Origin of the sequence: Candidatus Nitrotoga sp. M5 (assembly GCF_927904885.1) — a bacterium.
GTDB lineage: Bacteria > Pseudomonadota > Gammaproteobacteria > Burkholderiales > Gallionellaceae > Nitrotoga.
Genome location: NZ_CAKMNW010000067.1, coordinates 57672 through 115342, shown reverse-complemented (window position 1 = coordinate 115342; position 57671 = coordinate 57672). Strand labels below are relative to the sequence as shown.

Annotated in this window: 49 protein-coding genes (2 of these 49 cut by a window edge); 21 read left to right on the top strand and 28 right to left on the bottom strand. The window is 46.0% G+C overall.

The genetic code is table 11. From position 1 onward, the window contains the following. The 21 genes from dnaB to MJ770_RS12695 form a co-directional block, all read right to left on the bottom strand. A protein-coding gene (gene dnaB / locus MJ770_RS12795) for a replicative DNA helicase (RefSeq protein WP_239255036.1) crosses the window boundary here: on the bottom strand, positions 1–1006 show its 5' portion. Its footprint begins 383 nt before the window's first position; only the first 1006 of its 1389 coding nucleotides appear in the window; it begins with the start codon at positions 1004–1006; its stop codon lies off the left edge, out of view. 119 nt (positions 1007–1125) lie between these two features. Continuing rightward, the gene (rplI, locus tag MJ770_RS12790; protein WP_239255035.1) at positions 1126–1581 is read right to left on the bottom strand and encodes a 50S ribosomal protein L9; all 456 of its coding nucleotides are present in this window, start codon (positions 1579–1581) and stop codon (positions 1126–1128) included. A 10-nt stretch (positions 1582–1591) separates the two neighbouring features. After that, the gene (rpsR, locus tag MJ770_RS12785; RefSeq protein WP_239235505.1) at positions 1592–1861 is read right to left on the bottom strand and encodes a 30S ribosomal protein S18; all 270 of its coding nucleotides are present in this window, start codon (positions 1859–1861) and stop codon (positions 1592–1594) included. A 10-nt stretch (positions 1862–1871) separates the two neighbouring features. After that, positions 1872–2168, bottom strand: a complete 297-nt coding sequence (gene priB, locus MJ770_RS12780; protein WP_239255097.1) for a primosomal replication protein N — start codon at positions 2166–2168, stop codon at positions 1872–1874. Positions 2169–2174: 6 nt separating this feature from the next. Beyond that, positions 2175–2588 (bottom strand): 30S ribosomal protein S6, encoded by a 414-nt coding sequence (gene rpsF, locus MJ770_RS12775; RefSeq protein ID WP_239255034.1) that lies wholly within the window; start codon positions 2586–2588, stop codon positions 2175–2177. 277 nt (positions 2589–2865) lie between these two features. Beyond that, entirely contained in the window at positions 2866–3687 is an 822-nt protein-coding gene (locus tag MJ770_RS12770; RefSeq protein WP_239255032.1) for a class I SAM-dependent methyltransferase, read from the bottom strand. 249 nt (positions 3688–3936) lie between these two features. After that, on the bottom strand, positions 3937–5745 hold the full coding sequence (locus MJ770_RS12765; protein ID WP_239255030.1) for a putative bifunctional diguanylate cyclase/phosphodiesterase: 1809 nt from the start codon (positions 5743–5745) through the stop codon (positions 3937–3939). Between the two features lie 249 nt (positions 5746–5994). After that, the gene (locus MJ770_RS12760; protein ID WP_239255028.1) at positions 5995–6444 is read right to left on the bottom strand and encodes a hypothetical protein; all 450 of its coding nucleotides are present in this window, start codon (positions 6442–6444) and stop codon (positions 5995–5997) included. Then, positions 6441–7055 (bottom strand): acyl-homoserine-lactone synthase, encoded by a 615-nt coding sequence (locus MJ770_RS12755; protein WP_239255026.1) that lies wholly within the window; start codon positions 7053–7055, stop codon positions 6441–6443. The genes MJ770_RS12760 and MJ770_RS12755 overlap by 4 nt, the downstream gene beginning before the upstream one ends. A 294-nt stretch (positions 7056–7349) precedes the next feature. Next, positions 7350–8078: a helix-turn-helix transcriptional regulator gene (locus tag MJ770_RS12750; RefSeq protein WP_239255024.1), complete on the bottom strand. Its 729-nt coding sequence runs from the start codon at positions 8076–8078 to the stop codon at positions 7350–7352. Between the two features lie 110 nt (positions 8079–8188). After that, positions 8189–9238 (bottom strand): beta-N-acetylhexosaminidase, encoded by a 1050-nt coding sequence (nagZ, locus tag MJ770_RS12745; protein WP_239255022.1) that lies wholly within the window; start codon positions 9236–9238, stop codon positions 8189–8191. Between the two features lie 175 nt (positions 9239–9413). Continuing rightward, positions 9414–9797 (bottom strand): holo-ACP synthase, encoded by a 384-nt coding sequence (acpS, locus tag MJ770_RS12740; RefSeq protein ID WP_239255020.1) that lies wholly within the window; start codon positions 9795–9797, stop codon positions 9414–9416. Between the two features lie 20 nt (positions 9798–9817). After that, positions 9818–10543, bottom strand: coding sequence for a pyridoxine 5'-phosphate synthase (pdxJ, locus tag MJ770_RS12735; protein WP_239255018.1), 726 nt, complete (start codon positions 10541–10543; stop codon positions 9818–9820). After that, positions 10540–11283 carry a DNA repair protein RecO gene (recO, locus tag MJ770_RS12730; RefSeq protein WP_239255016.1) on the bottom strand — a complete coding sequence of 248 codons (744 nt, stop codon included), beginning with the start codon at positions 11281–11283 and terminating at the stop codon, positions 10540–10542. The genes pdxJ and recO overlap by 4 nt, the downstream gene beginning before the upstream one ends. 162 nt (positions 11284–11445) lie before the next feature. Beyond that, complete coding sequence (gene era / locus MJ770_RS12725) at positions 11446–12336, bottom strand: GTPase Era (protein ID WP_239255014.1); 891 nt, start codon at positions 12334–12336, stop codon at positions 11446–11448. A 2-nt stretch (positions 12337–12338) separates the two neighbouring features. Continuing rightward, positions 12339–13007 carry a ribonuclease III gene (gene rnc, locus MJ770_RS12720; RefSeq protein WP_239255012.1) on the bottom strand — a complete coding sequence of 223 codons (669 nt, stop codon included), beginning with the start codon at positions 13005–13007 and terminating at the stop codon, positions 12339–12341. Continuing rightward, the gene (locus MJ770_RS12715) at positions 13004–13384 is read right to left on the bottom strand and encodes a DUF4845 domain-containing protein (protein WP_239255003.1); all 381 of its coding nucleotides are present in this window, start codon (positions 13382–13384) and stop codon (positions 13004–13006) included. Before MJ770_RS12715 ends, rnc begins: the two co-directional genes overlap by 4 nt. Positions 13385–13405: 21 nt before the next feature. Next, complete coding sequence (gene lepB / locus MJ770_RS12710) at positions 13406–14209, bottom strand: signal peptidase I (protein ID WP_239255002.1); 804 nt, start codon at positions 14207–14209, stop codon at positions 13406–13408. A gap of 19 nt (positions 14210–14228) precedes the next feature. Next, positions 14229–16022: a translation elongation factor 4 gene (gene lepA / locus MJ770_RS12705; RefSeq protein WP_239255001.1), complete on the bottom strand. Its 1794-nt coding sequence runs from the start codon at positions 16020–16022 to the stop codon at positions 14229–14231. 490 nt (positions 16023–16512) lie between these two features. Next, positions 16513–16806 carry an HU family DNA-binding protein gene (locus tag MJ770_RS12700; protein WP_239254996.1) on the bottom strand — a complete coding sequence of 98 codons (294 nt, stop codon included), beginning with the start codon at positions 16804–16806 and terminating at the stop codon, positions 16513–16515. 2057 nt (positions 16807–18863) lie between these two features. Next, a complete protein-coding gene (locus MJ770_RS12695; protein WP_239254994.1) occupies positions 18864–19361 on the bottom strand; it encodes a hypothetical protein in 498 nt (165 codons plus the stop codon). A 349-nt stretch (positions 19362–19710) separates the two neighbouring features. On the opposite strand from MJ770_RS12695, the gene ilvD reads away from it, so the two are divergent. Next, complete coding sequence (gene ilvD / locus MJ770_RS12690; protein WP_239254991.1) at positions 19711–21390, top strand: dihydroxy-acid dehydratase; 1680 nt, start codon at positions 19711–19713, stop codon at positions 21388–21390. Between the two features lie 144 nt (positions 21391–21534). On the opposite strand, the gene tldD is transcribed toward ilvD, so the two are convergent. The 3 genes from tldD to MJ770_RS12675 all read right to left on the bottom strand — a co-directional run bounded on the left by tldD (position 21535) and on the right by MJ770_RS12675 (position 27949). After that, a complete protein-coding gene (tldD, locus tag MJ770_RS12685; RefSeq protein ID WP_239254989.1) occupies positions 21535–22980 on the bottom strand; it encodes a metalloprotease TldD in 1446 nt (481 codons plus the stop codon). Positions 22981–23202: 222 nt separating this feature from the next. Further along, positions 23203–24069, bottom strand: a complete 867-nt coding sequence (locus MJ770_RS12680; RefSeq protein ID WP_239255092.1) for a carbon-nitrogen hydrolase family protein — start codon at positions 24067–24069, stop codon at positions 23203–23205. 25 nt (positions 24070–24094) lie between these two features. Then, a complete protein-coding gene (locus tag MJ770_RS12675; RefSeq protein WP_256448832.1) occupies positions 24095–27949 on the bottom strand; it encodes a YhdP family protein in 3855 nt (1284 codons plus the stop codon). Positions 27950–28053: 104 nt separating this feature from the next. Between MJ770_RS12675 and glnE the strand changes: the two genes are divergently transcribed. The 4 genes from glnE to MJ770_RS12655 all read left to right on the top strand — a co-directional run bounded on the left by glnE (position 28054) and on the right by MJ770_RS12655 (position 34850). After that, complete coding sequence (gene glnE, locus MJ770_RS12670; RefSeq protein ID WP_239254975.1) at positions 28054–30774, top strand: bifunctional [glutamate--ammonia ligase]-adenylyl-L-tyrosine phosphorylase/[glutamate--ammonia-ligase] adenylyltransferase; 2721 nt, start codon at positions 28054–28056, stop codon at positions 30772–30774. A 273-nt stretch (positions 30775–31047) separates the two neighbouring features. Then, the gene (locus MJ770_RS12665; protein ID WP_239254973.1) at positions 31048–31728 is read left to right on the top strand and encodes a hypothetical protein; all 681 of its coding nucleotides are present in this window, start codon (positions 31048–31050) and stop codon (positions 31726–31728) included. Between the two features lie 677 nt (positions 31729–32405). Beyond that, positions 32406–34016 (top strand): eCIS core domain-containing protein, encoded by a 1611-nt coding sequence (locus MJ770_RS12660; protein WP_239254971.1) that lies wholly within the window; start codon positions 32406–32408, stop codon positions 34014–34016. Between the two features lie 507 nt (positions 34017–34523). Then, complete coding sequence (locus MJ770_RS12655) at positions 34524–34850, top strand: hypothetical protein (RefSeq protein ID WP_239254969.1); 327 nt, start codon at positions 34524–34526, stop codon at positions 34848–34850. Positions 34851–35059: 209 nt separating this feature from the next. Here the strand turns inward: MJ770_RS12655 and tilS are convergent, their stop codons facing one another. The 3 genes from tilS to MJ770_RS12640 all read right to left on the bottom strand — a co-directional run bounded on the left by tilS (position 35060) and on the right by MJ770_RS12640 (position 38510). Then, positions 35060–36424 (bottom strand): tRNA lysidine(34) synthetase TilS, encoded by a 1365-nt coding sequence (gene tilS, locus MJ770_RS12650; RefSeq protein WP_239254968.1) that lies wholly within the window; start codon positions 36422–36424, stop codon positions 35060–35062. After that, complete coding sequence (locus MJ770_RS12645; RefSeq protein ID WP_239254965.1) at positions 36396–37361, bottom strand: acetyl-CoA carboxylase carboxyltransferase subunit alpha; 966 nt, start codon at positions 37359–37361, stop codon at positions 36396–36398. The genes tilS and MJ770_RS12645 overlap by 29 nt, the downstream gene beginning before the upstream one ends. Positions 37362–37472: 111 nt before the next feature. After that, positions 37473–38510, bottom strand: a complete 1038-nt coding sequence (locus MJ770_RS12640; RefSeq protein WP_239254963.1) for a hypothetical protein — start codon at positions 38508–38510, stop codon at positions 37473–37475. A 320-nt stretch (positions 38511–38830) separates the two neighbouring features. Here MJ770_RS12640 and MJ770_RS12635 point away from each other — a divergent pair, with 320 nt between their 5' ends. The 12 genes from MJ770_RS12635 to MJ770_RS12575 all read left to right on the top strand — a co-directional run bounded on the left by MJ770_RS12635 (position 38831) and on the right by MJ770_RS12575 (position 52513). Beyond that, complete coding sequence (locus MJ770_RS12635) at positions 38831–39109, top strand: accessory factor UbiK family protein (RefSeq protein WP_239254961.1); 279 nt, start codon at positions 38831–38833, stop codon at positions 39107–39109. Then, on the top strand, positions 39110–40606 hold the full coding sequence (locus MJ770_RS12630) for a YifB family Mg chelatase-like AAA ATPase (protein WP_239254959.1): 1497 nt from the start codon (positions 39110–39112) through the stop codon (positions 40604–40606). A gap of 224 nt (positions 40607–40830) precedes the next feature. Next, positions 40831–41799 (top strand): octaprenyl diphosphate synthase, encoded by a 969-nt coding sequence (ispB, locus tag MJ770_RS12625; protein WP_239254957.1) that lies wholly within the window; start codon positions 40831–40833, stop codon positions 41797–41799. A gap of 785 nt (positions 41800–42584) precedes the next feature. Continuing rightward, complete coding sequence (locus MJ770_RS12620) at positions 42585–44267, top strand: GGDEF domain-containing protein (RefSeq protein ID WP_239254955.1); 1683 nt, start codon at positions 42585–42587, stop codon at positions 44265–44267. A gap of 242 nt (positions 44268–44509) precedes the next feature. Beyond that, complete coding sequence (locus tag MJ770_RS15435) at positions 44510–46663, top strand: flagellin N-terminal helical domain-containing protein (RefSeq protein WP_305855817.1); 2154 nt, start codon at positions 44510–44512, stop codon at positions 46661–46663. A gap of 64 nt (positions 46664–46727) precedes the next feature. Beyond that, positions 46728–47141, top strand: coding sequence for a flagellar protein FlaG (locus tag MJ770_RS12605; RefSeq protein WP_239254953.1), 414 nt, complete (start codon positions 46728–46730; stop codon positions 47139–47141). A gap of 11 nt (positions 47142–47152) precedes the next feature. Then, positions 47153–49132: a flagellar filament capping protein FliD gene (gene fliD / locus MJ770_RS12600; protein WP_239254951.1), complete on the top strand. Its 1980-nt coding sequence runs from the start codon at positions 47153–47155 to the stop codon at positions 49130–49132. A gap of 15 nt (positions 49133–49147) precedes the next feature. Then, positions 49148–49681 (top strand): flagellar export chaperone FliS, encoded by a 534-nt coding sequence (fliS, locus tag MJ770_RS12595; protein WP_320412235.1) that lies wholly within the window; start codon positions 49148–49150, stop codon positions 49679–49681. A 169-nt stretch (positions 49682–49850) separates the two neighbouring features. Further along, on the top strand, positions 49851–50174 hold the full coding sequence (locus MJ770_RS12590) for a flagellar protein FliT (protein ID WP_239254941.1): 324 nt from the start codon (positions 49851–49853) through the stop codon (positions 50172–50174). Between the two features lie 106 nt (positions 50175–50280). Further along, on the top strand, positions 50281–51291 hold the full coding sequence (fliK, locus tag MJ770_RS12585) for a flagellar hook-length control protein FliK (protein WP_239254939.1): 1011 nt from the start codon (positions 50281–50283) through the stop codon (positions 51289–51291). Beyond that, positions 51272–51565, top strand: coding sequence for an EscU/YscU/HrcU family type III secretion system export apparatus switch protein (locus tag MJ770_RS12580; protein WP_239254937.1), 294 nt, complete (start codon positions 51272–51274; stop codon positions 51563–51565). Before fliK ends, MJ770_RS12580 begins: the two co-directional genes overlap by 20 nt. 186 nt (positions 51566–51751) lie before the next feature. Continuing rightward, positions 51752–52513 carry a flagellar brake protein gene (locus tag MJ770_RS12575; RefSeq protein WP_239254934.1) on the top strand — a complete coding sequence of 254 codons (762 nt, stop codon included), beginning with the start codon at positions 51752–51754 and terminating at the stop codon, positions 52511–52513. 379 nt (positions 52514–52892) lie between these two features. Here MJ770_RS12575 and fliE read toward each other — a convergent pair whose 3' ends face one another. After that, the gene (gene fliE / locus MJ770_RS12570; protein ID WP_239254933.1) at positions 52893–53213 is read right to left on the bottom strand and encodes a flagellar hook-basal body complex protein FliE; all 321 of its coding nucleotides are present in this window, start codon (positions 53211–53213) and stop codon (positions 52893–52895) included. A gap of 417 nt (positions 53214–53630) precedes the next feature. Here fliE and fliF point away from each other — a divergent pair, with 417 nt between their 5' ends. The 4 genes in view from fliF to fliI are tightly spaced (each overlapping or abutting the next) and all read left to right on the top strand, a layout consistent with a single transcriptional unit that may run on beyond the window. Next, the gene (fliF, locus tag MJ770_RS12565) at positions 53631–55286 is read left to right on the top strand and encodes a flagellar basal-body MS-ring/collar protein FliF (protein ID WP_239254921.1); all 1656 of its coding nucleotides are present in this window, start codon (positions 53631–53633) and stop codon (positions 55284–55286) included. Then, positions 55279–56277 carry a flagellar motor switch protein FliG gene (gene fliG, locus MJ770_RS12560; RefSeq protein WP_239254919.1) on the top strand — a complete coding sequence of 333 codons (999 nt, stop codon included), beginning with the start codon at positions 55279–55281 and terminating at the stop codon, positions 56275–56277. Before fliF ends, fliG begins: the two co-directional genes overlap by 8 nt. Further along, positions 56270–56908 (top strand): flagellar assembly protein FliH, encoded by a 639-nt coding sequence (locus MJ770_RS12555; RefSeq protein WP_239254917.1) that lies wholly within the window; start codon positions 56270–56272, stop codon positions 56906–56908. The genes fliG and MJ770_RS12555 overlap by 8 nt, the downstream gene beginning before the upstream one ends. Next, a protein-coding gene (gene fliI, locus MJ770_RS12550) for a flagellar protein export ATPase FliI (protein WP_445083161.1) crosses the window boundary here: on the top strand, positions 56905–57671 show its 5' portion. 679 nt of this gene lie beyond the right edge of the window; 767 of the gene's 1446 nt are visible here — the first part of the coding sequence; its start codon is at positions 56905–56907; its stop codon lies off the right edge, out of view. The genes MJ770_RS12555 and fliI overlap by 4 nt, the downstream gene beginning before the upstream one ends.

Below are 57671 nucleotides of genomic sequence, written 5' to 3'. Positions count from 1 at the left end.
AATCGATGATAATCAAGCCTAGGCCATTATTTTGGCGATGCAATCTACGTGCGCGTGAACGTAATTCAAGGGAATTTAGTGCTGCGGTTTCATCGATATAAATAGCCGCATCATTCAACCGTCCCAGCGCATGGGTAAGCCGTGGCCAGTCATCTTCCTGTAAACGCCCCGTGCGTAAATCATGCTGATTGAGCTTACCTACCGAACCTATCATACGCATAGCCAATTGAATGCCACCCATTTCCATACTGAAAATTGCCACTGGTTTACAACTTTCCAGTGCTACATTCTCAGCAATATTTATGGCAAATGCAGTTTTACCCATGCTAGGGCGTCCGGCAACAATGATTAACTCACCTGGCTGAAGGCCAGAAGTCATACTATCCAAATCAGTAAATCCGCTAGCAATGCCGGTCACATCACTGGAGTTATCACGCCCGTAAAGTGTTTCAATACGCTCCACCACCTTTGTAAGTAGTGGTGGAAGAGGGCTAAAACCCTGACGGCCGCGTTCACCAGCCTCAGCAATTTCAAACACACGGCTTTCCGCTTCATCCAACAACTGATTTGCATCGCGGCCCGCCGGGCTATAAGCGCTAGTAGCAATGTCACTGCCAACTTCAGCCAGTTTCCGCATGACAGCACGTTCACGCACAATTTCAGCATAGCGTCGGATATTAGCTGCGGACGGCACATTTTGTGCTAAAGAACCGAGATAAGCCAGACCACCAGCTTTGTCGAGCTCAGAATTGCTTTCCAGCGATTCTGCAACGGTGATAACATCCACCGGTTTGGCATGCTCAATCAAGCGCGCTACATGCCGGTAAATTAGACGGTGCTCAAAACGATAAAAATCATGTTCGCTAATTAAGTCGGCAATTTTGTCCCACGCGGTGGAGTCCAAAAATATGCCGCCCAATACAGACTGCTCGGCTTCTACCGAATGAGGCGGGAGCTTTAATGCCTCAAGCTGAGGATCCAGGGGAGTAATGTTGGAGTTTTGCATGGTGCCGAGTGATTAGTCAAAAACTAGCAGTGACATTTTATCCTGAGAAAATTGCTGCCACAAAAAAATAAAACAGAGCTGTTGCCAGCTCTGTTTTATTTTCAACAATGGGATAAGGACTAAACCTTATGCTCGCCCAATACCGAGACTGTAATATTGGATATCACATCAGAGTGTAACGCAATACTGACTGGATAATCACCAACCAGCTTTATATGACCGGCCGGCATGCGCACTTGAGTTTTTTCCACAGTAAAACCTTGCAGTGCCAGCGCCGCTACGATGTCGGCATTGGTCACGGAACCGAACAGTTTACCGTCAACTCCAGCTTTTTGTACGATTTGTACAGTCAGTCCGTTGTATTTCTCAGCGAGTGCCTGAGCTGCTTCTACCTTGGCTTGCTCTGCGGCTTCCAATTCAAGACGACGAACTGCAAAGTCAGCCTTATTACTTTCAGTCGCACGCTTAGCCTTGCCTTGCGGAATTAGAAAGTTACGTGCATAGCCATTTTTAACATTGACTACGTCTCCCAATTGACCAAGGTTTACCAATTTTTCCATAAGTATCACTTGCATGTTTTGCTCCTTAATGCAAATCTGTGTAAGGCAGCAACGCCAAGAATCTTGCTCGCTTGATTGCAACGCCCAATTGGCGCTGGAAGCGCGATTTAGTACCGGTAATACGAGCTGGAATTACCTTGCCGTTTTCGGCAATAAATTCCTTGAGAATATTCAAATCCTTATAATCCACCTCTGCAATCTTGTCTGCGGTAAAACGGCAAAATTTGCGGCGTTTGAACAATTGTCGTGAAGAGTTACTCTTCTTATCATCTTTTTTCTTAAAAACACGAGCCATACTGTGCTCCTTATTCTAGTGTAATGTTATCAATGTGCAGCACAAGTTGTGTGATGCGTAAACTACGCTGAGCTACAAAACCTTCTGCCTTTACCCGCTGCCCAAGTTGTAAACTATTTGCTTGCTGAGCAGCTGCACCAAGAGCCAAAGCTGGGATATCGCACTTTACTTGACGAACTACCCCAGCCTCTAGTTGAGTTGAAGCATGACGAATTTTTAATGCGATTCGCGCTACCCCCGCTGGGGTGTACCGCAAACTATCTAGTTCGACAAGTTCTCCATCGACGGAGAACCGGTTACAAGCCACATTCAATCAAACTGCAGCTGGAATCACTTCAGCTGGCGCGACTGATTCAACTTGGGGAGCCTGTCCTGAGCTTGCAGCAGGGGCGGTTATCGAACGCGATTTCTCATCTCGCATCATCGCCGAAGGAATTGTTACTGCAGATTTGACTTTGATAGTCAAGTGGCGCAACACAGCATCATTAAACTTGAATGCATGTTCCATCTCGTCCAAAACCTCTTGGCTGCACTCAATATTCATCAGAACATAATGCGCTTTGTGAATTTTTTGGATCGGGTAAGCCAACTGACGGCGACCCCAATCTTCCAAGCGATGGATCAAGCCATCCTTGGCTGTCACCAGAGCGCGGTAGCGCTCAATCATAGCGGGCACCTGCTCGCTCTGATCGGGATGAACAATAAATATAATTTCGTAGTGTCGCATCGATTCTCCTTTTGGATATAAAGCCCCCCGTCATGCGTAGCGGTGGAGCAAGGGTTTGAGGGAGCGTGATTATAGCGAAAAAACGAGTCAGGTCAAGTAAAAGCCTTATTTACAATTTTGCTGCACCTGTCAAATTTTTTAAGAAGCACATTATTTTCTCATGTTGAGATGACGGAATAAATCAGTTGAATGCAATCCTATAAAATTTAACTTACTAAACCGAGTTAACCGGCGAACAAAATTAAAGCATTTTAATAATAAATTTTAGCAACGACTGCTACATCCTCGTAAAGAAACGATCATTCATTTCTTCCAACCCCAGAGTTTGAAGCAGTTCCTTCAATCGTTCAGCTGGACGGTTACTTGGTAAGTTTTTAAAGTTCGCGATGATAAGTTCATTTTTCATCGAATGCTCCCAACCCACTAGCTCGGTCACTGTCACTTGATAACCATGAGCTTCCAATTGCAAACAGCGCAATACGTTGGTAATGTGACTGCCAAATTCACGAGTATGGATGGGATGGCGCCACAGTTCTGTCATAACATTTTTCGCCAGATCATTGCCTTTATTTTTTCTTAAAATCGCCGCCACTTCAGCTTGGCAGCATGGCACCAAAACGATAAACTGGGCATTTTTATTTAACGCAAAGCGTATAGCATCGTCAGTAGCTGAATTGCACGCATGGAGCGCTGTAACTACATTTACCTTGGCGGGCAATGCCTCTGACTCGATAGATTGTTCTACCGATAGGTTGAGAAACGTCATACCTGAAAAATTTAGCCGTGTCGCCAATTCTTGAGAGTGCCTGACCAACTCATCACGTGTTTCTATGCCGTAAATACGCGATTCATCATTTAGCGTTTTAAAGAATAAGTCGTAAAGGATAAAGCCCAGATACGACTTGCCTGCCCCATGATCCACCAGTTGAATGCTGTGGTGATCTTGACTGATTTTCTGGAGTAATGGCTCGATGAATTGATAGAGGTGATAAACCTGCTTGAGCTTGCGTCTAGAATCTTGATTCATCTTCCCATCTCGAGTGAGAATATGCAGCTCTTTAAGTAGATCAATTGATTGTCCAGGTCTTATTTCATGCATACTATTCCTCAATAGATTCCCTCAAAATCAAAGTTGAGCGGATGTGCCAAATGGAGTAAAAATACCGAAAGCGATATGTAGCAAGTAGTTTCAAAAGCTGATGGTCAAGCAACTTACAGGGTCTAAGGTTGAGCTCCAAAGAATCAGTACACCCTGATCTATACACCTTTGAGCTAACAGCCTGGGTAAAATTGACGTAGTCAGGTAAGTTGCTCTAAACCGGCAAGCAACAATATTCACACCTTTTCATTATTTCAACTCATATGACCACTGACTATTCGTCTCATGTCCAGATGCTAACAATCTGCTAATTTTTTCGGGAGGCACCGGTTTGCTGAAATAATAACCTTGAATCTCATCACATCCCTGATGTTTAAGGAATGATAACTGTTCTGCAGTTTCCACTCCCTCAGCGATCACTTTCAGCTTAAGGGTACGCGCCATATTAATGATCGTACTGACAATCACAGCATCGTCTGAATCAACATCTATATCATGCACGAATGATTGATCAATCTTGAGCTTATCGATAGGGAATCGCTTGAGATAACTTAAGCTGGAATAGCCCGTGCCAAAATCATCCACTGAAAGTTTCAGTCTCATTGCCTTTAGTTCCAGTAACAGTGCAATCGATACCTCAGCATTGTGCATGACGACACCTTCTGTAATTTCCAGCTCAAGGCCAGACGGATCTAGATCGTATTCACATAAAATTGATTGAATCATTTCACCAAAATTATTTTGGCGAAACTGGACTGCCGATAAATTCACCGCCATGGTAATTTCCGGTAATCCTAACATGCGCCACTCACTGTTCTGTCGGCAAGCCTCGCGCAATACCCATTCGCCTATCGGAATAATCAAACCATTTTCTTCCGCGATGGGAATGAAAAGTCCTGGTGGAATCATTCCAGTCTCAAGATTATTCCATCGCAGTAATGCTTCTACACCAATGATGTGACCACTGCGCAAGTCCACTTGAGGCTGGTAATGTAAACAGAATTCCTGACGTTCTAATGCATGACGCAGTTTCCGCTCGATCGACATACGTTCAAGCGCAAGCTGATTCATTTCATTAGTAAAAAACTGATAATTGTTGCGTCCATTTTTTTTAGCATGATACATTGCAGCATCTGCATACTTAATCAAGCTATTCTCATCGTATCCATCTTCGGGAAATATGCTGATGCCAATGCTAGTAGTTATTTTGATTTCATTGCCATCTATCAAGCACAGATCAGAGATAACATTTATCAGTTTGGCCGCAATCACAGCAGCTGCATCCACAGCTTTTAAATCCGGCAGTATGATAACGAACTCGTCCCCACCCCGCCTACTTACTGTATCGCTAGCACGGAACACACTGCTAATTCGTCGGCTAATCTCCTGCAATAGCTTATCGCCAACAAAGTGGCCGAGCATGTCGTTAACCACTTTAAAATGATCCAGATCAAGACACATGACTGCCACTTTGTGATTTTCGCGGCCAGCCTGATATATAGCCTGAACTAAACGATCTTGTAATAGCAGACCATTGGGCAGATTGGTGAGGGGATCATGCCGCACAACATAAGCAACGCGCTCTTCTGCCGCCTTACGTTCGCTGATATCAGAAAAAACGCCGATATAGTAGCTGGCCTCGCCGAGTTCGTTCTTTATTGTGCTGATACTCAAACATTCGGCATAACTTTCATTGTTTTTTCGTCGGCCGACAACTTCACCCTGCCAACGACCGATTTCATCAATTCTGCGCCATGTGTCATGGCTGAACACGTTGTCAATCCAGCCAAGATTTAAAAGGTTCAGGTTTTTACCTATCAAATCAGTAGCACTGTAACCGGTAATAGTAGAAAAAGCCGAGTTAATAAACAACATGGTTTTATCGGCATCTAAGACGATTATGCCTTCATTAACACTATCGAATATATGTGCGAACAACCTGAGCTGTCTCTCTTTTTTACGCACACCATTGCTCTCTTGTCCCGAAATTGAACGAATTATTTTGTTGTTCTTGGTATATGGATAGTTTTTTTGATCAGAGCTAGGTAAGTCCTGCATTAATATCACTCATATCTTAGTTAATTATCAAGTACCGTTTGCTTTAAACACATTTACAAATTAATCTTGATTTTTATGTACCATTTTGGCAATGACTAGATAGATGCCATGTGACTCAAAGCCCGCTGCAGGTATGGTAGTTATAGATATTTGAATAAAAGAGCCAAAGCTGTCTCCAGCCCTGCTGGTTAAGGCGAAGCAAGTTTGCTTGACCAACCTGCTAATACGCCCAATAAAACTCTCCGCATATCAATTTTGCCCCGAGTATTCAAAAACAAATGGCTCCAGAGGCTGACGCTCGCATGCATCACGCATTAAAGCGGCGGTTTCGCTCAAGGCAAGCTCTTTCAAACGGCAGCGCATGTGCCAGACTCCGTCTCCGGATTCAGAAACGCCGCATGAATGGTTGGCCATACTTATTTCTGCGTTCTTAGCCTTCGTAGGGGTACCAACGTAATTTAATGCCGCTATCGGCAGCTCTGGAAAGAGGCGTCTAGCCTCACGCACCCATTCCAGCAAACGCACTTGCTGCGAGCAATCGCAAACATTACCATCTACCAACACCATGTCGTACTGTTTCAAATCTGGCTCAGGCATATCTTCCCATGCTTGCTGGATTAACCTATGCTTGGAATTTTCGAGCAACTGATTCAAGATGCGGCGGGTGCCTGATACTTCACCGAGTAACAGAATATTCATGCAGCTAACCTATATTTATGCTCAGGCAGCGTACCGAACAATGCAAATTCGGTTATTTCGTCGATTTCTAACGTACAGGCAACGGTTAAAATTCTACCTATTTTTATGGGAGCACCTAATCTAGTCATACTAATTCCCAGCTTGAGAAACATACGCTCTACGGCAACACTAGTAACTGAAACATACCGCTCTATTCCATTTTTTTGGGCGAATCTCACAGCTGCCTGAATCATCTGGATGGGAGTATTACTGAGTCCATAGCCACTTCTATCCAGCTTGCTACTTAACATTGCAAATCGGCTTAATTCCCACACCGCATCTTGTTGAGGTGCCGGCTGTCCATGTAACAACTCAGAAAAGGTATCTCTTAACATATTTGGACCGGTAGTAGGCAGTAGCCGCCAACAACCCTGTACCTCGTTCCCTTCGTTTTTTACTAGCACATAAACAGGATTTGCTTCGTCAAACTCATCGTGCTCCATGCCGTTATCACTGTTAACATCCCATCCCAGTCGGTCATGAAAGACTTCATGCCTAAGGCGGTACATTCCCAGCGCCGTTTGATTATCCAGGGCCCCATCTCCATGTTGCGCAAGCATTATTTGTCTCATTTATCTTTCCCCTGTCGTTAGTGGATGACAGAGTTAATGAGACTACGTATCTCAATGGCTAGCTAGCTGTAAGATATTACAGGGTAAAATCTTGATCAATGACTGCCAACCTCAGCTAGACCAGATTCTAAAGTTAAGCGATGAGTTTTGCTTCGAGGTAGAAAGGGAGAAATTACGCCATATAAGGCATCTCGCAGGGCGAAAAATTTGCAAGACTCATAAAACTGGCAAAATTCTGTTGAGTTTGAATATAGCAGCGATCAAGCACCGCTCGGATTGGCAGTCAACCAAAATTCAGGGAGCTATAAGTCCCATCGAAATAGCACGGGCAATCGCATGTTGACGGTTGGATGCTCCCATTTTGTTGCCTGCATTTTGTAGATGAAAGGTCACGGTACGTTCCGTAACTTTAAGTATGTCAGCTATTTCTCCTCCAGTTTTTCCTTCCGCCGCCCACAGAAGACACTCTTTTTCTCGAAATGTAAGCTCCATTTTTGTCAACAAAAGCGGGGGTTTACTCAGGACAATCCGTTGAGTCGCCTCATGTAAATAACATGCCAATAATTGAGACTTCCCTATGATAGAAACGATCTCCTGTTCAGCTTTACAGGAATCTTGAGAAGTAGCAAGACTCAACATTGCAGCATCACCATGACCACCGTGGACAGGAAAACTTGCGCCACGCTGCAAACCAAACTCTCTTGACTCGTTTCTCATTTTAGTTGCATCGTCGCCCTTAAACACCTGATTGTTCCAAATAACGGGAATAGCCTGTTTCTTAGTTATGCAATGAGCATATGTAGGGTCTATTTTTTGATAATTATGTTCAATGTAGCGAGCGCGCCATTCCTTAGGGTATCCATTTAGAATGAATTGATAAGGCCGAGTAATTGAAGTATTTACCTGCACCCCGTAAATAAAATGGTCAAAACCTAGTTGGCCAGCGATGTTAGTGGTCGTAGTATGCAACGCTTCTACTGTGCCACAACTGAGCAATGGTTCAAATAAATCTAGATCAGACATGGCTTTTCCCCTCATAAAACCACCGGTACAGCACGTTATGCTTTAAAGATTAGTCATTAGTAAACCACACCCTAAAATTACTGCCCCCGTATACTTTGGATAAAGCGCTACTAAGCAAACGGTAACTCTGCGGTGCCTGGGCCAATAGTAGCGATTTCATGCACGGCTCTCATAAATCCTGCTTGCTCCCGCAATTGCACCAACGAATCGGAATGGTAGTGGCCCCGCATATGAACGAGGCGCGCTTTGCTGGTCGCTGGCATGTCCCACTTTAGCTCAGCCAGCAATTCATCTGCCAAGGACGGCTGGTTACATACCAACACCATGTCACAACCGGCCTGCAACGCTGCTTCTGCACGTTGCAGGATACCGCCCGCTACCGTTGCACCTTGCATGCTCAGATCGTCGCTAAATATACATCCGCTGAAACCCAACTCGCCTCGCAGAATATCTTTTAACCATATTTTTGAAAAGCCTGCTGGATATTTGTCTACCTTGGGGTAAATCACGTGCGCGGGCATGACCGCAGTCAGGCCATAATTCACCATTTGACGAAATGGAATCAGATCGCACAACTCGATGTCGGTATAGCTGCGTTCATCTATCGAAATATCCAGGTGTGAATCAGCTTGTACATAGCCGTGCCCAGGAAAATGCTTGCCCACTGTTTGCATGCCACCCTGCCTGAGTCCTAGCAACAGGCTATGTGCCAATTCGGCTATGGCCTGTGGATCAGAATGAAAGGCGCGGTCACCAATCACTTTGCTGATACCAAAATCTATATCTAACACTGGGGTAAAGCTGAAATCCACGCCGCAAGCACGCAATTCTGCTGCCAGAACGTAACCTACCTGCTGCGCCAGATGCTTTGCGCGGCGCGGATGCTCATCCCAAATACTGCCTAGTTCGCGCATCGCAGGGATGCGCGTAAACCCGTCGACAAACCGTTGTACTCGCCCACCTTCTTGATCCACAGCGATCAATAACGGCGGAGTACGTAGGGCATGAATGCTGGCCGTTAGCTCATTAAGCTGGCATAAAGATTTGTAATTACGCGCAAACAGAATTACACCACCTACTTGTGGATGACGTAAACGTGCTTCATCGTCCGCAGTTAGAGTAACACCTGCGATATCCAGCATGCATGGGCCAATTCCCATTCAATTTCTCCCAATAATATTGTAAGTATGAATTTTTTTCGAAAGTGGAGTCCGGTAGGTTTAAGCCAATGCATTTGGAATAGCTTGGCCTTTTCCTTGGTTGAAATATCGAAGCAGAAAAATTCGCTCGTTACTGCGTGCGACTCTCGGCATACTTGCCTTGAGAATTTAATTCTTAATCATTTTTTTCCAAAATCACGAATGCCACTGCAATATCTTGGTCATCACTAATACTTAGATGATGGTGAGTCAAGCCTAGCTGCATTAGGTGCGTAGCCAATTCCGCATCAAATTCAAAAATTGGTTTGCCAAAAGCATCGTGTATCACGCTAATTTTTTGCAAACTCACGGGATATCTCAAGCCACTGCCTGTCGCCTTAGCTAGTGCTTCCTTGGCGGCAAAACGTTTCATTAGCAGACGCACAGGGTGAGCATGAGTACGATACTCCGTTAATTCCTGCTGGCTCAACACACGCTGTGCAAAGCGCTCGCCGAATTTGGCATATACTGCCGCAATACGTGCATAAGCAACTATGTCAGTGCCGATACCTAAAATCACGGTAACTTAGCTTCCATGCTTTATGGATGAGTGCCTATTAGCAGCGCTTTCATTTTTTTCACAGCTTGCTCCAGACCGATGAATAGTGCCTCGGCAATTATGGCATGACCGATATTGAGTTCACAGATATTAGGGATAGCGACGATAGGTTGTACGTTATGATAGTTTAGGCCATGCCCGGCATTAACTTGTAAACCAAGTGCATGAGCATGTATCACTGTGCGCTGAATGCGCGCTAATTCTTGTGTCTGATGCGACACGTTGACAGCATCCGCATACTTTCCCGTGTGAATCTCTACAACCGGAGCACCTGCAGACCGTGCCGCATCCATTTGCTTTTCATCCGCGTCCACAAATAAGGACACACGTATGCCCGCCTCCGCACAAAGCATACAAGCACGCTTTACACTATCAAAATGCCCCACCACATCCAATCCTCCCTCAGTCGTCAATTCTTCGCGCCGTTCCGGCACGAAGCAAACGTCGTGCGGCTTAATACGCAAAGCAATGGCCAACATTTCGTCGGTTATGGCGCTTTCAAGGTTCATACGCGTTTGCAGCATATCGCGCAAAATTTCCACGTCCCGATCTTGGATGTGGCGGCGATCTTCTCGTAAATGCAGTGTAATTACGTCGGCGCCTGCTGCCTCTCCAATTAACGCGGCTTGAATAACATTAGGATAACGCGTGCCCCGAACTTGGCGCAACGTGGCAACGTGGTCGATGTTGAGTCCAAGGTTGATCATATTTTTTGTAAATCTCTTATCAATTCGCGTGTATACAATGTTTTGCCCGCAAGATGATGATTCAATATCATACGCATCAATTGCTTGCTCTGCTGAGCGCTTACTGCATCGCGGTAATCATCTGCGGCCATATCTTGCAAAGTTTTGCCCAACATTAACAAGCCTTCTGATACATCTGATATGTCTGAATCAGTAGACGTAGCACGAACCGCACCACGTTCGAGCACATAACGGTAGGGTGCAAATGAATTTATCGGCTCACCACTGTCCGCTTCTTGTACCAATAACATTGCATAACCCAACTCTTGCAGCAAATGTTTTTCAAAACAACGCAAAATAGCCGCATAGTCCGCTTCATTTGCTAGCCGTTGCAGAGTATGCTGATAATAGTCAAACAATTGCTCATGCGGATCATCACGAACCATCAGGTTGAGCAGCAATTCATTCAAATAGAAACCGCACAGCAAAGCTGTTCCCTGTAATTGCGGCTGTCCACCCTGCCACTCGGCACGGTGCAAAGTACGCAACTCATGCTTTCCGAACCAGCTTAACAATAATGGCTGAAAACCCATCAACAATCCGCGCAACGCCGATCTCGGACGCCGCGCACCGCGCGCCACCAGTGCCACGCGACCATGTTGCCGGCTTAACACTTCCAATATTAGGCTGGTTTCACGATAGGGGTAGCTGTGCAGGACGAAAGCGGGCTCGTCTTCCAATCTTTGTTTGTGCGGCTGCAATTTACTCCTCCCTACCTCTCCTTATCACAGAAGAGAAAAACGCGAAGGCAGTAACCTCGACCACCCAATTACAACTATTGAAGGGTCGCCGCATCGCAGTGAGTTCTTCACTAGCTAACCCTTCGCTCTTGCAGAAAAGACAAAGGGGATTTAAGTTTAAAATTATTCATATCCCAAACTTTTCAACACCTGCGCATTATCTGCCCAACCACTTCGCACTTTAACCCATACTTCGAGATAAACTTTCCCATCAAATAGTGTCTCCATATCTAATCGCGCTTGGGTGGCAATTCCCTTAAGTTTCTCACCATCCTTGCCGATCAGCATCGCCTTATGCGCGTCTTTATCAACGAGAATCGCAGCATGGATACGGCGTAACTTTCCTTCTAGTTTAAACTGTTCAATCACTACACTTACTGAGTATGGTAGTTCCTCACCGGTGAAACGAAAGACTTTTTCACGCACCAATTCGGCAGCAAGAAAACGTTCATTCCGATCAGTGATTTCATCTTCAGGATAAATTTTTTCACCTTCTGGCAAGTAGGATCGAATTGCGTTCAACAAGGTGTCCAGGTGTTTGTTCTGTTTTGCGCTAACTGGCACGATAGCAGTAAATTCACGCTCCTTGGCGATCTCCTGAATAAAGGGCAATAATTCAGATTTGTTCTCCATGTTATCTACTTTATTGATAACAAGTAACACTGGCATATTTTTTGGCAACAAACTCATTACTTGGCGATCTCGCTCATCGAAAATTCGAGCTTCAATCATGAATAGCACCACATTCACGTTGCGTAAACTACTAGTCACCACACGATTCAAACCGCGATTCAGTGTATTAAGATGCTTCATCTGAAATCCTGGGGTATCTACGAATACGAACTGTGCGTGCTCTTCGGTTAATATTCCGGTAATACGATGACGTGTGGTCTGTGCCTTGCGTGAAGTGATGCTTATTTTTTGGCCGACCAGATGATTAAGCAAAGTGGATTTCCCCACGTTCGGGCGTCCGACAATGGCGATAAAGCCGCTGTGGTAATTACTTGCATTCATGACTAGCTCTCGATTTTCCGGTAGGCGGCTTCTGCTGCTACCTGTTCAGCAGTGCGACGGCTGGTGCCTTCACCGCAAGTGATTAATTTCAATTGTTCGATTTGGCATTCAACTTTAAATAGCTGTGCGTGTGCCTCGCCCTGAGTTGCAATCACTGTATATTTAGGCAACGCCAGACGCTTGCCTTGCAAATATTCCTGCAACAATGTTTTGTAATCTTTACCCAACGTCTGCGCGTCTGCTTGCGCGATAAAAGGCACGTACAGCCGGAGCACAACCTGCTCTGCTGCTGCAAAACCACCGTCCAGAAATACTGCGCCGAACAAAGCTTCCATGGTATCGGCAAGGATCGAAGGGCGACGAAAACCAGCGCTTTTGCGCTCTCCATCGCCCAGCAATAACAATTCGCCCAAACGCAATTGCTGAGCTAAGATGACCAAGGTTTGCTGATTGACCAGATTGGAGCGCAAACGCGATAAATCACCTTCCGGTAAACTAGGATTAATGTCATACAGATGTTTGGCTACTACACAATTGAGAATGCTATCACCGAGAAACTCCAAACGCTCATTATGTACCGCACTATAACTGCGATGTGTCAGAGCACGCTGCAATAGTTGCGGTTGCGTGAAGACATAGCCAATTAGATTGCACAGCGTATCACGATTCATCGGCTATTTTTTAAACTACTTGGATTGAATTCAAGTAACAAACTAGCGTTGCCAGCCAGCGGAATTTTAACTTGATAACTAATGCTCAGTGATAGGCCACGTGCATCCTTGACTATTTCAATATCATTCGCTGTGACGACATTAATATTATTCATTACGGCCCGTTTACTGAACGATTCGCGAATATTCTTGGATTGAGCCCCTTGCATTTCCGGATCAGTCACGATGGTGTAAAGAATACTTTTAATTTCGGCATTTTCAATATACGCCGGAATAACTTTCATGCCACCAATCGCCGCGATTATTAATATAATTGACCATATCAAAAGACCAGACAAACTCACGCCACGCTGCCTGTTTGCAATTATTTTGATCATGAGCCACTTTCATTTGCAATGTCAATCAATGGATAAGCCTATACGTTTCAAATCACTAAAATTCATCCAAACCATAAATGCTTTACCGACGATCATGTTATCCGGCACAAAACCCCAGTAACGACTATCTCGACTGTTGTCGCGATTATCACCAAGCATAAAATAATGTCCAGCTGGCACTGTGCAGCGCATCTCCTTTTCGCTGTATGTGCAATTTTCCCGGTGTGGAAATTCCGCTACCGCTCCTATCTGCATGTTGGGCACGTCTGGATTGACTAACATGGCATGGTTATGCCCAGTCAAATTTTCTGTATAACGTTTTGTATGCACAAAGTTCAGACCAGTTTCCACATAATTATAGTCACCCTCAGGCTTCTGCTCTTGCAGTACATTGTTCACAAACACCTGCTTATTGCGATATGCAATGTGGTCGCCAGGCAATCCAACCACCCGCTTAATATAATCTAACGATGGATTTTCCGGATAGTGGAAGACCATCACATCGCCTCGATTGGGGGAATTAATTTCTACTAGCTTCTTGCTAATGATGGGCAAACGAATACCATAAGTAAATTTGTTCACCAAAATAAAGTCACCTACCTGTAAAGTCGGAATCATCGACCCGGACGGTATTTTGAAAGGCTCAACCAGAAATGAGCGCAGCAAGAATACCGCCAAGATAACAGGGAAAAAACTCTTGGAATATTCCACCCACCAAGGCTCCTTGGTAGACTCTGTGCGTTTCGACTGCAGTACCAAGCGATCAAGCAACCACACACTGCCGGTGATCAGCAACAACACAAACATAATTAAAGCAAAATTCATCTCAATTCCCGTCTTAACGTTACTTTTCGCCTACCTGCAGGATTGCCAAAAAAGCCTCCTGTGGAATTTCTACATTACCTACTTGCTTCATACGTTTCTTGCCAGCTTTCTGCTTTTCCAGCAACTTGCGCTTGCGCGAGATGTCACCTCCATAGCATTTGGCTAGTACATTTTTTCGTAACGCCTTAACATTTTCACGCGAGATTATGTTTGCACCAACAGCAGCCTGGATTGCAACATCGAACATCTGGCGCGGAATCAACTCACGCATTTTGGCCACCACTTCACGACCTCGGAACTGGCTATTGCTGCGGTGCAGGATAATTGCCAGCGCATCCACCTTTTCACCATTGATCAGTATATCCACCTTGGTCACATCGGCTGCACGATATTCCTTAAATTCGTAATCCATGGAGGCATATCCGCGCGAATTCGACTTCAACTTGTCAAAGAAATCGAGTACGATTTCTGCCATTGGTATCTCATACACAAGCAATACTTGCTTACCGTGATAACTCATATCGAGCTGTACACCGCGCTTTTGCGTACATAATGTAATCACCGCACCAACGTATTCCTGCGGCACATACAAGTTGACTGTCACAATAGGTTCACGGATTTCCTCGATTTTGGACGGATCCGGCATCTTGGAAGGATTATCCACTATAAGCATTGCCCCATCGCGCTGTAACACCTCATAAATAACGGTAGGTGCAGTGGTAATTAAATCCATGTCGAATTCGCGTTCAAGTCGTTCCTGCACAATTTCCATATGCAGCAACCCCAGAAATCCACAGCGAAAACCGAAACCCAGTGCTTGCGAAACTTCTGGTTCATACTGCAATGAAGCGTCATTTAGCCTGAGCTTTTCCAGCGAATTACGCAGCGATTCATATTGATTTGATTCTACCGGAAACAATCCCGCAAATACTTGTGGTTGCACCTCTTTAAAACCCGGCAAGGCTGTGGTTGTTGGCCTGTTTGCCAGAGTGATGGTGTCACCAATCTTGGCCGCCGTCAGCTCCTTGATACCCGCAATGACAAAACCGACCTGACCAGCAGACAATATTTCACGTCGTTGTGACTTCGGCGTAAATACACCGATGTGCTCAACCAAATGCTGCGCACCGGTAGCCATCAACAGAATCTTATCCTTGGGTTTTAAAGTTCCGTTAAAAACCCGCACCAACATTACTACACCAACATAATTATCGAACCACGCATCTATAATCAGAGCACATAGTGGCTCAGTTGGGTCACCTTTAGGCGCCGGTACTTTTAAGATCAGAGCTTCCAGCACGTCCTGTACGCCCTCACCTGTCTTAGCTGAGCAGCGTGTTGCATCGTGCGCGTCGATACCGATCACTTCCTCTATTTCTTCAATAGCGTTTTCCGGGTTGGCAGACGGCAAGTCTATCTTGTTCAACACCGGCACTACTTCCACTCCAAGGTCGAGAGCGGTGTAGCAGTTTGCTACTGTCTGCGCTTCCACTCCCTGAGATGCATCTACGACTAACAACGCGCCTTCACAGGCAGACAATGAGCGTGATACCTCATAAGAAAAATCTACGTGTCCTGGTGTATCAATCAAATTGAGATTGTATATCTGGCCATCACGAGCCTTATATTCCAGCGCAGCAGTCTGAGCTTTGATGGTAATGCCTCGCTCGCGTTCCAAATCCATGGAGTCGAGCACCTGCGATTCCATTTCACGGTCAGAAAGTCCTCCGCACAACTGAATAATTCGGTCGGCCAAAGTAGATTTGCCGTGGTCAATGTGGGCGATAATGGAAAAATTACGAATATATTGCATTATTTTTTACAGTCTCGAATTATCTAATTTTATGTTCCATATGCCACAACACATATGCGTATTAACATTTTTAACGTATCCGCGTGAATCACTCGCGCCTTGTAACCATTATCCTGGCAGCCTATCTGACATCTATCATTTTCTCATAACTCATTGATTATTATATACAAATTAATTTTCTTAAATAATATAAATATCAATTTAATCAATATGTTACGAGCACAATCTTACATGTGCTCGTAACATATGTATAAAGTGTAATTATACCTTGAAGATACGTCATCCTGCGGAATGCGCTAGCTATTCATGCATTGCTGTAACCATTCAGCGCGACTGAAATTAGTATTAAGCAGGTAACCTAAAATAGTGAAGGTGGGAGCATGAACCTTCAAAATTTAGCGCATAATATTAAAAATGAGGTATGAATATTAATTCAGAAAATATGAAAGGACGTGCCCCGGCTTAGTGGGGACACGCTTAATTGCATTGGTTATTTTTTCTTAGCTTTTGCGCCAGCAACTGCATCTTTCAACTTGCTGCCGACTTTAAATTTCGCAACTTTTTTGGCCGATATTTTCAACTCTTTTCCGGTAGCCGGATTCCGACCTATCCGAGCAGCACGCTGTTCGACAGCAAAGGTGCCAAAGCCAATCAACTGCACGTTATCGCCTTTCACCAATGATGCCTGTACAGCAGCCATCAAAGCATTCAATATTTCCTCAACATTTCCCTTTGAATTCTTTGTGGACTTAGCTACTACATCAATCAACTCTGCTTTATTCATAGTGTGACTCCCTTTAGTTGAAAAACGCCATACTGTATCAAGCCATTGTGTCAATGGCAATCACAGCTTCACAAATTAACTTAAGATACCTTAAAAAAAAATTTACACCCTCATTCTTAGCTCTTGGACAGCATTGGTTATAACAAATGCTTTGTAAAACACGAAGCGAGCATGAGGCATATTTATTACGTTAAATTTTAAAATCAGAATATATATTACGGTTAAATTGCGATTATCATTAGTACAATTACCATTTAATCCATTTCCGTCAGCTTCTCTTCGTTTGCGATGATATTGAATATGATGCTGGCACTCCAGTGACTGAATGAAATTACAATACTACCGTCGGCTTTAAGCATTTTTTCAACCCCACACAAATATTTAAAATACTTATTCAGTATTAATTAAATACTGAATAAATCGTCAAAGAACCAAGGAAGCAACCTCCAGCAAATTTCGCAGCTGCGGGTCTAAATCAGTTATTGATTAATGGATATATTTTTATTGAATCACCCATGACAACTCCTCCTCGAGAATGCCATTTTTAATGGCTTGTGCTCAAATTGAATAGAATTGATCGAATCACTTACTGAACAACCTCTCGTAAATTGTGGCAGTGAAATCAAATATGTTCTTCTACAAACGTCGAAATAAAGTAATACTCATGGTCGTAATCGGCATGCCTGCGTAGTTCCAATCACTGCTGCGCTTTTTTTACAGCCCACTTAAAAGCTTCTGGAAACAGCCGCTGCGAAAAAATGATCGCTCAACCCCTGATCAATCAGTATCCCGTTTAAAAATGGTGCATGCATTTGTTCCAAGAGTGCACTGGCTTCATATTACTGCCAGTTCTCTTTCTCCCTACCCAGATACCCTGAAAATGCCTTCACATTCCTAGGGCATTGGCTCGGTGCACAGATCGGCGCAAATGCCGATACAGTTCTAATTGAGCAGGATTACGTAACGCCAGGACAAGTGCCCCATTTTCGCCCAATGAATGACCGGTAATGCCAATACCGTAAGAAAGCACTAGAAATTTATTCACAATCAATCGTATAAATCAATCTTGTCGCTGCACATAGGGTAATGTTTGTTCCACGGCGCTTCCGTTGTAACAAGATAAAAAGCTGCGCCGCCCCCAAAGTCCCAGATTTCTGTTTCGCCTGAAATTTTAGCTCCACGTGGGATTGTATCGGGCGCAATCAGCAGCAGCCCCTGCTACACTGCAGTACGCTGAGTGCCTGCTTTGATCATGAATGTTCTTCCGTGCAGGTCAGATTAACCAGGCCGAATAGGACAAATACAATGCCATTTTTAGCCTGCAGTAGCAGAAAGACCGACAACCGCATCTACAATCCAACTTCTTCGGAATGATGCGTATAGGATCGCTACACACCTCCAAAACATATGTTTTTGCTAATTTGCTCAAGCAAGACACAGCCCTTTCAATACAACACAGCTGAACGAATTGTTTCGCCCCGCTTCATCAAGTTGAAGCCTTCGTTAATACTTTCAAGCGGCAATGTATGGGTAATAAAATTATCGATATTTAATTTACCTTTCATGTACCAGTCAACAATTTTAGGTACATCGGTACGGTCGCGTACTCCACCAAAAGCAGATTCATTTCATTCGTGACCAGTATCCAGTTGAAATGAGCGATTGCTAATTTCTTGCCCTGCAGCTGCAACGCCAATGATGAACAATTGGCACCAACACCGGTCGTCGCACCACAAGCTAAGTTTCATGCCTTGTCAAATGGCACATCTCCACGGATTTTAGCCAATGTAATTTCAGGCATTGCATTAAAGTTAGAAAAAGTTGAGGATCCCATATTGGTGATAAATGGGCTTACTATTGATCAAGAACCGTGAGGTAGTATCCGGCAGGAAACCGCGACCCTGAGTTTCGTGGATAGCTTGACAAAGATTGGTATTGCGCAACCGACAGCATTCGCATTGACGTCACTCCAAACTCTACAACACCATATCCAGTTAACCAATCGAACTCTGACATCAATACTCCGGGCGACTCGGTTTCCTACTTGGAATAAATTTCTATATGAAACTGCGTTCTCTGAACAATCCAAGAAAAAGATTGGCCAACAAGAGCACTAACCCAAGCAACAATCCACCAACACCAACATAAGTAAGCAGTTCTGTCACTGGGTGAGCATGCGCCGCACCTGTCCCTATAGATGGTGCAACAATGAACATTGTCAACCAAGCTAGCGGATAACAACCGCCAAGGCCTATGAGAAAAGCGGTGATCTTCTTGAGTTGTTGATTGAGGCTAGACGCTGAAACAAGCAGCAATAAACCAATAGAGAACGCTGCAATTCCTGTCGCGTGAAAATGTGCTCGTTGGGCATAGCGCCATATCTTTTTTGGACTGTTTGCATCATGAAGTTCAGGGTGTGCAGCAATTCCTTGAGCCACATACGTTTCAAAAAAAACCTCATTGACACCAAAGGTTACGCCAAGACCAATACCGAAGAGCAAACAAAGCATTACTAATGCAAGGCCTGCTTTTATGCTTGTGAGGCTGTTGATCATTGTAGCTCTCCAATTTACATTAACTATGTATGGCGATTATCTGCTGCTATTTCCAATCCTGTTAGAACCAATCTGGTTTTATAATATTAAGCAAGGTAATCGCAACCTCGATGAGATCAAGTTAAATATATTTTTTGACTAACAGTATGCGCTCAACATCCCGCATAATTCATCCAGAACGATTGCAAAGAACTGCATCCGTGCTACTTGCTGAATATGATGTAGTTTGATTTCTGCTAACATTAGCCATTAGTAGCGCCAAAAGATAATTGCACTTTTGAACCTAAATAGCAACTCCAATTACACAGCTCAGGACAAGTATTAACCTAATTAATTAAAAGGAAGCATCATGCCTAGCAACAACAATAGTAAAGCCATCACACAGGGGGTGCAGCGTTCACCAAACCGTGCCATGTTACGCGCCGTAGGTTTTGGCGATGATGATTTCAATAAACCTATTGTAGGCATTGCCAATGCGTATAGCACAATTACACCCTGCAATGCGGGGCTGGGTATCCTAGCGTCAAGAGCTGAGCAAGCAGTTCACGCCGCTGGTGCAATGCCACAAGTGTTTGGGACTATCACGATTTCTGACGGCATTTCGATGGGTACCGAAGGAATGAAATGCTCGCTGGTGAGTCGTGAGGTAATTGCTGACTCAATCGAGACAGTCTGCCGTGGTCAAAGCATGGACGGCATCCTCGCCATAGGTGGCTGCGATAAAAATATGCCGGGCTCCATGATCGCCTTCGCACGCTTGAATATTCCAGCTATTTTCGTTTATGGCGGCACCATCAAACCAGGACACCTCAACGGTCGTGACTTGACCATTGTAAGCAGCTTTGAGGCAGTAGGACAATTTATCGCACATAAAATCGATAAAACAGAACTTCTTGCTGTTGAGCGTAAAGCCTGCCCGGGAGTTGGTTCCTGTGGTGGAATGTTTACCGCTAACACCATGTCCTCAACATTTGAAGTGATGGGCATGAGCCTGCCATATTCATCCACCATGGCGGCAGAAGACGCAGAGAAATCTGACAGCACGGCACGGTCAGCCGAAGTTTTGGTGCAAGCTATCCAGAAGCAAATATTGCCGTCTCAAATTTTAACGAAAAAAGCTTTCGAGAACGCAATTTCCGTGGTTATGGCGGTAGGTGGGACGACTAATGCGGTCTTGCATTTGCTGGCAATCGCGCATGCTATGGGTGTAGATTTAAACATTGATGATTTTGAAACAATCCGAAAACGTGTCCCTGTGTTTGCCGATATGAAACCATCTGGTCGCTACGTGGTAACAGATCTCCACAAAGCCGGCGGTATTCCACAAATAATGAAAATGCTTTTGGTACATGGCTTACTGCACGGCGATTGCATGACTATCACCGGCGAAACAATTGCGGAGGTATTGAAAGATGTGCCCGACAAACCACGTTCTAACCAAGACGTGATTCGCGCTTGGAATAATCCAATTTATCCGCAAGGACATTTAGCGATCCTGAAAGGTAACTTGGCGGCAGAAGGTTCAGTAGCCAAAATAAGTGGCATTAAAAACCCTAAAATCACTGGTCCCGCGCGCGTGTTCGATTCAGAAGAAGCTTGCATGGAAGCGATTCTTGCAGAAAAAATTAATCCCGGGGAAGTACTCGTCATTCGTTACGAAGGTCCAAAAGGAGGACCAGGAATGCGTGAAATGCTATCACCCACTGCAGCATTGGTAGGCGCCGGAATGGGCGAAAACGTCGCGCTTATTACCGACGGCCGCTTTTCAGGTGGCACATACGGCTTTGTAGTTGGGCACGTTGCGCCCGAAGCAGCAATAGGCGGGACCATAGCATTGGTTGAAGAAGGAGACTCTATTACCATTGATGCAGAAGCCCGCCTGATTCAGCTGAACGTAAGCGACCAAGAACTTGAGCGGCGACGCGCCCTGTGGCAACCACCGGCACCACACTATAAACGCGGCGTATTAGCTAAATATGCGCGACTGGTGTCTAGCGCAAGCTTAGGTGCAGTGACAGACGACGCCTAAGCTTGCGCACATAAATCCAACTGTTGAATAACAGATGAAATTTATATGAGAAGAACGCCAATCTTCAAAAGTGTAATCCAGTAAAAATGCGGCGTGATGTGGGATGCGATTTATATGCACCGCACATCACACAGCTCATAATGCCTAAGCAGTACCGCCTACAGTCAGCCCATCTATTTTTACTGTTGGCTGACCCACACCTACCGGCACGCTCTGACCTTCCTTGCCACAAACACCGACACCAGGATCAAGCGCCATGTCATTGCCTATCATAGAGACGCGGGTTAATGCCTCAGGGCCATTGCCGATCAAAGTTGCACCTTTCACTGGATAGGTAATTTTACCGTCTTCAATCATGTATGCTTCAGCGGTGGAAAATACAAACTTGCCGCTGGTAATATCCACCTGCCCACCACCAAAGTTCACGGCATACAGCCCACGCTTGACCGACGCAATAATATCCTGAGGGTCTTTATCGCCATTCAGCATATAAGTGTTGGTCATGCGCGGCATCGGCAGATGCGCAAAAGATTCGCGCCGAGCATTACCGGTAGTTGGCACGCCCATCAGGCGCGCATTCAAGGTGTCCTGCAAATAGCCCATGAGGATGCCGTCTTCGATCAAAACGGTGCGTTGCGTAGGGTTGCCTTCATCATCCATTTGTAGCGAGCCACGCCTGTTAGCAATCGTGCCATCATCCACTACCGTCACACCCTTGGCTGCTACCCGTTCACCGATGCGGCCTGAAAAAGTTGAGCTACCTTTACGGTTGAAATCGCCTTCCAGACCATGCCCCACGGCCTCATGTAGCAAAATACCAGGCCAGCCGGAACCGAGTACAACGGTCATATTACCTGCTGGAGCGGGCTTAGCATCCAGATTGATTACTGCCTGATGAACCGCCTTGGTGGCGTAGTCGCATAATACTTCGTCTGTAAAAAAGGCATAATCGTAACGTCCACCCCCTCCAGATGAACCCTGCTCACGCTTACCGTTGCTTTCTACAATAACCTGCACCGAAAGGCGCACCAGTGGTCGAATGTCAGCATTCATCAAGCCATCGCTACGTGCCACCAACACCACCTCATATTCGCCTGCCAATCCAGCTATCACCTGAGTAACACGCGGATCCAAGGCACGCGCATAACGTTCCAGCCGTTCCAGCATCGCAACCTTGTCTGCGTCTTTCAAACTGGCGATTGGATCATGTGGCAAATAGAAATGTTTATTACTGTTCGCGCGTAATAGCGGTACAGTTTGCGTCCCGCCCTGCCGAGCGATCGCGCGCGTGGCCAGTGCTGCACTTTCCAAGGCTGCCAAACTAATGTCATCGGAATACGCGAAAGCGGTCTTTTCACCGCTCACCGCCCGCACGCCTACACCTTGATCTATACCAAAGCTGCCAGACTTGACAATACCCTCTTCAAGCGACCAGCTTTCGGCGCGACTGTATTGAAAGTACAGGTCAGCGTAATCCACTTTATTCGCTAGCATTTTGGAAAACATTTGTTCCAGATGGCGAGGTTCGAGCGAATGTGGTACAAGCAGTGACTGCTGTGCAAGGGCAAATACAGTATCGTTATTTTGCATTGTCAAACCTATAGAAATTTAAAAGATCGTTACAAAAAATTCAGCTCATTCATGAGGTGCATATTTGAAGCTGTAAGCAATTACTCGTACTTTTGTATCTTAAGCCATGTAAGGATATATAGGGGGCAACCCCATTAAAAAAGCGTATGACCCGATAAGACAACTTTTGTATAAAGTCGTTCCTCACTCATCCCAAGAGCCAATCGATTCCCTACCAATCTCTCACTTAAGTGATGAGGTAATCGTACGGTGTGACAGCGCTGGTAAGCTGTTGCGCATGCTTGCCAGATAGGATGGATCAATTTCCGCGACCACAACTCCTGAGCCGCGTGGCAATCGATCCAACACCCTACCCCACGGATCAACAATCATAGTATTACCGTGTGTTTCACGGCCACTGATGTGGTAACCGCCCTGCCCCGCAGCCACTACATAAGCCAGATTTTCGATGGCACGAGCACGCACCAATACCTCCCAATGCATTCTTCCAGTGGTCTCTGTAAAGGCAGAAGGTAACACAATAATATTTACATCGTGCATTGCGCGAAACAACTCAGGAAAACGCAAATCGTAGCAAATCGCCAAACCTATGCGACCGAACGGACTATCCACCACTACTACCTGCTTACCTGGCTCAATAGTCAAGCCCTCATCGTAATGCTCGTTGCCGAGTTCGAGATTGAACAAATGGATTTTGTCATAGCGTGCTACTTGTTCTCCCTTATCGTCATACACCAGGCAGGCATTACGTATCTTGTCAGGTTTATTCGCCACCAGAGGGATGGAACCGCCAACCAGCCATATTTTATGCTCGCGCGCAATTTTACTCATAAAAGACTGGGTCACGCCGTTACCCGGTTGCTCTCGCACCGCCAATTTATCCGTATCATTCAGTCCCATGATAGAAAAATATTCCGGCAATACAACTAAGCGTGCTCCCTGATCAGCAGCTCTTTCGATCAGGCGGCGAGCCTCGCCCAGATTAGCCAGGACATTTGGCCCCGAAGCCATCTGTACAGCAGCAACTTTGAAAGTCTTAGCTTGTTTTTTTGCTGCGTCAAGTTGTTGTGTGCCATTACTATCTTGCATCTCTAATTCTTTCATAGTGTTGCTTTTATGGTGGCGCAATAGACTTTCTTACACCTACTTTTTCTACATTCGGGTTAACCCATGGACCCGTAATATTGTATTCAAACGACGCCAACTTATCGAGTGGTTCGCGCAATATTTTACTGGCAATGAAAACTCCCACACCCACTACCGGACCAGCGGCAAATGCGCTCAGCAGAGCTGCGGTGTTCCCCAAAGTAGGCAAAATGCGCACTCTCAAATTTTGAGTTTCGCGGTTTAGATCCACCTGCCCCTTCATAGTTACTTTGGCGGCCGAGCCTTCAATTTTAAAATCATCGGTTAACATAACCCCCTTCTTGACTTGCGCCACCCCCTTGATACGATCAAATTTGAAACCGGCGCTGAACACATCCGTAAAATCCAGCGCAATATGTTGAGGCAGTGCTTGCAAGCTCAAAATACTAAGCAGCTTACCCATACCTGGATCGATTTTCAGGAACTGTCCTTTACCAGTGTTCAAATTGAGCATGCCATTCAGCGAGTTATAGCTGAATTCGGCTGGAGGGCCAGGCCAAGAAAATGTCCCTTCTAGCGTTCCTTTACCGTTTTTAACACTATTGGGGTAGCCAAATCGGCCAAGCATTTCCCCAGCATCACTTAATTCCAGCGTTAGATTGACTTGAGTCTGTTCTCCACCTGGGACCACCTGCCATTTCCCGTCCGCGGTCAACTCGCCATCTGAGTTGGTGATAACTAAGCGTTCCAGCAGCCAATCACGCTCGCTCTGCTGTGCAAACAAGTCCAACTTACCCAAATCTTTGCCATTTAATGTGATATTGCCCACGGTTACATCGAGCGCGGGATGTTTAGTGCTAGCAATATTTTTTGCAATAGCATTTGATTGAGATACAGCATTTTTCTTTTTCCCACTTTCATCACGATCCAACTCGAGAGATACGTGTTTCATGCGAGCAACAAACTTGCCATTACCTTGCGGATGCCAGCTCACATCCCCATTAATTGACTTAGCGGTCAGGTGAGCTACTACCGTACCATTAACATTACGAGCATTGACAATTAGATTATCTGCCTTATATCCATATCCACTGATCTTCTGGATCATCAAGTCAACACCCGCGATACTTACTGACGTCAACTCGTCTGACGCACTAGCCAACGCCCCCCAACCTTCCAACGACAGCTTAGGCATGGTGCCAACCAACCACACGCCATCCTGTTCCAACCACTTGCCAGTATTACCAAAATTGACTGTGCCGCGTCTGACAACCCGTTCAGCTCCTTCATCCACACGTAAAAATTTTGCACTGAAAAGCTTGCCATATTGCATCGATAACAGATCCTGTTGCGTAGTCATGCTATTCAGTTCTAAGCGCAGCGGAATAGTCTCGTTAGCGCGTTTTGTAAATGGCGCAGGCAGATCTGACGTCAACCCGACCAGATTAGACGTCAGTTGCAGGCTAATTTGTTTATTTAACACCGTAATTTCTGACTCCCAATCGCTGCTACCACGAAGATAATTGAGAACCGAATGCGGCGCCACCTCACGTAAAGCATCTATATTTGTGCGGCCAACCACCTTGGCATTTACAGCGCCGTCTTTGAGGCTATGCACTGCCAAGGTAGCAGGTCCACCCAAAACTTGCATCGTGACGCCCTGCGTGCGTATTGAGGATTCATCGAACAGCAGATCGCCATTCACTTTATGCAGAACCGGCAAGCGCTGACTTAAGCGAATTTCATTGTCAAAAAAATGGTAACGGCCGGAAACCTTTGCTGGCCGACTACCGCTCAATGGAATACTCACATGCAGATTCAGATTGCCAACACCACTCGACGTAATGCTATCGGTGAGGCCATCAATATATCCGTGCACCGGACTTTGCTTTATAAAATCCAGACCATACTTTGTTTCTTCCGCAGACTCACCACTCACTTGCAATAGTAGGTCAGAGCTTATTATATCCGGTAGAGCCACCCTAATATTTTTCAGAGATCCACCCACAGTCATAGCAGTCGGCGCAGTCACTTCAAGTCGTTTACCCTTAATCACCAATTTTGCATCGGCATTTTCGATACGAGGCCATCCTTTCGCATACTCCACCATCACTCCAGTTGCACGGGCTCGAATCTGAAACAAACCATTACGGTTTCTATCAAATGGAAAATCTTTTAAATCACCCTTCAGGCGCAGGTTAAAATCATCTGCCTGCCCGCCGATCAACGCATTTCGTATCCAATCGTGGGCTTCGCTATTCAATGCAATCAATGGAATATATCGAGCTGTTTGGCCTACGGAGGCGCGTTTCAGGTTAACTGTCAAGTCAATCAATCCAGGGCTTTGAGGTAGTACTTGATAACTACCAAAAGCATTTCCTGCAAGGTCAGCGTTGACTATAGCAACCTTATTAAAATTGACTTCCATCCCACGGTCATGTTTTTGCCAACGCAACTGTGCAATAAGTGAATCAAATGCCAAAGGCTCCGGCATGATCAGCGGCGCATCTAAGGTAGAATTGCGCGTATTAAGCGACAACGTACCATTGACATCATTACCATCCACTTGACCGCTCAACTGAGTAAATCCAGGGATCTTACCCTTACGCCGTATGGATAATTCGTCGAAACTTGCCTTAATCTCGTAATTTAATAACTTGCCAAAATCTCCCTGCCATTTTGCTTGCATATCAGAAATCTGCCCCTTAGGCGCGAAATCAGCAAGCTGCTGTTTCAAACCAGACGCCAACGGCAGAAAACGCATTAACTGAGTGAAACTGTTCATATCCAACGTATTAACGCGCACAGCACCGCCAACAGGCTGTTTGTCTGTAGCATCTGAAATATTCAGGTATAAATCAATGGGCTTCTGCACCAAGCCATTTGCCATCTGCATTGATAATTTTCGAGTGGAAAGTTCAAAGCCCCGAACTACGTCATTCCATTCAACACGACCGCGCAGCCTAACCACATCGAGAAGTGGCAAATCGTCAGCCAACTGTGTCTGTACATCAGCCAGTGCCAGATCAGCAGTAAACTGATTAATCTTTCCTTTCTCGACACCTAGCCAACCACGCAACGCTCCCCTGCCGCGTTTGGGGGCAATTGGCAGCGGTAACCATGTATTCCATGCGGCAACATCGACATAATCAAGTTGGGTATACAACTCCCCTCGCCAAGCATTGAAATTATCAAAACTAGCACCAAAAAAATCACCACGCAGATCCAGTTGCGCAGACAATTTCGCTGGAGGTTCCGCTAGCAGCGAAAAACTGTGACGGTGCCCACTGTTGCTAATAAGCATATTTACTTTATTTAATATCAACGGGGGCGCGGCACGCTGCTCATCGTGCCAAGTAATGCGCGCGTCACGTACAACAATGTGTTTCTGGTGCAGCAACCAATCGGCCAGCCTGTGATCCGCAGGCTGACCGGGCGTATTACTCGATACAGCCATGCCAGCAATATGCAACACGCCCTGCGTGTCCCGCCTGACAAACAGATTCGGCTGATCAATCTCCAGGCTATGTAGACGTAATTGACCTGTCAGAGCAGTCATCCACGACACCACATTGTCTACTTGCCGCAGTGCAAGCATTATTTGCCCCTGCTTATCCAGAATAAGCACATCGGTAAACATTAAATGCGGGCGAATGCCCTGCCAGTTTGCTTCAATCTTGCCAATAGCCACTGGTTGCCCGACAGCGTGACTGACCATAGCGCTAATATTGTCGTGATAGCGTTCGATGTCTGGCAATATCCAGTACCGCAAGGTCAGCAACAATCCCCCAGCAACGAACAACAGCAAAACTGTTCCAAACAGAATGAATCGAGTTAATTGACTACAGCAGCGCCAACAAAAACTTAAGGAAGCTCTCAACATAAAAAGGGACGTCTAAGTAGCCATGAAAACAAACAAACCAAAGCACGCATAGCAGAATTATAATGAGCGACTAAATTGTCACAGTTTAACCTTAAGCCCCCTCTATGAATACCGCCATCACGCCCATCGCTGCTAATTTTGACGTTACTTTACAGCTTGCACTGCGTTGCAGTCGATATGCACAACGCCTGCTCGACAGCGAAGAAGAATTGCTGCCGTGGCTGCGCGAGCACTATGATCAACCTTGCAGCATGGATGAAATGTCGGCATTGCTAGCGGCCATGCCAGTAACAGATGAAGATTCCCTGTCAAGTGCGCTACGCGGCTTACGCAAGCGCGTCATGCTCAAGCTACTAACGCGCGATTTGGGCGGACTGGCCGATTTAGAGGAAGTAATGTCCGGCATGTCAGCATTGGCAGAGTTAACCGTGCAACGTGCGCAACATTTCATTATGGAGTCGCTGGAGCAACAGTATGGGCAGCCGATAGATGAACTGAGCGGCGAACCACAGCAATTGCTGGTAATTGGCATGGGTAAACTGGGCGGCAAGGAACTCAATGTTTCCTCTGATATTGATCTTATTTTCCTCTACCCGGAAGACGGCAACAGTAATGGTTCTCGCAGTATAAGTAACCACGATTTTTTTTCCCGCCTGGGCCGTCGCCTCATTAACCTGATTAGCGAACTCACCCAGGATGGCTATGTATTCCGCGTAGACATGCGTTTACGACCCTATGGTGACAGTGGACCACTGGTAATGAGTTTCGCAGCGGTGGAGGAATATCTGGTAGCGCAGGGACGAGAATGGGAGCGTTACGCCTGGATTAAAGCTCGAGTTATCTCTCCGGCAGATTATCCCGCAACGCAAGAACTCATGCAGCTCGTGCAGCCATTCATATTCCGCAAATATCTCGATTTTGGCGCTTTCGAATCCATGCGCAAACTGCATGCACAAATTAGTCAGGAAGTGCAGCGACGCGATCGAATTGATAATATAAAACTGGGGTCAGGTGGCATTCGTGAAATCGAGTTTATCGCCCAAGTTTTTCAATTGATACGGGGTGGACGCGATGTCAGCCTGCGCATTCGTCCCACTTTGAAAGTATTGCAACTTCTGAGCGAACACGGCCAACTTACATCAGACATCATAGAAGCGCTGAGTGAAGCTTATGTGTTTTTTCGTAGACTGGAGCATCGCCTGCAATATATGGATGACCAGCAAACTCATGATTTACCAAAAAACATTCCAGATCAGGCAATACTAGCCGAAGGCATGGGCTACCCGGATTACGCTGCCCTGTTGAAACAACTAAACCACCACCGCTCGTTGGTAAGCGGACAATTCGCCCTGATTTTCAACACGCAAAAAGATAGCACCATAGCAAGTGTGCTTTGGCACGAGAATTTAAATGTGGAAGAGTTACAAAATGATCTTGGCAAATTAGGATATACGGATACAACAACCTTGGCTGAACGACTGTTACATATCCGTGACAGTGGCCGTTACAAACAACTGCCGAACACAAGTCGGCAACGTATAGATAAACTGATTCCGCAGTTCATCACACTATGTGCAGAGCCGAACAACCGTGACCAAACCCTGCCACGCATACTGAATCTATTGGAAAGCATTAGTCGACGCGCCTCCTACCTGGCCTTTTTGGCCGAATATCCAAAGGTTTTACCACTTTTAATCGAACTCGCCAGCGCCAGTGAATGGGCATGCGAATACCTGATTAAACATCCCATTCTGCTGGATGAATTACTCGACGCACGTGAAATCTATCGTGTACCCGATTGGATTGCTCTTGATGCAGAACTGCTGACACAACTCGAGCAATGCAATACGGATACAGAACGTCAAATGGATGTACTTCGTCAGTTTCAACATGTCCAAACTTTCCATTTATTGGCAAAAGATTTGCAAGGGCTGCTGCCGTTAGAAACGCTAAGCGATCATCTCAGTAACCTGGCTGACCTTGTCTTACGCCATGTGTTGCAAATTTGCTGGCGTGATGCGAGCAAAAAGCACCAACAACAAGCACAGTTTGCCATTATTGCTTATGGCAAACTGGGAGGTCTCGAACTCGGCTACTCTGCCGATCTCGACCTGATTTTTTTGTACGACGATCAACATCCCGACGCAGCAGAAATTTATGCCAAGCTGGCTCAACGCATCAACACCTTGTTAAGCAGCTATACCTCAGCAGGTCGTTTGTATGAAATAGATTTGCGCCTGCGCCCGAATGGCGCTAGCGGCCTGTTAGTCAGCTCCATTCCCGCATTCGCTGAATATCAGCAAGATCACGCCTGGGTGTGGGAGCATCAGGCGCTGACTCGAGCGCGCTTCTGTACCGGAGATCCACAAGTAGGCGAACAATTTGAAACCATCCGCAACAAGGTGTTATGCAAGTCGCGAGATCTAAATGAGTTGCGTAAAGAGATCGTAGCAATGCGCCAGAAAATGCAGGATACCCATCCAAATGACAGCGACATGTTCGATATCAAACATGATCGCGGCGGCATGGTTGATATTGAATTCATTGTGCAATTTTTAGTACTGGCACATGCACACGCCCAACTAGAATTAACTGCTAACAGCGGCAACCTGGCACTACTCATGCTCGCCGGTAAATTAGGATTAATAAAAGTAGAATTGGCCGAAGCAACCAGCAATTGCTACCGCACCCTGCGTGCGCTGCAACACAAAATGCGCCTGAATAGCCAATCACCCTGTCGAGTTGACCGGGAAACAATCGACATTACATCGGTGATTACGCTATGGGAAGAACTCTTGGGGCCATATTGTCAAGTAAAACAGTAATGTTCGTCTGATGGAGAGCGAACACGTTGCTCAGTTCGGATTGCATGATGCTTCACTCGCAGCTTATCGCGTAATTGATCCAGTAATTTTTTAGCAGGCGGGGTGAGGATGAATTATGGTATTGAATCACGTAACTGAGGGATGTTTCTCCGCGATAGCGGCTTCGTTCAACGCCACGTTCGAGCAAACACCACTCGCTAAGCTCGCAGCTCACGCCCCTTCGGGGTGTCGCGCAACGTGAAACGTTATACGTAAAAATGGAGTTCATAGACTATGCTGTTCAAGTTTATTGAGAGAGGACATTTTGACAATTTCTTCGAAACCGGCTGTCTCAGGCTAGGTACAATATATGACTTTAAGGACATTATTGGGCACGGAGTGAGTCGCGGAGACACTTCTGAAGGTGAGCATCATTTAATAAGAGGAATAGATGAGACAGTAACTATTTCTAAAGACAAACATGAACCTATTATCTCTGAAATCTTCAAAATGGAAGGCCAAGGAAGTCTTACATTTAAGGACCTGAGTATCGTTGTCCCTAGAAGATGCGAAGATGCTTTTATCTTCTGTACAAGCTATTTATTTAATGAGGGGCTCTTTCGAGATTGGTTTAGAGAGAACAATCTAGATACTTGTTATGTAATAAATGATGTACGAAGTTTCATTTATGAAATAAGCCAAGTTATATCAAGTAGTGCTTTTTTTCATTCGAATTCTAATATCATATACACAGAAGAGCGTATTGATTATCAATCAAAATATGCTGATGTAAATCCCGCATTCACTAAATTAAAATCTGAATATTGCTGGCAGTTTGAAAACAGGACAGTTTGGGGAGTCAGAGGCCCTTGCGGGTCACTAAGTCCATGGGTTATATATGTACCTAAAGCAATAAAATACTGTAAACCGCTCGCTTATCTAAACAATGGAAAAATATCTTATGGGAGCGTATAACTAGCCCGGAAGATACCGTCTTTAACGTCAAGCATTTTTCCGATAAAGGGGTCAAAGCCCTTTAGGCGATAAAGAGGTCAAAGCTGAATGACACTAAGTTAAACCTTTTTAGCAAGTTCAGACTATCGTAAAACCCGCGTCAATATTAGCTTACTTATTATTTTAGCTGTGTTGAAGTTCCTTAACTTAGTGGCATTCAGGTCAAAGCTTTTTAAGTAATTTTGATGTAAATTTGGCTCGTACTCATCGCCACTTTGCGCCGCCACGACTTGGTAGTGTACGACAAGCAGCCGCTGGGCCGTCCAGCAGTAGTCTTTCTGTTTTTTTATTCCGCCCTCCCGGCAATCCTGTGTTTGCACTTGTCGTGGGTGCGCTCGTCCAAACGGCAGGAATGGTGTGTGAACTTATTATTTTACGCGGCACTCAGGCAGCAATTAGCTATAAAGTTTGCGTTGGAGCATCCGCATATACCTCACTCACTGGCGCACTCCCCGGTCATCATTTGACGACGTGCCGCAAATCCATACAATCCCCATAGGTCCCGCTCTCCATAAGCTTCAGTTCAACAAGGTTTATCTGCTGCCATTATGAGAAGCGTGTAAAACAAGTTTGGGCAGGACTGCAGATAATCTGCTATTCGTTTTGCACTTGAAAACCCAGCCAAAGGGGTTTAAACCATGCGTACATTCGCACAGAAAGCGAAAGCTAGTCAGCAGAATACATCTACACAATCTGCGCAACCTGGTCGCCCATTTTTCGGCCACAGCCGTGAGGTGAAATCAGTTTTGGACTTACAGGGCACGATCGGGAATCAAGCCGTTAAGCACCTACCAGGAATCAATGCTCGGGATATTAAAGAAAACTCAACTGCTACCCCAACTGTCCGCTTTGGTCACGATTTTAGCCGGATTCCCGTAACGCCTTCCAATCCGGGCGTTATTCAGACGAAATTGACGATCAACACGCCACAAGTCACATACGAACAGGAGGCAGATCGTGTCGCTGATCAAATAATGCGTAAGGAAATACCATCGGCACAAGGCCCAGCTGTACATGATGACTATTGTCCAAGTTGCCAAGCTCATAAGTTGGATACAAAGAGCTTGCAGGCGAAGAGTTCCGGAGAATCTGACGTACCACCCATTGTAAAAGACGCGTTACGTGATACCGCCCAACCCTTGAATGCACCGACCAAAGCATTTTTTGAACCTCGCTTTGGATATGACTTCAGTAGCGTCCAGGTGCATATCGGCGGGAAGGCGCCCGAATCCGCATCGGCGCTGGATGCCAGGGCTTATACAGTCGGACAGAACATTGTATTCGGAGCTAATCAGTACGCGCCGGGTACTGATTCGGGCAGGAGGCTATTGGCGCATGAATTAACCCACGTGGTTCAACAGACCAGAGTTGGTGGTCAGCCGCCCGGACTGCAGCGGGCAAGCTTCGGTTCTGATGGCCGGTTGTCACCAGCTCATCAGGCCATTGTTCGATCGGCGGCATCCGTGGCCAATAGAATGCTGCGTGCACGCGGGCTAAATTCGTTTCGTCGACTATGGGATGCTTTCTGGCAAAACGAAGGTCGGTCGATGACCCCAAAACCTACGTTTGAGGAGTATAAGACAGCCGTTGAAAATCGCATTATTCACGATATGGATACAAGCACAGATTCTGAAGTCAGACAGCACAAGGAAGATGACAGCGATCTCCCACTGGAATTACAAACAGCTGCGGTTACGCGGATTAACAATAGAAATACCTACATCCGTCAGTTCGCAATTGAGCAAGGGATCGACAGCGTGGTCAGCTTGATCTTGCACGAATCCTTTCATGGCGCCGGACTTTCCGAGGGACCTCTGAGCTTATATGAACCCTCCTTACATAGCTTCGAAGCCAGCGTAGGCTTCCCAATGATGATGGGCGGTGGCGATGTTATGAATATCCAACAGGAACGGCGGGGCGATTATCACGTAGACGTTACAATTGATTATCGGCTGCGTCAGATCGACGAAAATTTAGAGCTGCCTGAGCATCTAGAAATTCAAGTTACAGATGAATACGGCACCATCGTAAGCCAAGAAGAAGCTGATGGGAATCGGGCAGAAGTAAGGCATCGAATTCCAAGCCGTGTCGGGCGTGGCAATTGGGTCTGGCATGCGAGGTATCCCAGTGCTTTTACCTATTCAGTCAGGATCGTCAACGCCACGGACCGAACCCTGATGGCTGCTAAAAGAATCGAAGTCAACCCTCGATGCATTATCGGGGTTTCCAGTATTCATTGTGATGATTAATCAAAAAATGTTCGAGAGTTATGGCACTAGCAGCCTGTCGAATATTGTGCTAACAGCATTTCACCGTAAAGTGAAAGCTTGAAAAAGCACCCCTTGCTCAGCACAGTTTTCGCTACGGTTATTGAATATTCGGCAGACTGCTGGCTCAAGTTGATAGCAAACCTGAACTTAGTAATTCGGCGCATACTGAGAGCGGGTAAGTATGAAATCTCAAACATCAGTAAGGCTCATAAGCGATATGGGCAAGACCTCACTTAACTATTGCATTCAGCTCTACGGCGTATCTTTAATTACCGAATGAACCAAAATTTCGATATCAAGCTCAACTTTGCGGGTAAATTTTTTACCTTTTAAACCGATACTATCAACCAAACAAGCTAAAATACTCGTTTGTAGAATTACATCATGTGATCGACTTTAGTCTATTCACACTTTAAGTAATTAAATTTATAGATATTCTGACATTAGGCAAGAGCTCTTGAACATAATTAAATGCTAAGAAACAAGATGAAAAAATTTTTCACAAAGTCTCAACCGTGCGAAAAAAATGAAACTAAAATAAAATATGAGCTAATAAGCAAACATCTGTCAAATATGATTCCTGGGTGTAAAGTCAAGCACAAGTACGATTTTAAGACTAACTCAGTGCTCTTTTGTTTGGAGATTTCCGGCGTTACCAAAGAATTTAAAATAAGCAATCAGTATTTACAGGACGCCACACCCATTGAAATATTTGGCTTTATTAGACAAAAAGATATTATAAAAATTATTTCTACTCATGAAAAAGTTTTTATAATGATAAGAGAAGGATATCCTGCAATTAGCTATAGATAATCTTGAAATTCACAAAATAAAGATACATACGATTCTGTTTTACTTAAAGCTGAAAATTAACCGCGAAAAGTAGACAATACCACTTCGAATCCAGAAAGCCGTTCAGTTCAGCTATACCATCCAGCTCGATGTACGAATTTTGCTGAGTTAATAAAAACCTCGTTATACATAAAATATCGAACACCTTCCGCCACAAATATCATTCCAGCTCAGTCGCGGATACATTTCGCATTGAGATCCGCACGCCAAACAACCCTTACTCCAACTTCATCCGGCTGAGCTCGATATGAGCTGGCTATTGCTATGCCTGGGACACATACTAAGTCAGCATCACAAAAAAGTAAGGGCAATAAGTCGCGTTGCCACGGCAGAACCTCATTTTCCTGCAATAGATTTTTCAAGTTTCGTAGCGGGCGAGCGTTATCCACCCGAATGTTTTCACCGCCGTGACGTGAACGAATCTTAGTAATACCGAGTTGCAGCTTTGCCAAACTGATACCCTGCCCGGTGGCATGTTCAAAATGAAGCACACCGTGTGGCTGGGGCAACAATGCTTCTGCTTCGCCATGCCATATAACAGTAAAATCAACCGGCAGTGGTACCGCAGGCATGGTGTAAGCATGGTCGTGATATCGACGCATTTGCCAACCCCTCCAATCAATGCACAACTGCGCGTCTTGGCGAGCATTGCACAGTTGGCGCAGCATTTCTTGTAACCGAGAACTGTCTGGAATGGGTGCCCCTTGAGCCGCCAGGAAGTAACGCAATAGATTTTTTCCACGTACGACACCCAACACACGTAATTTCATAATATCCACACGGTTATTCACTATTGCTCCCACCGCATCCTGCTGCGCCAACTCGTCCAGCAGTTCAGTTGCCTCGGCAAAATGTTGTGCGCTGCGAAACAAAGTATTTCGGTAGGCTGGAAAGCGTTGTTCCAACAGGGGCAGTATCCGGTGACGTAAAAAATTGCGTGGGTAAGAGTCATCGGCGTTACTATCATCTTCCACCCATTTGAGGGCATGCTGTTGAGCGTATTTCATCAATATGGAACGAGGAACATTTAGCAAAGGACGTAATAGTGTTGGGACATTGGCACGGTGCTTAATGGCTGGCATGGCGCTTGCGCCGCGCACGCCAGCCCCGCGCAGCAGTTGCAGCAGTAAAGTTTCTGACTGATCATCAAGGTGATGCGCCAGCGCCACAAAATCTACCTGCTGCTGTGTTAACGCGTCGTGACGAAGTTTACGCGCCGCCGCCTCAATGCCTAGCGAGCGTAAAGGGTCGATATTTACATGCTCAACTTGCAGAGTGACACCATGGAGCACGCACAACTCAGCACAGAATACCGCCCAAGTGTCTGCTTGTGGGTTGATACCATGATGTACATGTAATGCGCTTAAACGCCATGAATAACGAAGGGAAAGAGATTTTAGCAGGTGCAACAGGACAACCGAATCAACACCTCCGCTCAGACCAAGCAAAATGGAGCTGCCCACAGGAAGTATGGGTACGAGCGTGTCAGCGACACGCTCTGTTAAATCAGTGCTCGACTTCCCTGAACTTGCCATAACCCATTAAACGATTGAAGCGGATCTGCAATAGCTTGTCTATAGAGTGAGATTGCACCTGTTTAAGCGTGTCCTGCAAACTGTTTTTCAGGGTTAACATCATTGTCTGATAATCACGGTGAGCTCCGCCCAGCGGTTCATTAACGATCTCGTCGATCAATCCTAATGCCTTCAATCTGGTAGCGGTGATACCCAGTGTTTCCGCTGCATCAGACGACTTAGCCGCATTTTTCCAAAGAATAGCAGCACAGCCTTCTGGCGAGATGACCGAGTATGTAGCGTATTGCAGCATCAATAACGCGTCACCTACCGCAATAGCTAACGCGCCACCAGAACCGCCCTCTCCAATTACCGTACAAATCAATGGCACGCGCAACTCTGCCATCACATACAAGCTTTTGCCGATAGCTTCGGACTGGCCACGTTCTTCAGCACCGATGCCGGGGTAAGCGCCCGGGGTATCGATAAAAGTCATAATAGGAATGTCGAATTTCTCCGCCAGCCGCATCAAGCGCATTGCTTTGCGATAGCCCTCAGGACGAGGCATGCCAAAGTTGCGCATTTGTCGCTCCTTGGTGTCACGGCCTTTTTGATGTCCAATCACCATTACACTTTGGCCATTAAAACGTGCTAATCCTCCTACGATAGCGGGATCATCGGCATAGCAGCGATCTCCATGCAACTCTACAAAATCCGTAAACAAATTCTCAATATAATCAAGCGTATATGGACGCTGCGGATGGCGAGATACTTGTGAAATTTGCCACGGCGTGAGCTTCGCGTAAATATCTTTAGCTAACGTTTTGCTTTTTGTTTGCAGACGGTTAATCTCATTGGAAAGATCTAGTGCAGAATCATTCTGCACAAAGCGAAGTTGTTCAATTTTGCCTGCCAATTCGGCAATTGGCTGCTCAAAATCCAAAAAGACAGCTTTCATAAATTTCGTAATTATTTCGATATTCAAATGATACAGTATCTGCCTGGCTAGGCCAAAGAAGCGCGGATAAAATTTGCTGCACTACTGAAAATTTCAGTCAAATAACTAATGCTACGTCAAAGCATATCGTACCAAAGATTTTGCCAAGCGCCACGGCTTCCACACCGCACTACGTGTTAATATAAATCGATGTGAAACGCCTGCATTAAGTACAATTAAACTAAGCTGCTTAATGTGCCCGTTTCGCAAAGCTTGCCATATTGGTGCTATGTAACTTTTCTCCAGACAGTGCACTGAATCGCGCCAGCCTTGAAGGTCGCCTTGCTGAAAAGGACGACGTAATCCTTCCCAGACGATGAGTACGTCATCTTCATTGTCATCAGCACACTGGATTAAATCATCCGGCAGTATTTTATAGGAAATGCCTGCTGCCTGCGCGAACGCCGAGGTCAGAAAGCTGTCACCACCAATTTTAGTATAGGGCTGCGCTAAATTTTCGACTGCATGCCCTCCTCCCCACAGCCATACACTGTTTATGGGAAATTCACCACGCGCTTCGCGCGCTTGATTAACAGCGTGCTCGAAAAATAACATTTGAATTTCGTTGTTAACCTTATGCCAGTGCAAGGCATTTGCTCCTTTCGGCAAATACGTTTGTACATTTCTGCCTGCCACCTGCGACAAAGGGCGAGTCACGATGTCTGATATATTCTCCATCCGGAGATACCAGCGCTGAGGATGGGGCGAATAAAAACGTAAGCCTTCATCAGCAAAATGCGTATTCAAACTGTTACACAACTGAGTCGCTTCATCAACATTCAATGGCACATCCGGATGTAACAACAATTGCGTGCGCTGCATCTGCAGATACACTGGGTCAGCACGTAACCAATAGCCCGATCCCGGCTCCATCCCGTCCGTTATCAAGGTAATCGGTGCAATGGGATCGTCCAATTGTCGTGCTATACCAAACGTCCGGCATAGCCACTCTTCCAGCGTACCTATTGAACCAACATCTTGCGCTAATAACGCAGACTCGCCACGCGCCAGCATTTTCTCAAGGACAGGCACGGACAGACCGGCGCAAGCATCGACAGAAATCTCCTGCGGTAAAAATAAATCAAGGATAACGATGTCTACATTTCTCATGTTAAATTTGTCCAAAAGTACTTAAGGTTACGCTGAGCAAACTTCAAAATTCCAATTACGAAATAAGCGTGATTGTGCAAAAAAAGTTAGTTCAACTCATTTTGCCCTATTCTTTCAAGCTGCTCACTAGACTTTTCACCCACCATCCCCTGCTAGGCACACCTGTGCTATTAATCGATTTCGAGAGAAATTGTATGTGCGACCGGTATTCTTGGCTAAACCAAGACAGCACTCATTTATAAAACCCATTTTAGACACATCTATAGCTCAAGAAAAGTTTGCTACACTATATGCCTCATGCATAAGTATGGAGACCCACGATGTTCAATGCAAAATTCTTCGATGAAATTTCCGCCAAGGTAAGTAAAGCGGTGGCTAACAGTCCGGCAAAAGATGTTGAAAAAAATGCCCGCGCCTTGCTTACGCAAGGTTTTACAAAGCTGGATCTGGTGACGCGCGAAGAATTCGATGTGCAAACCCAACTTTTATCACTCACAATTGAAAAATTGACGGCACTGGAAGCACGGGTTGCCGTCCTTGAAGCACAAGCAAGCCCTGAAGCACAAGCAAGCCCTGAAGCACAAACAAAACCTGAATAAATGAGCCTCGCGGTTTTATATAGCCGCGCCCTCTCCGGCATGGATGCTTCGCTGGTAACCGTCGAGGTGCATCTCGCCAATGGCCTGCCCAGCTTTACTATTGTCGGTCTGCCGGAAACCGAAGTTAAAGAGAGCAAGGACCGCGTCCGTGCGGCTTTGCTGACTTGCCAGTTTGAATTTCCTAGCCGCCGCATCACAGTTAATCTCGCCCCTGCCGACCTACCCAAGGAAAGTGGACGTTTTGATTTACCCATTGCGCTTGGCATTCTCGCCGCATCTGGACAAATACCCACAAACCACCTTGCCGAATATGAATTTGCCGGTGAGCTGGCGCTTACTGGGGAGCTACGTCCAATTCGAGGTGCGCTGGCAATGACCTATCACGCAGCATCCAACGGACGAGCATTTATTCTTCCTGAAATAAATGCCGTTGAAGCGGCGCTGGTAGAAGATGCAGCAGTGTATCCTGCAAAATCATTGTTGCAGGTGGCGGCTCATTTGTCTGATAGAACTGCACTTACCCGTCAAGCCCCCAGTGCACAACCTGTTATGCCGGACTATCCGGACATGCGCGAAGTAAAGGGACAAGGGCAAGTCAAGCGCGCGCTGGAAATTGCCGCCGCTGGAGGCCATAGCGTGTTAATGAGCGGCCCGCCAGGTACCGGCAAATCGATGCTGGCGGCGCGTTTCCCGGGCATTCTGCCGCAAATGTCTGAAGCAGAAGCATTGGAAAGCGCAGCCATGCAATCATTAGGTGGCATGTTTGATGTAAGCCGCTGGAAAACGAGGCCGTATCGATCACCACATCACACAGCATCAGCTGTCGCTATGGTCGGAGGCGGCAGCAATCCACGTCCCGGTGAAATATCCATCGCAATGCATGGCGTTCTGTTCCTTGATGAGTTGCCGGAATTTGAGCGCCATGTTCTAGAAGTGCTGCGCGAGCCACTGGAGAGTGGACGTATTACCATCTCGCGCGCTGCGCGCCGCGCTGAATTTCGCGCACAATTTCAATTGCTTGCTGCAATGAACCCTTGCCCGTGCGGCTATCTTGGCCATTTCAATGGTAAATGCCGATGCACCCCCGATCAAATTGCACGCTATCGCGGCAAAATTTCTGGCCCGTTGTTAGATCGTATTGACATTCAAATCGAAGTTCCCGCAGTGCCACAGGAAACCTTGCTCAAACAGGCTGATGGAGAAACAAATAGCGTTATTCAAGCACGTGTGGACATTGCGCGACAACGGGCACTAATCCGCCAGAGCAAACCGAATGCACAACTTACCGTAAGCGAGATTGACCTTCTCTGTGCACCCGATTCGCAGGGTGCCGCACTGTTACAACAAACTATTAACCACCTTAACTTATCTGCACGCGCTTATCATCGTATACTCAAAGTGGCGCGCACTATTGCTGATTTGGCAGGTAACGAGAACATCCTTTCGTCTCACATCGCCGAGGCTGTGCAGTACCGCAGAATGGACAGACAGAGATAATCGAAAATAGCAGATCTATCCCAAAAGCTTATTTACAGCCGATATCAAATATCCTCAATATGACGTTCACAATGAATTTTCCATAATGCTAGTCTGGCACATAATTCCATGCAAAAATGCTACCGAAATTCATATTTGCTTGACACGGCTTCTATACAATCCATACCATCGCAGCCTTTTGTTAATTACCATCTTTTTTTGATTGCCATAATCGGGAGTTTGTTGTGCCGTTCGAAACTATAAAACAATCTCTTGCCCCAGATATGTCCATTGTGGACAGGATCATACGTACCCGTTTACATTCTGATGTGGCACTGGTCAATCAGATGAGTGAATACATCATCAACAATGGTGGCAAACGTCTACGCCCAGCATTGGTGGTGTTATCCGCCAATGCATTAGGTTACAGCGGCAAATATCATCACGACCTGGCGGCAGTAGTGGAGTTCATTCATACCGCCACGTTATTGCACGACGACGTGGTGGATGAATCAGATCTGCGCCGTGGGCAAGCAACTGCCAGTGCCTTATTTGGTAATGCAGCGAGTGTACTGGTTGGTGATTTTTTATATTCACGCGCTTTTCAAATGATGGTGGAAGTAAATGACATGCGGGTAATGCAAACATTAGCAGACGCTACCAACACTATTGCAGAAGGTGAGGTATTGCAATTACTGAGTTGTCATGATGCAAATGTAGATGCAGCCAGTTATTTGCGCGTAATCTATTGTAAAACTGCCAAACTGTTCGAAGCAGCAATGCGTCTGGGCGCTATCCTGTCACAAGTTGATAATGCTACCGAAGAAGCTGTGGCCAAATATGGCGTGCACTTAGGCACAGCATTCCAATTAGTGGACGATATTCTGGATTATTCTGGTGACGAACACGAAACCGGCAAAAATTTAGGCGACGACCTATCTGAAGGCAAGCCCACATTACCGCTTATTTATGCCATGCAGCATGGAGACATCGAGCAGGCTGCTGTGGTAAAGCAAGCCATTGAGAAAGGCAACATCGAAGGCTTTGCCGAAGTATTACAAGTAATCAAAGAAACCGGTGCCCTGGAATTTACCCGGCGACAAGCACAAAAAGAATCAGATGCAGCATGCGCTGCATTGTCTATGCTGCCCGATACAAATTACAAACACTCACTATTACAATTAGCAGATTTTGCCGCCACACGACAATTTTGACTAGCACAATTTTGGGTAAGCTGTCCTTTGGCACCCTCTATCTCAAATCCGAATCTCGCCACTGGCAACAAAGGCCCGACAATAAGTTAAGCGTAACTCTGAAAAACGCAATTTTTCGAGCAGCCGTTTTGCGGTTTATCTACACACTGTTTTGTCAAAATATAGCGATCTCATAAAAAGTGATCACATATATATTAATGTTTGCCTCGCTCAAATTTTTTACTCGTACCCTGCCTGGTCCTGCCTGATAGCCCAACAGACTTAAAAGAGGTCGGCTGCGAATTGATCTGAGCGATTAATATTCCCCCCCTTTTTGGCAAAAGAAAAACTATTACCCTTCAAAATCGTCATGTGAGGTAAGCAGGCACTTATCAGCAAGGCAAACCTCGCCCCCCCCTCCAGCTCAATTTTCGCTACGACTCAATAAGTTCGACAGGATCCTAGAAACTATAATTTTTAAAGGCGTTCTTAACAAAACATCAAGAATCCCTCGTCAGCTGCAAGATCGATACATTGAATATTCCTTAAATTAAGGTTGTTAAACGATCAACACGCGAGCTTATAAAACAATCAGGATGAATTACAACGGAATACGGCTTTTAATCATAGTTTAAAGCACTCATTGCATAACCTACAATGCGCTCCATTCAATGAAAACCTGCAATGAATTATGACACTTTTTGATTTATCTTTGTTCTCGCACGCTAATACAAACATTCTCCCGATTTCTAAAAAGAGAATCGTCAGAAGGCAAATTTTCGTTTGTTTAATTTTTAATTAAGATTATGAATAATGACACGTTACCATCCCAAATCGCGCGAAAAACCCTGAGCACTTTGGCCGAACGCAAGATAGCTCCTACGCCGGAAAACTATACGCTTCTGTATCATGAGCTTAGCGGAATATCAGTGGCTAAAAGCTCGGATAAAGCTTTGATATCCAAGGCGCAATCTCTTGAAGGGTCAACCGGCGACGAATTGGGGCTGGAGTGGCCGAAACTGATCAGTGACCTGCTCACGCAAATGGATGCTTCGCATAAGGGCGTCACTCTTACGCGCAAAAAACAAGGTGTGGGAGCTGTACTGAGCAAATTCAACAATGATTCTAATGCTCTATTCACAAAATTGCAGAAGGTAATAACTTCATGGGGAATATCTGCTATACCTAGTTCTGATGAGCTCATCCCGCCAATACTTGAATCAGAAGCAGCGAAAAATATCACATCCTCTAATCTGGCAAATCTTCCTGACGAATCTATTGATAACATATTAGATATTAAACTAGTAGAACAATTGCGCGAGTTGTTGGCGCAACATCTTGAATGTACACACTGCGCAGATCCTGATCTAAAGAGTGAAATCCAATTTTTGGCACAACAAACACGCACTATCAACGATTTTGATCAAGCCTCCAAACTGCATAAGCAACTACGCAAACTCTGGGTCAAACTCGAATCGCGCAGCAAAGACAATTACAACATTCAGGAAGGATTGTTGCGTCTGTTTCGCCTAATAGTGGAAAACGTCGGCGAACTAGTTACCGAAGATAAATGGCTACACGACCAAATTCATAACTTGCAGGAAATCATCGAGCACCCCATCAACAAACACACTATTTCCGTTGCAGAGCGCAATTTGCGCAGCACGATCATCAAACAAAGCTCGCTAAAACAGAACATGATCGATGCAAAGATCACGCTCAAAAGCCTGATGACTACCTTCATCGATCGCCTCAGTGAGATAGCCGACAAAACTGGGGAATATCACACAAAAATGGAAGGTTACAGCCTGAAAGTCGGACAGGCAGATAACATCAGTGAGTTAAGCCGTATTCTGGATGAAATCATGCAAGACACCCGCAACATCCAAGCTAGCTCAATGCGCTCACATGAAGAGCTTATCAGTACACGACAACAAGCGAATATTGCCGAAGAGCGTGTCAAACGATTAGAACAAGAGCTGGAACATGTAAGCGAATTAGTACGCGAAGACCAACTTACCGGCGCACTCAATCGGCGTGGTCTCGATGATGTACTGGATCGCGAAATTAAACGCGCTGAGCGCCAGCAAACTCCCATTAGCATTGCATTGCTCGATATTGATAATTTCAAGCAACTTAACGACTCATTTGGTCATCAGGCTGGCGATAAGGCACTCATACATTTAACCCAAGTAGTTAAAAATGCCCTCCGCCCGACCGATGAAGTGGCACGTTATGGTGGAGAAGAATTTCTTATTATCCTGATAGATACCAGCCTGGAAAAGGCAATGGCAACCATAACCCGCTTGCAGCGTGAGCTTACAAAAAATTTCTTCCTGCATAACAATGAACGACAGCTGATTACCTTTAGTGCTGGGGTCGCATTACACGCTAGCGGCGATGACCCTGAGTCAACTATCGGACGAGCAGACGGAGCCATGTACAAAGCCAAGCGGGCTGGAAAAAATCGTGTATTTGTGGCCGATTAACAAAATGAAATTTGATTAAAATTGTCAAGCGCACGCAGTATAAAGAGCATTGTTAAAATCGTGCGTTAACCCAATAGTAGTAAAAACGATCTACGCCTAAGAAAAAAAATCAAGTGTTTCCTAAAGTTTTTTCCGCACTTTCCGTTAACTGGAGTAACCATGGTTGATTAGCCTGGAACAATGAGGCAAACCAAAGTGAATGGCAACCATGCCGAAAATCAACTAGTTAAAGGAGAATTATTATGGCTGCAGTAATTAACACCAACGTTGCATCACTAAATGCACAGCGAAACCTGAACTCTTCACAAAGCGCACTGGAAACCTCTTTACAACGTTTATCTTCTGGACTGCGCATCAACAGCGCAAAAGACGATGCGGCTGGTCTGGCAATTTCTGACCGGATGACATCTCAAATTCGGGGCCTAAATCAAGCTTCGCGTAATGCCAACGACGGCGTCTCTTTGGCACAAACTGCTGAAGGTGGATTATCAGAAGTAGGGAACAACCTGCAACGTATCCGCGAACTGGCCATTCAATCTGCTAACGCGACAAACTCTGCTTCTGACCGTACATCGCTCAACAATGAAGTTACCCAGTTACTCGCAGAAATACAGCGTGTATCGACCTCTTCCCAGTTTAACGGTCAAAACATACTTGATGGTACATTTACTGCAGCCCAATTTCAGGTTGGCGCAAACGCCAATCAAACTATTATTGCCAGCACGGGAAATTCCCAAACTTCGGCGCTGGGATCTTATCAGGTCGCTAGCAACAGTATTTCGGCTGTAAGCGGCACTGCACTCACAGCCGGCCAATTAACACTCAACAATATTGATGTAGGTAGCTCAACTTCCGGTTCAGCCGAAGCAATTTCTACCGCCATCAACGGTGTGTCTAATCGAACCGGTGTAACCTCCTCAGCCACCACTACAGTAACCAGCCCTACAACCAATCCTCTGCAACGTAATCAATCGCTTCAATCCGGCGACTTGGTTATCAATGGCGTAAGCATAGGTGCGGTTGCAGGTTCAAGCAACGTTGCTACTCAAGGCGGTAACGTTGCTGCAGCAATCAATGCTGTATCGAACCAAACCGGTGTGACGGCATTGGTCAATGGCGGTACTGGTGCATTGACACTAACATCCGCTACTGGAAAAAATATCGACATTACTACCAATGCGACCAACGCTGATGACGGTGCTACCCGAGTGGAAAATGCCACCGGCCTGGAATTGGCAGGAGCCACGAAATCTTTCGGCAACAGTGTCATCACCGTTGCCGCAGGCGCCCGCCAAGTAGTCACCAATACTTCAACTAACACGGCTAATACCTCCGATACATTGTCTGTAGCGGGTGTTACTTTCACCTATAGCGCAGATGCCAACAGTGCTACCAACATCCAGATAGACAACTCTAGCGCTGATAATCAAGCAGCCAATGTCAGAGCCGCACTCGCCTTGAACAGCACTGTAACAAACGCATTCACCATTACGGGCGCGACAACTGACGCGATTTTGACCGCAAAAACTAACGTGTTATCGACTGGTGCTGCAGACGGCCTAGCTTCCGCATCGGCGACTGCTAATGCTAGTTCATTTGCATCCACTACTGTAGGTGCAGGGGTTGCGATCGGTGACACCCTGAAAATCGGTGGCCTTACTTACGAATTCACACGACACGACGCAACCGCTGTGGCTACCGCAGGTAACGTCCAGGTTAAATTGGGTACCGGCGGTGCCACTGCAGCAGATGACGATATATTAACGGCCACTAATCTTGCGGCCGCCGTCTCCGCACAACAGGCTGCGGGTAATGGCACAGTAGGATTTACCTCCAGAACCGCTGGCGCGGTTACAGTGACCAATACCCTGTACGGATCCGATGGTGTCGTACCCCCACCGACGGAACCAGTAACCTTCGGTACCGCAGGTGCAATAAGCAGCGTTGATACGGCGGGCGTCAGTGGAGTTTATGCCGCTAGCAGCAACAAGGGAACATTAACTCTTAACTCCGCCAACGCATTCAGTATTGGTGGCTCATCCCCAGCTGCTGCAGGCTTGAGTACCGCCAATGTTGGTCTGACTGCTATTAACACAGTGGATATTTCAACGCTCGAAGGTGCAAATAATGCAATCTCGCTGATTGACGGTGCACTCAGTCAGGTCAACACTATTCGTGGCAGCATGGGTGCTTTGCAGAACCGCTTTACAAGCGTGGTGTCCAGTCTATCTGCATCGTCAGAAAATCTCTCAGCCGCGCGTAGCCGGATTTTAGATGCTGACTTTGCGGCAGAGACTGCACAACTGACTCGTAACCAGATCTTGCAACAAGCAGGTACAGCGATGTTGGCACAAGCAAATCAGTTACCAAACAACGTATTATCACTGTTGAGATAATCCATTAGGTGATTAATACCGGCCGAAGAAATTCGGCCGGACCTTTAACAAAAAGGAGAGCGAAATGCTTCACCAAATTTCTAGCAACCTGGCTCAGGCTTCGCCACCTGACAAAATTTCAAACAATGGGCTCGCCAATAATGGCAAGCCTGTTATTGTTTCAACCCCACCCGCTAATGGCACAGCTCAACCTGCCGAATCACCTGCGTTACCTCAGGTATCAGCAGTGAAGGTTGCCGAGCAACCCGTCTCTTCCGCCCAATTGGAAAGTGCGTTAAGCGATGCCAACAAGGTGTTTGAGCAGTCAAACAGGAGCTTGGAGTTTAGTGTGGACACTGACACCAAAAGATCAATAGTCAAGCTGATAGATACGGAAACGGGTGACCTGATTCGCCAATTTCCTTCGGAACAAATGCTAGCAATTGCTAGCGCAATAGGCCAATTTCAGCAGGGCGTATTGCTGGATCAAAAAACCTAAGGAGACCGATTATGGAAACCGCAATCTCGTCAACCAACCTTGATGTCAACAGCATAGTAAGTCAGTTGATGACGGTTGAGCGGCAACCCATTAACCGCCTCAACGTCATTGAAGCGAGCCACCAAACCAAGTTATCTGCCTACGGTAGCATAAAGGGAGCAGTCGCCAGCTTTCAATCGACCATGCAAAGCTTAAGCAACAAAGGTAGCTTTACCAGCCTCGATGCCATTCCTTCCGATGACACTATTTTGTCTGCTACAGCCAGCAGTATTGCTGTGGCTGGAAATTACTCTTTGGAGGTGAGCAGCCTTGCCCAGTCGCAAAAACTTGCCGCTGCGGGGCAAATTAGTAGTACTGCTGCCATCGGTGATGGCACTGCAACTACATTAACTTTTGATTTTGGCACCATTAACGGCGGAACGTTGGATCCGATAACCCAAAAATATACCGATGTTACCTCGTTCAGCTCAAACGGCAATGGCACAAAGAGTATCACCATAGACAGCAGCAATAATTCGCTACAAGGTATACGCGATGCCATCAACACTGCCAAGCTAGGTGTAACGGCGACCATCATCAATGATGGTAGTGACACACCCTTTCGACTTGCGCTTTCATCGGACAATAAGGGCGTGAGCAATAGCCTGAAAATTTCCGTAAGCGGCGATGCAAACTTGAGCAGCTTGCTGGCTCACGATCCTGCGGGTACGCAAAATTTGTCCGAGACTGTTACGGCAACGAATGCTAATTTCAAAGTCAATGGCGTATCAGTCAGCAAGACTTCAAACTCTGTTGCTGATGTGATACAGGGTGTCACGCTCAATCTAAAAAGCATCACCACAACACCGACAACACTGACCGTGGCGCATGACAAAGCCTCTATCAGCAACTCAGTCTCCAGCTTTGTTAAAGCTTACAATGAGCTTTCCAAAACGCTAAATGATCTTTCTGCTTTCGATCCGGCAACTAAACAAGCAGCCGTCTTACAGGGCGATAGCACCGTGCGCTCCCTGCAATCACAGCTGCGGAATGCACTTGGATCACCAGTCATAGGTGCTTCAGGTGAGCTGGCCACGCTGTCTCAAATAGGTGTTTCATTCCAAAAAAATGGTTCCCTCGCGCTGGACGACACTAAACTAAATAGCGCAATAGCCAATAATGTCAACGACATTGCAAGTATATTTGCCTCTGTCGGCAATGGAACTGATAGTTTGATTACCTTTAACTCCGCAACCAGCAACACAAAAGCCGGTAGCTTTGCTGTGAATGTTACTCAAATTGCCACTCAAGGTAAAACCGTCGGAAATAGTGCGGCCAACACGACCATTACAAGTGCAAATAATACGCTGGACGTGAACGTTAATGGCGTTAGCACTTTAGTTACTTTGGATGTGGGGACTTATACCGCTCAAACATTAGCTGCGGGGTTGCAAGCCAAGATCAATGGTGCAACTGCATTTAGCAACGCGGGCATTCAGGTTGCGGTTGAACAAAATAGTGGTGTGTTCACGATCACTTCGTCCAACTATGGATCGAACTCCAGTGTTGCTATTGGCGGGATTGGCGCCGGTGATTTGCTCGGCGCAACACCCACGCAAACCGCGGGGGTAGACGTTGCGGGATCCATCGGCGGAATAAGCGGCACTGGTTCCGGCCAAGTATTAAACAACTCGCAAGGCTTGAGTATCACTATTAAAGGTGGTGCATTAGGTGACCGAGGCGACTTGAATTTTTCAAATGGTTTTGCATTTACACTCGAAAAATTGGCAAGTTCAGTATTAACAAGCGACGGCGTCATTGCTAGTAGAACTAATGGCATTAACAATCTCATCAAGGGTATAGATGACCGTCGCGATGCCCTGGAAATTCGTTTAGTCGGCATCGAAAGGCATCTTCGAGCTCAATTTACCGCGCTTGATGTTCTTCTTAGCAGAATGAACCAAACTAGTGTTTTTTTAACTCAACAACTCGATCAAATCGCCAACCTATAATTTGGGAGAATGACCATGACCAGCAATACTGCAATTAATGCTTATAACAAAATTGATATTGAATCAGGCGTAAATGCGGCTGACCCGCACAAACTCATTTTGATGCTCTATCAAGGCGTATTATTGGCCACAATATCGGCCAAGAACCAAATTTTGCGTAAGGAAACTGCCGCCAAAGGCGCATCTATATCCAAAGCTATCACAATTATTGACGGTGGGCTGAAAGCCTGCCTCGACATGGAAGCTGGTGGTGAACTGGCACAGAATCTTTCTTCCTTGTATGACTACATAAGCCAACGACTTTTACTTGCCAACCAGCAAAACGATACCGCCATTCTGGACGAAGTGAGCCAATTGCTGGCAGAACTTAAAGGAGCGTGGGAAAGTATACGTTCGGAAGTCTCATCTTCCTTACCCGCCACCCCCACCATCGTCCAAACACACTCTATCCCAGCTGTTAAGCCGCAAGCATACATCGCCCAATCGACAACTAAGCAGCCACAGTCAACAATTGGCAGACATGCAATGTCAGCTTATGGCAGTGTCTGAGAGGCTGTCGAAATTGAAGATGAAAAAATTTGAATCAAGCTAAAGTTATCAAAACGCTAGCCGATATTCCGAGTAGAAGGTTCATAGATTGAATCTAAAACCTAAGACATATCGAAATGATCGCGACACAGTGTCTCGATCAACAAACCAAGATTAAAGGATGTAAGCCATGAATCCAGTTATCGAAAATTACGAGTTTCTTTCATCAATCACCACTCAAATGCGCATGGCTGCGACAGACGGCCAGTGGGATCAGTTAGTGGAATTAGAAAAAAAATGTAGTCTGCATGTAGAAATCATGAAAACTCAAGACACTGGCAACCCGCCGGACGAGGATACACGATTACGAAAAGTGCAATTGATCCGTCAAATCCTTGCAGACGATGCAGAAATCCGTTATCACACTGAACCGTGGGTAGCGCAATTACAGAACATTATGCATAGCACGGGGCAAGAGCGTCGTTTGCAACAGACCTATTCCAGTCAATATTAACAATTGAGAGTGCGCGCGGCCATGACCGTGCATCAGGAATTCGGCGTAATAATACGGCACTCTGCATAACATGCCATCGCACATACAGCCTCTAAAGCTCCAGAGCATGCTCAAGGAGCTTGCATCCACGCAAAAGCCGCTTTCAACTGCTATAGCTAATATAGCGCCCAAAACAGGGCAGCTTGAGCCGGGGCAAAAAATTCAAGGTTTTGTTCAATCTCAGGTATCCCCCGGTGTCTTCAATGTACGTATTGGCGACCAAATTACCAAAATGCCACTTCCTGCTTTTATCAGCACTGGCGACACAATCAAGTTGCAAGTCATCGCCACCGCTCCTCGCCTGACCTTCAGTATGTCTGCTTCGAATAACCCAGTGTCCACGGATGAGCAATTAAGTTCTGTCGCACGGCTATTGTCTTCCCTGTCTCAGCAGCCACGTGAAAAAAATACGATGCGCACGATGCAAAGCACTCCACTTTTAACATCGCCGCAGACCATGCAAAGCGTACAAATGGCCGGATTACTACAGGCGGCTTTGGGCAACAGCGGTTTGTTTTACGAGTCCCATCAGGCTCAATGGCTTAAAGGTGCGCGTAGTACTGAACAGCTTTTGCAAGAACCACAGAACTCCGCAATATCCAAGTCTTCAACAAACAAAGAAGCATCATCAATACCAGGAAACAATATATCCCCTGCAACCAGAATTGCTACGACCGCTTCAACGGAAGGGAAAATGCCCACTATTCCTGAGCACCTGCAATCACTTGTACAGCAGCAGTTCAACGCGCTTGAAGCTCGGCAGGTGATATGGCAAGGTAATATCTGGCCAAACCAGACCATGCAATGGGAAATTCACGAGCAACCGTCACCTACACCTGTTACTGAAAATCAGCAGCAATGGACCACACACGTCCAACTTGACCTGCCCAATTTGGGCATGGTTTCCGCCACGTTAAGCTTCAATAGTTTGGGCTTAAGCCTAACTCTGAATGCAAATTCCCCGGCGACACGTACTGCGTTAGGTAATGCCAGTTCACAACTGGTCACCACCATGTCCGATCGAGGAATTCAAATTATCAGTACGCTAGTCACACAAAATGAACCCCCCACCCAATAAACGCCAAATGGCTGTCGCACTGGCTTATCATGGTCAGGAATCAGCACCTCGAGTGGTAGCACAGGGGCGCGGTTTGATCGCACAGGCTATAATCAAACGAGCCAAAGAAAATGGCGTGTTTGTGCATGAATCTGAAGATTTGGTAGGATTGCTAATGCAGGTTGAGCTGGATCAGCACATTCCACCGCAACTTTACTTGGCTGTGGCGGAATTGCTAGTTTGGCTGTACCGCTTGGAGCATGGGGAAATTCCATCCAATTTAAAATCAAATTGAGAAATGGTTCGGTAATATTATTTACTGATTCAGGGACACCTCGAATATCCAATTTGCACCGGCCTGTAGGACCTTTCACTGGTTCATACCATTTAGAAGCATATAAAATATCCCCTTAATTTTGGTATAGCCAACAAAAAGTCTCGATATACTTAATAGTATGTCTAAATTTTGATTAGGTGCAGCATGGCCAAAGAAAAAGAAATTCCGTTAAAAATAGAGCTGCTTTCCGATGGTGAGAAGAATGAATTCCGCATTCACTCGAAGAAAGAAATTCAGTCTATCCTGCGCGCCATTGCAAAAAAAGGATCGCTCGCGGCTCTTTACTACGAAGATGGGAATGATTTCATCCTGACCACTGTGCTTGGAGTTGACGAGCAAAATGTATGGCTGGATGTAAGTCACAGTGAAGCAGATAACTTGCGTATTCTGCCAAGCCATAAAATAATTTTCATCAGCTCGCATCTGCAGGTAAAAGTGCAGTTCGTAGCACACCACATTGAGAACACTTGGTTCAGAAATAAACAAGCTTTTTGTTTGCCGATGCCAAATAGCCTGTTGTATTTACAGCGACGCGATTATTTCCGTTTGCTCGTCCCAGTAAAAAAACCGCTCACTTGTGTTATCCCTGCAAAGCCAGGCGCTCCCATTATCAAGTGCGCTCCAACCATTATGGATATAAGTGTCGGGGGCGTGGCATTGGAATGCGAAGAACACGACACCGAATTTCAACCCGGGAAAATTTATTCAGTATGCAATATTCAGTTGCCGAATATTGGCACGCTGACAGCTACGATACTCGTAAAAAATATTTTCATAATTACAATGCAAAATGGCGAGGTTAAGAAACGTGCCGGATGCGAATTCATTCGCTTGAATGGCACGATGGCCATACTGCTACAACGCTATCTTACCCATCTGCAAAGCGAAAGACTTACGCAGCGGTGAGTGTTTATATTTTTATATATTAAATTTATTAGTTTGCGAACCGCTACTAGCAGCTTGTCGGACTTAGAGAATCGAAGCAAAAATTTAGCTGAGCGAAAGCATATTTTCACGAGCTATTACCTTGAAGCGAAATGCCTGCTTATCCCACTTGAAGATTTAGCAGTGAAATAGTTGTTCTATTTCCCAATAGCGGTGAAATATAAATCTCTCACCTTTATTTGAAGCTACTTTCTTTAAAGTCCGACAGATCGCTAGATTTAGGCATGCACCAAAATTGTAAGATTAAATCGTGCTAGTGTACTTTGCAAATCGATCTCAAAAATACTAAAACTCGACGGTCACGTCAATCTCATGCGCACTCGTTAAATATGACAGGCTGCTACACTTGCATATTCATAATGTCGTTATAGGCAGCAATTACCTTGTTGCGAACCTGAAGAGTAGCTTGAAAGGCAATGTTCGCCTTTTGCCCATCTATCATCACGTTGCTCAAAGTTACATTTTCATCACCCCGCACAAATGCCTTTTGCATGGCGCCGGCGTGACTCTGAGCCTGAGCTACACTATCCAGTGAAGTTTTCAGAACACTGGCGAAATCTGTAGTTGTTTTCGCAGCGGGTTTCGGTGCAGCCCCACCTTGCGCCAACGCCATTGCAGCGCGCATTTCACTCAGCAAACTATCTACCCCAGAGACTTTCATAATTCACCTCTACTATTTGAACTTGCACCTTATCACTCACCCTCAAGATTTTAGCGTCAGAAAAGGAGCAGAATCTGCTCGCTTATCACCGTACCGTGTTTGAAGCGTCAAGTGATAATGCATAGCATGCGTCTTACCAAATTAGCAATGTCAATACAGATCATGAAACAACACTACTTTTCAGCGAGTGAATACACTCCACTTTTTTAGCTTATTTACTACTTGTGCATACCAGGAAAAGCATTAATGTTCTTGGCAAGCTTGCCGAATTGTTTGTCCAGTAACAATTCTGGCCTGTGGCAACTTAGTCCGAACGCAATATTTGCAATTGTTTTAACGGGACACATTATTGGAATAGCTTAAGTAAATAATCAATTTTTCATGGCATCGAAACAAATTTAAAACACGACGAATACAATGGCAGAGCAAAATCTAACCCCTACAATGATGCAAACCCTTGCTGGATTTAACAGCAAGCAAAGCATTGGCCTTATGGTCGCCGTTGCGGCCATGGTTGCGCTGCTATTCGGAATGTGGATGTGGGGGAGTACTCCTGATTACCGTGTATTGTATGGAAATCTTTCCGATCGTGACGGCGGAGCCATCATCGAATCACTGCAACAAATGAATGTACCTTATAAATTCTCTGAAGGCGGCGGTACCCTGCTGGTTCCCTCCGATCAGGTGCACGAGGTGCGCTTGCGCATGGCCTCGCAAGGTTTACCCAAGGGTAGCTTGGTCGGATTCGAATCGATGGAAAATCAAAAATTCGGCACTAGCCAATTTCTCGAGCAAATGAATTACCAACGTGCTTTGGAAGGAGAATTAGCACGTTCGGTGCAAACGTTAGCTTCGGTACAAAGCGCACGCGTGCATCTGGCCATACCCAAACCAACGGTATTTGTAAAAGAGAAACAGCATCCCGGCGCATCTGTGGTGCTGACACTGTATCCTGGACGCACGCTGGATGGCAGTCAGATAAGTGGTATCGTGCACCTGATTTCCAGCAGCGTGCCAAATATGCCTGCCAAAAATGTTACCGTTGTAGACCAAAGCGGCGCGTTGCTAAGCTCTTCCAAAAGTGACAAAGCTGGACAGATGGACGCAACTCAAATCAGCTACGTGCGACAAATTGAACAGGACTATATTAATCGTATTGAAGCCATCATCGCACCACTGATCGGCGCTGACAATGTACGAGCACAAGTCACAGCAGACATAGATTTTGCACAAACCGAGCAAACAGCTGAAAGCTATAAACCTAACCAAGATCCGAATCAATCTACTTTGCGCAGCCAGCAGACCATGGATTCTACGAATGGAAGCGGAAAAAATGCGTCTGGTGTTCCCGGTGCATTATCTAATCAGCCGCCGGTCCCTGCCACTGCACCCATCGTTGCCCCGCCCGGAACAGACGCAGCAGACACTGGTGCGGCCTCTGGTGTAACAAGCTCTGTCAAGGAAGCCACTATCAATTATGAAGTGGATCGAACCATCCGCCACACCAAATTGCCAGTAGGCAGCATTAAGCGCTTGTCAGTTGCAGTAGTGCTCAACAATCGCACCGTTACCGACAAAGATGGAAAGAAAATCTCTAAACCGCTTAACGACAGCGAAAAAGAACAAATTACTGCATTGGTGAAAGACGCCATGGGCTTCAACGTCGGTCGCGGTGACAGCCTGAACGTTCTGAACAGCGCCTTCAATGTTGAGAAGGAAGTTATCGTTCCAGAAGAGCCTTTCTGGAAACAGCCTGGAATGATCGCTTTAGGGAAAGATTTACTGAAATACCTATTAATAACAGGCATCGGACTGTACCTGCTATTCGGTGTTATTCGTCCAGCGCTCAAAAATTTTTCCGCCGCGTCTGCAGCAGCAGAGGCGAGCAAAATTGATAATGCCCAGCAAGCTGAGGTTACAGAACTCGACACAGCGCAAGAAATAGAACATGACCCTGCGCAAGAAGCCATTAACATTCATAAAAAAAATATTGAAAACGCAAAAATAATAGCGGGACAAGATCCCAAGATAGTGGCATCAGTCATTCAGGGATGGGTGAATAGCAATGAGTGATGCCGGCATTACTAAAAGTGCGATTTTGCTAATGACACTCGGCGAAAACGAGGCAGCAGAGGTGCTTAAGTATCTCGAACCAAAAGAGGTGCAGAAGATTAGTACTGCCATGATCACGCTTCAAAACACGACTCACGAACAAATCAGCAGTGTTTTTACTGAGTTTCACGAAATTGCCGCGCAAAAAACAACCATTGGTATGGATGCAAGTGATTACATCCGTAGCATGCTGACCAAAGCGCTGGGAGACGACAAGGCAGCCGGCTTACTCGATCGCATCTTGCAAAATAACGACACTAGCGGCATTGAAAGCCTGAAATGGATGGATCCGGAATCGGTTGCCGAACTGGTCGCCAACGAGCACCCGCAAATCATAGCCGCCATACTTGTACATCTCGAACCGGATATGGCTGCCAGTGTGCTGGGATTATTGGCCGAACGTATGCGCAGCGACGTGCTATTACGCATTGCCACGCTCGATGGGGTTCAGCCCACCGCACTACGTGAACTTAACGATGTATTAACCAAGTTATTGACTGGCAACGCGGTCAACAAGAAGCGTATCAAGGGCGGAGTTAACACCGCAGCGAAAATTCTCAACTTCATGGGAAGTGTACAGGAAGGTGTCATCATTGAGAAAGTCCGTGATCATGACGCCGATTTGGCGGAAAAAATTCTTGATCAAATGTTCGTCTTTGAAAACCTCCTGGATGTAGATGACCGCAATATTCAGCTCATTCTGCGGGAGGTTCAGTCCGAATCTCTAATTGTGGCACTTAAAGGCGCGAGTGAGGAATTACGTGAAAAAATCTTCAAAAATATGTCGCAACGTGCTGGCGACACGCTGCGCGAAGATTTGAGTGGAAAAGGTCCGGTCAAGGTCAGTGAAGTAGAAGCGGAACAAAAAGAAATTCTTAGAACAGTACAGCGTCTTGCCGAGGAAGGACAAATCACTCTAGGCGGACCAGGCGGAGAAGAATCCTATGCCTGATGCCATCACCCCAAAAGAACATCTCACCGCCTATCAACGGTGGGAGCTGCCCGCGTTTGATACGGTGAAGGAAGCGGAGCCCCCTCCACCTCCTCCGCCCTCTCCACCGATCGACTTACCCACTGCAGCCCAGCTTGAACATATCCAGATGCAGGCACACGAAGAAGGTTATCAGGCAGGTTATGCCGAGGGCAATAAACAGGCAGGCATTGAAGCACAACGTATGGCAAAGATACTGGATTCATTGAACAAAGAAGTGCAGCAAGTGGATCAGCAGATCGCACAGGACCTACTGAATCTGGCTTTAGAAATCTCTAAACAAATGCTTCAACAGTCACTCAAAATCAAGCCCGAGCTACTGCTAAGTGTGGTGCGTGCAGCTATTGCTGAATTGCCGTACTTCAATCAAAACGCCCATCTAGTTGTGCACACGGACGATGCAATACTACTGCGCTCCAGCATGGGTGAGCAACTGCTCCAAACCGGTTGGAAAATTTTCGAGGATAACCAAATTGCACGCGGGGGTTGCCGTGTAGAAACTGCTCATAGCCAAATTGACGCTACTCTGCCAAAACGCTGGCAACGTATAGTCGACTCTATCGGTCAAGACAACGCATGGCTGGAATCATGACCTCTCCTATCATTCCAAACCCTGCTGACATTTTGACTCCCATGGGTGAGCACGCCAAGAATTGGCAAACCTACCTGCAAGACAACCAGGAGTTAGTTGCACAGAACAAACTTTTGTTAATTAGTGGCCGCCTGACCAAGGTCACTGGGTTAGTGATGGAAGCAGTCGGCTTGAGAATGGCGGTTGGCAGCACATGTGTTATCGAATTACCCAATAATCGAGTCGAAGCGGAAGTGGTCGGTTTCTCTGGTGAAAAAATTTTTCTCATGCCCGAAAACGATGTTAATGGCTTGATACCCGGCGCGCGAGTAGTGCCACTAGAATCGGTAAATACACCACTGCTGGGCGGAAAACAGCGACCATTTCGTCGTCGTGCGACTGATCACACACGCCACCTGCCGGTAGGTGACAAATTACTTGGCCGAGTACTGGATGGTGCGGGTCGTCCATTGGACCAGTTAGGGCCGCTAGTGGCAGCAACAACCGCACCCTCGCAAAGTCGTCCCATCAATCCACTGAACCGCGCACCGATCACTGACGTTTTGGATGTTGGCGTTCGAGCCATTAATAATTTGCTCACTGTCGGACGCGGCCAACGCATGGGGCTTTTCGCTGGCAGTGGTGTAGGCAAAAGTGTGTTACTAGGCATGATGGCACGGTACACCAGCGCCGATATCATCGTGGTGGGCTTAATCGGCGAACGCGGGCGCGAGGTAAAAGAATTCATCACTAACATTCTGGGGACAGAAGGCATGGCACGTTC

Excerpts from the sequence above, each read along its gene's own strand:
- rplI (WP_239255035.1), bottom strand. The coding sequence starts at position 1,581 with ATGCAAGTGATACTTATGGAAAAATTGGTAAACCTTGGTCAATTGGGA.
- rpsR (WP_239235505.1), bottom strand. The coding sequence starts at position 1,861 with ATGGCTCGTGTTTTTAAGAAAAAAGATGATAAGAAGAGTAACTCTTCA.
- rpsF (WP_239255034.1), bottom strand. The coding sequence starts at position 2,588 with ATGCGACACTACGAAATTATATTTATTGTTCATCCCGATCAGAGCGAG.
- MJ770_RS12770 (WP_239255032.1), bottom strand. The coding sequence starts at position 3,687 with ATGCATGAAATAAGACCTGGACAATCAATTGATCTACTTAAAGAGCTG.
- MJ770_RS12765 (WP_239255030.1), bottom strand. The coding sequence starts at position 5,745 with ATGCAGGACTTACCTAGCTCTGATCAAAAAAACTATCCATATACCAAG.
- MJ770_RS12760 (WP_239255028.1), bottom strand. The coding sequence starts at position 6,444 with ATGAATATTCTGTTACTCGGTGAAGTATCAGGCACCCGCCGCATCTTG.
- MJ770_RS12755 (WP_239255026.1), bottom strand. The coding sequence starts at position 7,055 with ATGAGACAAATAATGCTTGCGCAACATGGAGATGGGGCCCTGGATAAT.
- MJ770_RS12750 (WP_239255024.1), bottom strand. The coding sequence starts at position 8,078 with ATGTCTGATCTAGATTTATTTGAACCATTGCTCAGTTGTGGCACAGTA.
- nagZ (WP_239255022.1), bottom strand. The coding sequence starts at position 9,238 with ATGGGAATTGGCCCATGCATGCTGGATATCGCAGGTGTTACTCTAACT.
- pdxJ (WP_239255018.1), bottom strand. The coding sequence starts at position 10,543 with ATGATCAACCTTGGACTCAACATCGACCACGTTGCCACGTTGCGCCAA.
- era (WP_239255014.1), bottom strand. The coding sequence starts at position 12,336 with ATGAATGCAAGTAATTACCACAGCGGCTTTATCGCCATTGTCGGACGC.
- rnc (WP_239255012.1), bottom strand. The coding sequence starts at position 13,007 with ATGAATCGTGATACGCTGTGCAATCTAATTGGCTATGTCTTCACGCAA.
- MJ770_RS12715 (WP_239255003.1), bottom strand. The coding sequence starts at position 13,384 with ATGATCAAAATAATTGCAAACAGGCAGCGTGGCGTGAGTTTGTCTGGT.
- lepB (WP_239255002.1), bottom strand. The coding sequence starts at position 14,209 with ATGAATTTTGCTTTAATTATGTTTGTGTTGTTGCTGATCACCGGCAGT.
- lepA (WP_239255001.1), bottom strand. The coding sequence starts at position 16,022 with ATGCAATATATTCGTAATTTTTCCATTATCGCCCACATTGACCACGGC.
- MJ770_RS12700 (WP_239254996.1), bottom strand. The coding sequence starts at position 16,806 with ATGAATAAAGCAGAGTTGATTGATGTAGTAGCTAAGTCCACAAAGAAT.
- MJ770_RS12695 (WP_239254994.1), bottom strand. The coding sequence starts at position 19,361 with ATGATCAACAGCCTCACAAGCATAAAAGCAGGCCTTGCATTAGTAATG.
- ilvD (WP_239254991.1), top strand. The coding sequence starts at position 19,711 with ATGCCTAGCAACAACAATAGTAAAGCCATCACACAGGGGGTGCAGCGT.
- tldD (WP_239254989.1), bottom strand. The coding sequence starts at position 22,980 with ATGCAAAATAACGATACTGTATTTGCCCTTGCACAGCAGTCACTGCTT.
- MJ770_RS12680 (WP_239255092.1), bottom strand. The coding sequence starts at position 24,069 with ATGCAAGATAGTAATGGCACACAACAACTTGACGCAGCAAAAAAACAA.
- MJ770_RS12675 (WP_256448832.1), bottom strand. The coding sequence starts at position 27,949 with ATGTTGAGAGCTTCCTTAAGTTTTTGTTGGCGCTGCTGTAGTCAATTA.
- glnE (WP_239254975.1), top strand. The coding sequence starts at position 28,054 with ATGAATACCGCCATCACGCCCATCGCTGCTAATTTTGACGTTACTTTA.
- MJ770_RS12665 (WP_239254973.1), top strand. The coding sequence starts at position 31,048 with ATGCTGTTCAAGTTTATTGAGAGAGGACATTTTGACAATTTCTTCGAA.
- MJ770_RS12660 (WP_239254971.1), top strand. The coding sequence starts at position 32,406 with ATGCGTACATTCGCACAGAAAGCGAAAGCTAGTCAGCAGAATACATCT.
- MJ770_RS12655 (WP_239254969.1), top strand. The coding sequence starts at position 34,524 with ATGAAAAAATTTTTCACAAAGTCTCAACCGTGCGAAAAAAATGAAACT.
- tilS (WP_239254968.1), bottom strand. The coding sequence starts at position 36,424 with ATGGCAAGTTCAGGGAAGTCGAGCACTGATTTAACAGAGCGTGTCGCT.
- MJ770_RS12645 (WP_239254965.1), bottom strand. The coding sequence starts at position 37,361 with ATGAAAGCTGTCTTTTTGGATTTTGAGCAGCCAATTGCCGAATTGGCA.
- MJ770_RS12640 (WP_239254963.1), bottom strand. The coding sequence starts at position 38,510 with ATGAGAAATGTAGACATCGTTATCCTTGATTTATTTTTACCGCAGGAG.
- MJ770_RS12635 (WP_239254961.1), top strand. The coding sequence starts at position 38,831 with ATGTTCAATGCAAAATTCTTCGATGAAATTTCCGCCAAGGTAAGTAAA.
- MJ770_RS12630 (WP_239254959.1), top strand. The coding sequence starts at position 39,110 with ATGAGCCTCGCGGTTTTATATAGCCGCGCCCTCTCCGGCATGGATGCT.
- MJ770_RS12620 (WP_239254955.1), top strand. The coding sequence starts at position 42,585 with ATGAATAATGACACGTTACCATCCCAAATCGCGCGAAAAACCCTGAGC.
- MJ770_RS15435 (WP_305855817.1), top strand. The coding sequence starts at position 44,510 with ATGGCTGCAGTAATTAACACCAACGTTGCATCACTAAATGCACAGCGA.
- MJ770_RS12605 (WP_239254953.1), top strand. The coding sequence starts at position 46,728 with ATGCTTCACCAAATTTCTAGCAACCTGGCTCAGGCTTCGCCACCTGAC.
- fliD (WP_239254951.1), top strand. The coding sequence starts at position 47,153 with ATGGAAACCGCAATCTCGTCAACCAACCTTGATGTCAACAGCATAGTA.
- fliS (WP_320412235.1), top strand. The coding sequence starts at position 49,148 with ATGACCAGCAATACTGCAATTAATGCTTATAACAAAATTGATATTGAA.
- MJ770_RS12590 (WP_239254941.1), top strand. The coding sequence starts at position 49,851 with ATGAATCCAGTTATCGAAAATTACGAGTTTCTTTCATCAATCACCACT.
- fliK (WP_239254939.1), top strand. The coding sequence starts at position 50,281 with ATGCTCAAGGAGCTTGCATCCACGCAAAAGCCGCTTTCAACTGCTATA.
- MJ770_RS12580 (WP_239254937.1), top strand. The coding sequence starts at position 51,272 with ATGAACCCCCCACCCAATAAACGCCAAATGGCTGTCGCACTGGCTTAT.
- MJ770_RS12575 (WP_239254934.1), top strand. The coding sequence starts at position 51,752 with ATGGCCAAAGAAAAAGAAATTCCGTTAAAAATAGAGCTGCTTTCCGAT.
- fliE (WP_239254933.1), bottom strand. The coding sequence starts at position 53,213 with ATGAAAGTCTCTGGGGTAGATAGTTTGCTGAGTGAAATGCGCGCTGCA.
- fliF (WP_239254921.1), top strand. The coding sequence starts at position 53,631 with ATGGCAGAGCAAAATCTAACCCCTACAATGATGCAAACCCTTGCTGGA.
- fliG (WP_239254919.1), top strand. The coding sequence starts at position 55,279 with ATGAGTGATGCCGGCATTACTAAAAGTGCGATTTTGCTAATGACACTC.
- MJ770_RS12555 (WP_239254917.1), top strand. The coding sequence starts at position 56,270 with ATGCCTGATGCCATCACCCCAAAAGAACATCTCACCGCCTATCAACGG.